This is a genomic window from Nocardiopsis ansamitocini (assembly GCF_030268225.1).
Taxonomy (GTDB): Bacteria; Actinomycetota; Actinomycetes; order Streptosporangiales; family Streptosporangiaceae; genus Nocardiopsis_D; species Nocardiopsis_D ansamitocini.
Map to the genome: position 1 here is coordinate 1 of NZ_BSQG01000013.1, position 55,546 is coordinate 55,546.

The 55,546-nt window shown below is 70.3% G+C and carries 51 protein-coding genes, 2 pseudogenes, 3 CRISPR repeat arrays and 1 riboswitch (1 of these 57 cut by a window edge); of the genes and pseudogenes, 23 read left to right on the forward strand and 30 right to left on the reverse strand.

Annotated features, from left to right (window positions below; translation table 11 throughout):
* Together QSJ59_RS22770 and QSJ59_RS22775 are read right to left on the reverse strand one after the other, a co-directional pair.
* A partial coding sequence (locus tag QSJ59_RS22770; protein ID WP_285761885.1) for a PTS transporter subunit EIIC occupies positions 1-352 on the reverse strand: 352 nt, incomplete at its 3' end.
* Between the two features lie 697 nt (positions 353-1,049).
* Positions 1,050-1,997, reverse strand: a complete 948-nt coding sequence (locus QSJ59_RS22775) for a formylglycine-generating enzyme family protein (protein ID WP_285761795.1) — start codon at positions 1,995-1,997, stop codon at positions 1,050-1,052.
* A 383-nt stretch (positions 1,998-2,380) separates the two neighbouring features.
* On the opposite strand from QSJ59_RS22775, the gene QSJ59_RS22780 reads away from it, so the two are divergent.
* From QSJ59_RS22780 to QSJ59_RS22790, 3 genes are all read left to right on the forward strand, one after another.
* On the forward strand, positions 2,381-3,403 hold the full coding sequence (locus tag QSJ59_RS22780) for an LLM class flavin-dependent oxidoreductase (protein ID WP_285761796.1): 1,023 nt from the start codon (positions 2,381-2,383) through the stop codon (positions 3,401-3,403).
* A 494-nt stretch (positions 3,404-3,897) separates the two neighbouring features.
* Entirely contained in the window at positions 3,898-4,482 is a 585-nt protein-coding gene (locus tag QSJ59_RS22785; RefSeq protein ID WP_285761797.1) for a DUF7144 family membrane protein, read from the forward strand.
* A gap of 319 nt (positions 4,483-4,801) precedes the next feature.
* Positions 4,802-7,153 carry an arylsulfatase gene (locus QSJ59_RS22790; RefSeq protein WP_285761798.1) on the forward strand — a complete coding sequence of 784 codons (2,352 nt, stop codon included), beginning with the start codon at positions 4,802-4,804 and terminating at the stop codon, positions 7,151-7,153.
* 76 nt (positions 7,154-7,229) lie between these two features.
* On the opposite strand, the gene QSJ59_RS22795 is transcribed toward QSJ59_RS22790, so the two are convergent.
* The 4 genes from QSJ59_RS22795 to QSJ59_RS22810 all read right to left on the reverse strand — a co-directional run bounded on the left by QSJ59_RS22795 (position 7,230) and on the right by QSJ59_RS22810 (position 11,508).
* A complete protein-coding gene (locus QSJ59_RS22795) occupies positions 7,230-7,853 on the reverse strand; it encodes a class I SAM-dependent methyltransferase (RefSeq protein ID WP_285761799.1) in 624 nt (207 codons plus the stop codon).
* A 447-nt stretch (positions 7,854-8,300) separates the two neighbouring features.
* A complete protein-coding gene (locus QSJ59_RS22800) occupies positions 8,301-9,161 on the reverse strand; it encodes an NAD(P)-dependent oxidoreductase (protein WP_285761800.1) in 861 nt (286 codons plus the stop codon).
* Between the two features lie 250 nt (positions 9,162-9,411).
* A complete protein-coding gene (locus QSJ59_RS22805; protein WP_285761801.1) occupies positions 9,412-10,791 on the reverse strand; it encodes a serine hydrolase domain-containing protein in 1,380 nt (459 codons plus the stop codon).
* Between the two features lie 63 nt (positions 10,792-10,854).
* Entirely contained in the window at positions 10,855-11,508 is a 654-nt protein-coding gene (locus QSJ59_RS22810) for a TetR/AcrR family transcriptional regulator (protein ID WP_285761802.1), read from the reverse strand.
* Positions 11,509-11,722: 214 nt separating this feature from the next.
* Here QSJ59_RS22810 and QSJ59_RS22815 point away from each other — a divergent pair, with 214 nt between their 5' ends.
* Positions 11,723-13,201, forward strand: a complete 1,479-nt coding sequence (locus QSJ59_RS22815) for an amidohydrolase family protein (RefSeq protein ID WP_285761803.1) — start codon at positions 11,723-11,725, stop codon at positions 13,199-13,201.
* A 231-nt stretch (positions 13,202-13,432) separates the two neighbouring features.
* Positions 13,433-13,771, forward strand: a pseudogene (locus QSJ59_RS24340) (hypothetical protein); the annotation flags it as partial.
* A gap of 101 nt (positions 13,772-13,872) precedes the next feature.
* Here the strand turns inward: QSJ59_RS24340 and QSJ59_RS22825 are convergent.
* Complete coding sequence (locus QSJ59_RS22825) at positions 13,873-14,523, reverse strand: histidine phosphatase family protein (RefSeq protein WP_285761805.1); 651 nt, start codon at positions 14,521-14,523, stop codon at positions 13,873-13,875.
* Here QSJ59_RS22825 and QSJ59_RS22830 point away from each other — a divergent pair.
* The gene (locus tag QSJ59_RS22830) at positions 14,522-14,671 is read left to right on the forward strand and encodes a hypothetical protein (RefSeq protein WP_285761806.1); all 150 of its coding nucleotides are present in this window, start codon (positions 14,522-14,524) and stop codon (positions 14,669-14,671) included. The two genes, QSJ59_RS22825 and QSJ59_RS22830, sit on opposite strands and share 2 nt — an antisense overlap.
* A gap of 130 nt (positions 14,672-14,801) precedes the next feature.
* On the opposite strand, the gene QSJ59_RS22835 is transcribed toward QSJ59_RS22830, so the two are convergent.
* The 3 genes from QSJ59_RS22835 to QSJ59_RS22845 all read right to left on the reverse strand — a co-directional run bounded on the left by QSJ59_RS22835 (position 14,802) and on the right by QSJ59_RS22845 (position 17,870).
* Positions 14,802-15,647: a MerR family transcriptional regulator gene (locus QSJ59_RS22835; protein WP_285761807.1), complete on the reverse strand. Its 846-nt coding sequence runs from the start codon at positions 15,645-15,647 to the stop codon at positions 14,802-14,804.
* 505 nt (positions 15,648-16,152) lie between these two features.
* Positions 16,153-16,821, reverse strand: a complete 669-nt coding sequence (locus QSJ59_RS22840; protein ID WP_285761808.1) for a 2-dehydro-3-deoxy-6-phosphogalactonate aldolase — start codon at positions 16,819-16,821, stop codon at positions 16,153-16,155.
* Complete coding sequence (locus tag QSJ59_RS22845) at positions 16,821-17,870, reverse strand: 2-dehydro-3-deoxygalactonokinase (protein WP_285761809.1); 1,050 nt, start codon at positions 17,868-17,870, stop codon at positions 16,821-16,823. The genes QSJ59_RS22840 and QSJ59_RS22845 overlap by 1 nt, the downstream gene beginning before the upstream one ends.
* A 214-nt stretch (positions 17,871-18,084) precedes the next feature.
* Between QSJ59_RS22845 and QSJ59_RS22850 the strand changes: the two genes are divergently transcribed.
* From QSJ59_RS22850 to QSJ59_RS22860, 3 genes are all read left to right on the forward strand, one after another.
* Positions 18,085-18,888: an IclR family transcriptional regulator gene (locus tag QSJ59_RS22850; RefSeq protein ID WP_285761810.1), complete on the forward strand. Its 804-nt coding sequence runs from the start codon at positions 18,085-18,087 to the stop codon at positions 18,886-18,888.
* Between the two features lie 460 nt (positions 18,889-19,348).
* Positions 19,349-20,347: an extracellular catalytic domain type 1 short-chain-length polyhydroxyalkanoate depolymerase gene (locus QSJ59_RS22855; RefSeq protein ID WP_285761811.1), complete on the forward strand. Its 999-nt coding sequence runs from the start codon at positions 19,349-19,351 to the stop codon at positions 20,345-20,347.
* Between the two features lie 35 nt (positions 20,348-20,382).
* Complete coding sequence (locus QSJ59_RS22860; RefSeq protein ID WP_285761812.1) at positions 20,383-20,997, forward strand: TetR/AcrR family transcriptional regulator; 615 nt, start codon at positions 20,383-20,385, stop codon at positions 20,995-20,997.
* Between the two features lie 567 nt (positions 20,998-21,564).
* On the opposite strand, the gene QSJ59_RS22865 is transcribed toward QSJ59_RS22860, so the two are convergent.
* The 5 genes from QSJ59_RS22865 to QSJ59_RS22885 all read right to left on the reverse strand — a co-directional run bounded on the left by QSJ59_RS22865 (position 21,565) and on the right by QSJ59_RS22885 (position 28,555).
* A complete protein-coding gene (locus tag QSJ59_RS22865) occupies positions 21,565-22,884 on the reverse strand; it encodes a transporter (protein WP_285761813.1) in 1,320 nt (439 codons plus the stop codon).
* A 6-nt stretch (positions 22,885-22,890) separates the two neighbouring features.
* Positions 22,891-23,553 carry a hypothetical protein gene (locus QSJ59_RS22870; RefSeq protein ID WP_285761814.1) on the reverse strand — a complete coding sequence of 221 codons (663 nt, stop codon included), beginning with the start codon at positions 23,551-23,553 and terminating at the stop codon, positions 22,891-22,893.
* Positions 23,550-25,706, reverse strand: a complete 2,157-nt coding sequence (locus tag QSJ59_RS22875) for a hydantoinase/oxoprolinase family protein (RefSeq protein WP_285761815.1) — start codon at positions 25,704-25,706, stop codon at positions 23,550-23,552. Before QSJ59_RS22875 ends, QSJ59_RS22870 begins: the two co-directional genes overlap by 4 nt.
* 108 nt (positions 25,707-25,814) lie before the next feature.
* On the reverse strand, positions 25,815-27,437 hold the full coding sequence (locus QSJ59_RS22880) for an FAD-dependent oxidoreductase (protein WP_285761816.1): 1,623 nt from the start codon (positions 27,435-27,437) through the stop codon (positions 25,815-25,817).
* 29 nt (positions 27,438-27,466) lie between these two features.
* Positions 27,467-28,555, reverse strand: coding sequence for a LacI family DNA-binding transcriptional regulator (locus QSJ59_RS22885; RefSeq protein WP_285761817.1), 1,089 nt, complete (start codon positions 28,553-28,555; stop codon positions 27,467-27,469).
* Between the two features lie 197 nt (positions 28,556-28,752).
* Here QSJ59_RS22885 and QSJ59_RS22890 point away from each other — a divergent pair, with 197 nt between their 5' ends.
* Positions 28,753-29,778 carry a glycoside hydrolase family protein gene (locus QSJ59_RS22890; RefSeq protein ID WP_285761818.1) on the forward strand — a complete coding sequence of 342 codons (1,026 nt, stop codon included), beginning with the start codon at positions 28,753-28,755 and terminating at the stop codon, positions 29,776-29,778.
* A gap of 79 nt (positions 29,779-29,857) precedes the next feature.
* Here QSJ59_RS22890 and QSJ59_RS22895 read toward each other — a convergent pair whose 3' ends face one another.
* The gene (locus tag QSJ59_RS22895) at positions 29,858-30,655 is read right to left on the reverse strand and encodes a carbon-nitrogen hydrolase family protein (RefSeq protein WP_285761819.1); all 798 of its coding nucleotides are present in this window, start codon (positions 30,653-30,655) and stop codon (positions 29,858-29,860) included.
* A 437-nt stretch (positions 30,656-31,092) separates the two neighbouring features.
* Here QSJ59_RS22895 and QSJ59_RS22900 point away from each other — a divergent pair, with 437 nt between their 5' ends.
* Positions 31,093-32,100 carry an oxidoreductase gene (locus QSJ59_RS22900; protein ID WP_285761820.1) on the forward strand — a complete coding sequence of 336 codons (1,008 nt, stop codon included), beginning with the start codon at positions 31,093-31,095 and terminating at the stop codon, positions 32,098-32,100.
* Between the two features lie 176 nt (positions 32,101-32,276).
* A CRISPR array of direct repeats spans positions 32,277-33,342; the repeat unit is 29 nt; unit sequence GTGAGCCCCGCGCACGCGGGGATGGACCG.
* Between the two features lie 184 nt (positions 33,343-33,526).
* Here QSJ59_RS22900 and QSJ59_RS22905 read toward each other — a convergent pair.
* Positions 33,527-33,715 (reverse strand): DUF397 domain-containing protein, encoded by a 189-nt coding sequence (locus QSJ59_RS22905; protein WP_285761821.1) that lies wholly within the window; start codon positions 33,713-33,715, stop codon positions 33,527-33,529.
* The gene (locus QSJ59_RS22910) at positions 33,712-34,533 is read right to left on the reverse strand and encodes a helix-turn-helix domain-containing protein (RefSeq protein ID WP_285761822.1); all 822 of its coding nucleotides are present in this window, start codon (positions 34,531-34,533) and stop codon (positions 33,712-33,714) included. The genes QSJ59_RS22905 and QSJ59_RS22910 overlap by 4 nt, the downstream gene beginning before the upstream one ends.
* A gap of 335 nt (positions 34,534-34,868) precedes the next feature.
* Here QSJ59_RS22910 and QSJ59_RS22915 point away from each other — a divergent pair, with 335 nt between their 5' ends.
* From QSJ59_RS22915 to QSJ59_RS22925, 3 genes are all read left to right on the forward strand, one after another.
* A complete protein-coding gene (locus QSJ59_RS22915; protein WP_285761823.1) occupies positions 34,869-35,837 on the forward strand; it encodes an ATP-binding protein in 969 nt (322 codons plus the stop codon).
* Positions 35,838-35,971: 134 nt separating this feature from the next.
* On the forward strand, positions 35,972-36,265 hold the full coding sequence (locus QSJ59_RS22920) for a hypothetical protein (RefSeq protein WP_285761824.1): 294 nt from the start codon (positions 35,972-35,974) through the stop codon (positions 36,263-36,265).
* Positions 36,265-36,792, forward strand: a complete 528-nt coding sequence (locus QSJ59_RS22925) for a DUF5753 domain-containing protein (RefSeq protein ID WP_285761825.1) — start codon at positions 36,265-36,267, stop codon at positions 36,790-36,792. The genes QSJ59_RS22920 and QSJ59_RS22925 overlap by 1 nt, the downstream gene beginning before the upstream one ends.
* A 302-nt stretch (positions 36,793-37,094) precedes the next feature.
* A CRISPR array of direct repeats spans positions 37,095-37,853; the repeat unit is 29 nt; unit sequence GTGAGCCCCGCGCACGCGGGGATGGACCG.
* 128 nt (positions 37,854-37,981) lie between these two features.
* On the opposite strand, the pseudogene QSJ59_RS24345 reads toward QSJ59_RS22925, so the two are convergent.
* The 4 genes and pseudogenes from QSJ59_RS24345 to QSJ59_RS22945 all read right to left on the reverse strand — a co-directional run.
* Positions 37,982-38,367, reverse strand: a pseudogene (locus tag QSJ59_RS24345) (IS5 family transposase); the annotation flags it as partial.
* Positions 38,368-38,441: 74 nt separating this feature from the next.
* Complete coding sequence (locus QSJ59_RS22935) at positions 38,442-38,879, reverse strand: arsenate reductase ArsC (protein ID WP_285761826.1); 438 nt, start codon at positions 38,877-38,879, stop codon at positions 38,442-38,444.
* On the reverse strand, positions 38,872-39,954 hold the full coding sequence (gene arsB / locus QSJ59_RS22940; protein ID WP_285761827.1) for an ACR3 family arsenite efflux transporter: 1,083 nt from the start codon (positions 39,952-39,954) through the stop codon (positions 38,872-38,874). The genes QSJ59_RS22935 and arsB overlap by 8 nt, the downstream gene beginning before the upstream one ends.
* Positions 39,951-40,355, reverse strand: coding sequence for an ArsR/SmtB family transcription factor (locus tag QSJ59_RS22945; protein ID WP_285761828.1), 405 nt, complete (start codon positions 40,353-40,355; stop codon positions 39,951-39,953). Before QSJ59_RS22945 ends, arsB begins: the two co-directional genes overlap by 4 nt.
* Positions 40,356-40,435: 80 nt before the next feature.
* On the opposite strand from QSJ59_RS22945, the gene QSJ59_RS22950 reads away from it, so the two are divergent.
* A complete protein-coding gene (locus QSJ59_RS22950) occupies positions 40,436-40,897 on the forward strand; it encodes an ArsI/CadI family heavy metal resistance metalloenzyme (protein WP_285761829.1) in 462 nt (153 codons plus the stop codon).
* Positions 40,898-41,124: 227 nt separating this feature from the next.
* Here the strand turns inward: QSJ59_RS22950 and QSJ59_RS22955 are convergent, their stop codons facing one another.
* Positions 41,125-41,691 (reverse strand): dihydrofolate reductase family protein, encoded by a 567-nt coding sequence (locus tag QSJ59_RS22955; RefSeq protein WP_285761830.1) that lies wholly within the window; start codon positions 41,689-41,691, stop codon positions 41,125-41,127.
* 727 nt (positions 41,692-42,418) lie between these two features.
* Here QSJ59_RS22955 and QSJ59_RS22960 point away from each other — a divergent pair.
* The 3 genes from QSJ59_RS22960 to QSJ59_RS22970 all read left to right on the forward strand — a co-directional run bounded on the left by QSJ59_RS22960 (position 42,419) and on the right by QSJ59_RS22970 (position 44,404).
* Complete coding sequence (locus QSJ59_RS22960; RefSeq protein WP_285761886.1) at positions 42,419-42,982, forward strand: DUF3887 domain-containing protein; 564 nt, start codon at positions 42,419-42,421, stop codon at positions 42,980-42,982.
* Positions 42,983-43,035: 53 nt separating this feature from the next.
* Complete coding sequence (locus QSJ59_RS22965) at positions 43,036-43,950, forward strand: CPBP family intramembrane glutamic endopeptidase (protein ID WP_285761887.1); 915 nt, start codon at positions 43,036-43,038, stop codon at positions 43,948-43,950.
* Positions 43,951-44,041: 91 nt separating this feature from the next.
* Positions 44,042-44,404 (forward strand): hypothetical protein, encoded by a 363-nt coding sequence (locus QSJ59_RS22970; RefSeq protein WP_285761831.1) that lies wholly within the window; start codon positions 44,042-44,044, stop codon positions 44,402-44,404.
* 166 nt (positions 44,405-44,570) lie between these two features.
* Here the strand turns inward: QSJ59_RS22970 and QSJ59_RS22975 are convergent, their stop codons facing one another.
* Together QSJ59_RS22975 and QSJ59_RS22980 are read right to left on the reverse strand one after the other, a co-directional pair.
* Positions 44,571-44,924 (reverse strand): DMT family transporter, encoded by a 354-nt coding sequence (locus QSJ59_RS22975; protein ID WP_285761832.1) that lies wholly within the window; start codon positions 44,922-44,924, stop codon positions 44,571-44,573.
* Position 44,925: 1 nt separating this feature from the next.
* Positions 44,926-45,240 carry a DMT family transporter gene (locus tag QSJ59_RS22980; RefSeq protein ID WP_285761833.1) on the reverse strand — a complete coding sequence of 105 codons (315 nt, stop codon included), beginning with the start codon at positions 45,238-45,240 and terminating at the stop codon, positions 44,926-44,928.
* A 12-nt stretch (positions 45,241-45,252) separates the two neighbouring features.
* Positions 45,253-45,319: riboswitch (guanidine-III (ykkC-III) riboswitch) on the reverse strand.
* Between the two features lie 222 nt (positions 45,320-45,541).
* Between QSJ59_RS22980 and QSJ59_RS22985 the strand changes: the two genes are divergently transcribed.
* Entirely contained in the window at positions 45,542-46,081 is a 540-nt protein-coding gene (locus QSJ59_RS22985; RefSeq protein ID WP_285761834.1) for a flavoprotein, read from the forward strand.
* A gap of 276 nt (positions 46,082-46,357) precedes the next feature.
* Positions 46,358-46,690: direct repeats of the CRISPR family, unit length 28 nt; unit sequence GTGCTCCCCGCGCACGCGGGGATGGTCC.
* Between the two features lie 56 nt (positions 46,691-46,746).
* Here QSJ59_RS22985 and QSJ59_RS22990 read toward each other — a convergent pair.
* A complete protein-coding gene (locus tag QSJ59_RS22990) occupies positions 46,747-48,054 on the reverse strand; it encodes an aspartate aminotransferase family protein (RefSeq protein WP_285761835.1) in 1,308 nt (435 codons plus the stop codon).
* A gap of 175 nt (positions 48,055-48,229) precedes the next feature.
* Between QSJ59_RS22990 and QSJ59_RS22995 the strand changes: the two genes are divergently transcribed.
* Positions 48,230-49,180, forward strand: coding sequence for a GntR family transcriptional regulator (locus QSJ59_RS22995; RefSeq protein WP_285761836.1), 951 nt, complete (start codon positions 48,230-48,232; stop codon positions 49,178-49,180).
* Between the two features lie 265 nt (positions 49,181-49,445).
* Positions 49,446-50,321, forward strand: a complete 876-nt coding sequence (locus tag QSJ59_RS23000; protein WP_285761837.1) for an NmrA family NAD(P)-binding protein — start codon at positions 49,446-49,448, stop codon at positions 50,319-50,321.
* 31 nt (positions 50,322-50,352) lie between these two features.
* Here the strand turns inward: QSJ59_RS23000 and QSJ59_RS23005 are convergent, their stop codons facing one another.
* The 4 genes from QSJ59_RS23005 to QSJ59_RS23020 all read right to left on the reverse strand — a co-directional run bounded on the left by QSJ59_RS23005 (position 50,353) and on the right by QSJ59_RS23020 (position 53,519).
* Positions 50,353-50,754, reverse strand: coding sequence for a DUF6892 domain-containing protein (locus QSJ59_RS23005; RefSeq protein WP_285761838.1), 402 nt, complete (start codon positions 50,752-50,754; stop codon positions 50,353-50,355).
* Between the two features lie 81 nt (positions 50,755-50,835).
* Complete coding sequence (gene dgoD, locus QSJ59_RS23010; RefSeq protein WP_285761839.1) at positions 50,836-51,981, reverse strand: galactonate dehydratase; 1,146 nt, start codon at positions 51,979-51,981, stop codon at positions 50,836-50,838.
* An 11-nt stretch (positions 51,982-51,992) separates the two neighbouring features.
* Complete coding sequence (locus QSJ59_RS23015) at positions 51,993-52,697, reverse strand: FadR/GntR family transcriptional regulator (protein ID WP_285761840.1); 705 nt, start codon at positions 52,695-52,697, stop codon at positions 51,993-51,995.
* A gap of 30 nt (positions 52,698-52,727) precedes the next feature.
* A complete protein-coding gene (locus QSJ59_RS23020) occupies positions 52,728-53,519 on the reverse strand; it encodes an SDR family NAD(P)-dependent oxidoreductase (RefSeq protein ID WP_285761841.1) in 792 nt (263 codons plus the stop codon).
* A gap of 858 nt (positions 53,520-54,377) precedes the next feature.
* Between QSJ59_RS23020 and QSJ59_RS23025 the strand changes: the two genes are divergently transcribed.
* Entirely contained in the window at positions 54,378-54,581 is a 204-nt protein-coding gene (locus QSJ59_RS23025) for a hypothetical protein (protein ID WP_285761842.1), read from the forward strand.
* A gap of 486 nt (positions 54,582-55,067) precedes the next feature.
* Positions 55,068-55,546, forward strand: the 5' portion of a protein-coding gene (locus QSJ59_RS23030) for a non-ribosomal peptide synthetase (protein WP_285761843.1). Its footprint extends 9,838 nt past the window's final position; the window shows 479 of its 10,317 coding nt (coding positions 1-479); its start codon is at positions 55,068-55,070; its stop codon lies beyond the right edge, outside the window.

The window sequence follows — 55,546 nt, forward strand, 5'->3', positions numbered from 1 at the left end:
CGGCGCTGAAGTTGTTGACCAGCATCTCGAAGCCGGACTTGATCCGCGGCTGCACCACGCCGTCGAACAGCTTCATCAGGTACGCCGCCAGCGGACCGATGATCATGGCGCCCAGGAACATCGGGATCTCGGCACCCACCACGATGCCCATGGTGGCGATGGCGCCGACCACGGCGCCGCGCTGGTCGTGGACCATGCGTCCACCGGTGTACCCGATGAGGACCGGGAGCAGGACCTTGATCATCGGGTCGACGAGAGAGGCGAGGTTCTCGTTGGGGAACCAGCCGGTGGGGATGAACAGCGCGGTGATCAGGCCCCAGGCGATGAACGCCCCGATGTTGGGCATCACCATGCCGGCGAGGTGGCCGCCGAAGCGTTGAATCACCGCCCGACTGTTCAGGGATTTCGCGGTCGGCTGCTTGTGGGTCACGTGTGGTCTCCGGGGGATTTTCCCGCGTGCTGAGGAGGGGCATCGGCGTGCGGCGTGCTGAGGTGGGGAGGACGGTCGTCCGTCGGAACCTCGTCGGGAGCCGCTGAGCCGTCTCGCTTCGGTGCGGGACCACTCGCGCGGGAACGATGAGGAGCCGCGGCTGACCGCCGGGTGGTGGTGTTCAGCGCGGACCGCCCCTGGCAGAACGGTCCGGCGGACACGACCATGACGTCGTTGTCAAAGCTGCATCGGGGGACGGGTCCGGGTCCACCGTGGTGCGGCTCGGCATGAACGCCTCGTCTGTGTGAGGCTTTTACGCTCTTTTGCGGCGTAAGCCCCTTTTTTGTTCCGGTCTGGCTGATCGTAGAAGAGCTTTGGTGCACCGGACAAGGGGTGACGGAGATTACTTCGCGTTTATCGTTTTATTCGCGTGCGGGACACCTGCCTCGGGCTTTGTCGCAGGGGCGGAGCCGCCCGCCGTTTCAACGGCTGTACCGGCCGAAGAGAGGACGGATGATCCCCGCAGGTGCGCGGCAGCTGCCGAGAGCACCCGACCACCGGCTTCGCCCTGCGCGAAGCCGTTCGTCGACTGCAAACCGGGCGCGCATGAGCGGGAGCGTCAGGGGCGCACGACGCAGCGAAACCCGAGATGGCAGGTCGAACTGTCGGTGTCCTGTCCTTGCCGGGCAGCGGGACGGTAGCGGAGACAGTAGCTGGGGGCGCACAGGTGGGATCCGCCCTTGATCACGCGGCGCCCGGCCACCGCGCCCGCTGAGTCGACGGTGGCCCGCGGATTGTGCGGGGTGCAGCACGGTTTCGGCGCGGGGCCGGGGTGCCAGGACGTGAACGTGTCCAGCGTCCATTCCCAGACGTTGCCGGTGACGTCGTAGAGGCCGTAACCGTTGGGCGGAAAGGTGCGCACGGGTGACGTGCCCGAGAAGCCGTCCAGCGCACGGTTGTGGTGGGGAAAGTCCCCCTGCCAGATATTGGCGTGGTGCCGCCCGCGCGGAAGGAGGCCCTCCCCCCAGGAGTAGGTCGCCTGTTCGAGTCCGCCGCGGGCCGCGTACTCCCACTCGGCCTCCGTGGGCAGGTCCGCCCCCGCCCACGCCGCATAGGCGAGGGCGTCGGCGTGGGCGATATGGGTGACGGGGTGCAGGTCCCTGCCGTTGAGGTCGGACCCCGGGCCTTCGGGACGTCGCCAGAACGCGCCCGGAACCCACCGCCACCAGGCGGTCCAGTCGTCCAGCCCCACCGGGTGCGCCGGTGCGCAGAAGACGAGGGAACCGGGAACCAGAAGCGCGGGATCGGCCCCGGGGACCTCGTCGGGAATGGGGGCCCGCTCTGCGAGGGTCCGGTACCCGGTGGCTTTGACGAAGCGCCTGAACCGCGCCACCGTCACCGGTTCGGTGTCGATCCAGAACCCGTCGACGCGCACGGGGTGGACGGGGCGCTCCTCGGGATAGAACTCCTCGCTGCCCATCAGGAAGGTCCCCCCGGGGATCCACACCATGCCTTTGGCTGGTGCCGGTCCCTGTCCCGGTCCTGCGGCGGTGGCCGTGTCAGTCACAGCAGATCCCTCCTGGCCGATCGTTGCTGTTCAGCGGGGGGGGAGGAAAGCCTGATCATCGTTGCATGCGCGATGCTCCCGGAGGCTGACGGACACGACCGCAGGCGATGTTCCACGCCCCGGGCACCGGCCGATCGCCGGAACGGACACGTTGACCGGCCCCTGGAGTGCCGCCCCGCCGCCCGCCTCCTGCGGGAGCCCGGTTTCCCCCGGCGGGTGAGTCCGGTCGTGGGCTGGGTGGAGGAGACTGGCGGACAAAGAGACGGGAAGTCCGTCGGGAGAGGAGCCCGTGACGGTGAGCGGAGCCGGTCCGGTGACCGAAGCGTTCGCCCGTGTCTCCCGCTTTCCGCAGGTTGGAACCACGATCGATGACGGAGGCCGCCATGCCGCTACCCGACGAGCCGTTACGAAAACTCGGCTTCCTGACGATGGGCCTGTTCGATCCCGCCGACCCGGTTGCCGGACACGAGAGCACGCTTCGGCTCATCGAGACCGGCGAACGACTCGGCTTCGACGGGGCCTGGGTACGACACCGTCACCTCCAGCACGGAATCGCCTCACCGGTCGCGATGCTGGCCGCCGCGTCGCAGCGCACGAGCCGCATCGAGCTGGGCACCGCGGTGATCCCGTTGGGCTGGGAGAATCCCTTGAGACTGGCCGAGGACCTGGCCACGGTCGACCTCTTGTCCGGCGGGCGCCTCAACCCCGGGCTCAGCGTCGGTCCACCGATGCATTTCGATCAGGTCAAAGATGCCCTCTACCCCGATACAGCAGACCGCGAGGACTTCTCCTACGAACGTGTGGCGAGGCTCCTGCGGTTCGTGCGCGGGGAGCCGGCCAGCGGCTTCAGCGGGGTCAGAGGCATCGAGGAGTTCTCCGACCGGGTGCAGCCACACGCCGAAGGGCTCGCCGAGCGCCTATGGTACGGCGGCGCCAGCCTGCGATCGGCCGCATGGGCTGGTCGGCATGGCATGAACTTCCTGACCAGCAGCGTCGTCAAGGCAGAGGAGTCCGAGGACTTCGCCGAAATCCAACTCTCCCACGTGCGGGCGTTCCGTGCCGGTCACCCCGCAGGCGACACGGCACGCGTCTGCCAGGGACTGGTCGTCATCCCCACCGACAGCGCCACGGCCGCGCAACGGGACAAGTACGCGGCCTACGTCCAGGCGCGCCTACCGCGGACGCGCAGGCCGCAGGGGCCGGCGAGGATGCGGTTCGCACCCGACCTGCTCGGCACGTCCGAGGAGATCGCCGAACAGCTGTACGCGCATGCGGCTTTCCGAGAGATCGACGAAGTCGCCTTCGCGCTCCCGTTCACCTTCGAGCCCGAGGACTACCTCCAGATCCTGACCGACATGGCCACCGGACTCGGCCCCGCTCTCGGCTGGCGGCCGCACGGTTCCTGAGCCCGGTACGGGCCCGAAGGGCAATCCGGTGGGCGCCGTGCCGGAGAAGCCCGCCCACGGTTCCAACGCCCGGGAACTCGTCGGGCCGTGCGGACCACCCGGTGGCCTCCTTTCCGCGAAATAGCGACCGGCTCTTTCGTGGTGTATCGCATCGCGGTGTGGTCAGTGAAAGGGCAAGGGCTCCTGCGGTCGCTGCCGATACGGCATCAACCGCATCGCCGGTGTCGTGCAGGCCGCCCGTCCTTCACCACGCGCCGGCGTGGGACCGGAAAAGGCGCAATGATCGCCAGGCGTTCGCGCGAAGAGATTTTGCGTGCGGGTGACCGTCTTCAGGTGGAACATAGTGCCTGGTCAGAGGGATGATTTTGTCTTTGGGCTAGATGGGCGGACATGCGGGTTCTTGCTTTTCGACTGGCCACCGCGAACCAGGTGCTGGCGGTCTCGGAGGAATTCGAGGTGATTTCGCCTACCGAATAATCACGGAGGTAATTCCCATGAACCAAGGCAGTCGAGTGACACGGTCCGCCGGCACCAGCGGGTGGGCGGTCTTCGCGGCCACGATGATTCTGCTGGTCGGCGTGATCAACGTGATCCAAGGAATCATCGCAATGTTCATGCCCGACTACTACCTGAGTGCGGCGGGCGGGTTGTTCTTCTTCGACTTCACGTTGTGGGGAATCGGCCTGGCGATCTGGGGCGTCATCATGGTCCTCGCGGGACTCGCCATCGCCAGTGGACGGATGTGGGCCCGGGCCTTCGGCGTGGTGCTCGCAGCGATCAACGCGCTGGCCCAACTCGTCTTCCTCGAGGCGCACCCCATGTGGTCGCTGGTCGTCATCGCCATCGACCTGCTGATCATCTACGGACTCACCGCCGGTTGGCCCACGATCACGGCCACCGACGAGCGGGACGTCTCCTACCGTTCGGGGCACGACGACGCCACCGGATACGCCCCGCGCGACGCCACCGGGTACGGCCCGCGCGACGCAGTGGAGCCCGACGCGACCCATTCCACTCACACCGGTCACCGCAATCCTCAGGAGGGGTCCAGCACCCACCGCCGGACGATGCCCCAGTGATCCGCGGGCTCCGACTGCCGCGGGTGGCCGGACGGGCGACGGGGAGCTCCCGCCGGAGGTCCTGCCCGGCCCGGCTGCTGTCCACGTCCGGCTCCGTTTAGGGCCGGCTCGGTGGACCCGCCCGTGCGGCCAGCGCAGAGTGGGTCCACCGCGCTCCTTCCCCGACCGAACCGGGGCGTCCGTACTTTGGGCCCACCGGCTCGGTTTTGCCCCGCATATGGCAAAGGAGTCGTTCTCCGGGGTTTCTCGACCTCGGCCACCGGCCAGTACGCAGGCAACGGCGCCACTGCGCCGGGCGCCGTCGAACCGGAGAACCTCTATGCCCAGCGACCAGACCTCCCCGAGCCTGCCCACCCCCGACCAGTCGTACCAGGGCCCCCTCTCCGAGGACGCGCGCACGCTCGCCCAGGCCCTTCCCCCCATCACCCCGAAACGGCCGCCCGCCGGTGCGCCCAACATCCTCATGATCCTTCTCGACGATGTCGGTTTCGGGGCGTCCGGCGCCTTCGGCGGTCCGGTGCACACGCCCACGGCCGAGCGACTCGCCGGCGCCGGACTCAGCTATACCCGTTTCCACACCACCGCGCTGTGCTCGCCGACCCGCGCCGCCCTGCTCACCGGCCGCAACCACCACGCGGTCGGCATGGGGCACATCACCGAGACCGCAACCCCGTCACCGGGCTACACCTCGCAGCGCCCCGACTCAGCGACACCGCTCCCCGAGATTCTGCGGCTCAACGGATACAACACCGCCCAGTTCGGCAAGTGCCACGAGGTTCCGGTGTGGGAGACCGGTCCGACCGGCCCTTTCGACCACTGGCCCGCCTTCAGCGGCTTCGAGCGCTTCTACGGGTTCATCGGCGGTGAGACCAACCAGTGGCAGCCCGCCCTGGTCGACGGTGTCACGGCGATCGATCCCCCCGACGACCCGGACTACCACCTGATGTCCGACCTCGCGGACAAGACCATCGACTACATCCGGCGTCAGCAGGCCCTCACCCCGGACAAGCCGTTCTTCGCCTATTTCGCGCCGGGGGCCACCCACGCCCCGCACCACGTTCCCAAGGACTGGATCTCCAAGTACCGCGGACAGTTCGACCACGGGTGGGACGCGGTGCGCGAAGCCACCTTCCAACGGCAGAAGGAGCTCGGCGTCGTCGCCGCCGACGCGCTGCTCACCCCGCGCCCGGCCGAGATCCCGGCCTGGGACGACGTCGCCGACGAGTGGAAGCCCATCCTCAGCCGCCAGATGGAGGTCTACGCCGCTTTCCTGGAATACGCCGACCACCACACCGGTCGGGTGGTCGACGCACTGGAGGAGCTGGGCATCCTCGACGAGACGCTGATCGTGCACATGATCGGTGACAACGGTGCCTCGGCGGAGGGCGGCCTCAACGGCTCCTTCATGACCACCACGGCCGCCAACGGCGGTGGCGAGTACGAGACGCCGGAGTTCTGGACCGACCGCCTCGACCAGATCGGCGGACCGCATGCCTACAACCACTACGCGGTCGGCTGGGCCCACGCAATGTGCACCCCCTACCAGTGGACCGAGCAGGTCGCCTCGCACTACGGGGGCACCCGCAACGGGGCGATCGTGCACTGGCCGAACGGCATCGAGGAACCCGGCGGGCTACGCCACCAGTGGCACCATGTCATCGACATCGCCCCGACCGTCCTGGAACTCGCCGGGATCACCGAGCCGAGCACGGTCAACGGGGTCACCCAGATGCCGATGCACGGTACGTCGATGGCCTACACCTTCAACGAACCCGACGCCCCGGAACGCCACCGCACCCAGTACTTCGAACTCATGGGCAACCGCGCCATCTACGACGACGGCTGGACCGCGGTCACCAAGCACCGCACGCCCTGGGACCTCCTCGCCAAGGGCGGCGACTTCGACGAGGACGTCTGGGAGCTCTACGACACCACCACCGACTGGACCCAGGCCCGCGACCTCAGCGCGCAGTATCCGGGCAAACTCGCCGAACTCCAGATGAAGTTCATCATCGAGGCCACCCGATTCAACGTCTTCCCGCTGGACGACCGCTCCGCCGAGCGGATGAACCCCGAGCTGGCCGGCCGGCCGACGCTGGTGCGGGGCGACACGCTGCGGCTCTACCCCGGGACCGACCGGCTCAACGAGAACGTCGTCATCAACACCAAGAACACGTCCTACAGCGTCACCGCGGCGATCGGGGTCCCCGAATCCGGAGCCGAGGGGGTGATCGTCGCCCAGGGAGGGCGCACCGGGGGCTGGGTGTTCATGGTCGACCGCGGCCGGCTCGCCTTCCACTACAACTACTGCGGGCTCGAACGATTCACCGTGACCGCCCCGGGCGCGCTCCCCACCGGAGCACACCGGGTGCACGCCGAACTGCGCTACGACGGCGGTGGAACGGGAAAGGGCGCGGACGTGGTCCTGTTCGTCGACGGCGGCGAGGTCGCCAGGGGCCGGGTGGAACGCACCCATCCGCTCTACTTCTCCTTCGACGAGGGCCTCGACGTGGGCCGCGACACCGCGATGCCGGTCTATGAGGACTACGACGCGCCCCACGGGACGTTCGTCGGGGCGCTGCACTGGGTCCAGATCGAGCTGGGAAAGGACGATCACAACCACCTGGTCGACCCCGACGCGCAGTTGGCGGCAGCCCTGCGCCACCAGTAGACCGCGGCTCCCGCCCCGGAGAGGGGCGGGAACAGTGGTGCCGGGCGGGACCGTCCGGCTGCGCAAAACGCCCGCGTCACCCGGGAGCGCCTCCGTCCGTCAGCCGATGTGCGCGCAGGACGACGTCGTGGGTGTGGTGTGCGCCCTCGCCGCCGTTGATGGAACGCTCGCGGACCTCGTTGACGTCGATACGCCAGTCACCGTCGAGCAGGGCGGCGACGTCGCTGGGTTTGACCCAGTCGGCGGGGTCGAAGCCGCTCTCCAGGGCGGCGGCCCCGTCGCCCATGTCGTGGTGGACGACGAGCAGGGTGCCGCCGGGGGCGACCGCCGAGAGCAGCGCACGCTCCGCGTCGGCGCCGGGGGTGATGCGCAACGCCGGGTACTGGGCCGAGACGAGGTCGAAACCCCCCTCGGGCAGATCGGCCTCCAGCAGTCCGCTCGATATCCAGGTGACGTCCACGTCCGCCTCGGCCGCGTGGGCCGCCGCCCGGTCGAGCGCGACCCGGGAGACGTCGAGCGCGGTGACCGCCCACCCCCGTCGGGCCAGCCATACGGCGTCGGCGCCCTCGCCGCAGCCGACGTCGAGGACGCGCCCCGGCTGTTCGTCGGCCGTCTCGCGGACGAGTGCGCCGTTGGGGTCCCCGCTCCACACGCGGTCGTGCTCGCTGTAGCGCGCATCCCACTCGGTGGCCTCGCTCATGCCGTCACCGTCCCAGCGTTCGGGCCGGCCGCCCCGCCGCCGATCATCATCGTGTCGTGCTCGTTTCTCATGCCGGGCAGTCTGCCCCGGATGCCGTCACTTCGATAAATTTTCTTGCCGGAACAGCAAACCGGTGGGCCGGGCAGCGCTTCGCGGTGCGGGCCCCTTGCCAAAGAGCGCACGGGCAGTGGTTCCGCAGCGGTCCGCACGCCGATCCCACCGAGAACGCCTCGTCGTTTCCCCGGGTCGACGGGGCGCCGTTCCCGAGCGCCGATCAGCTCCTCCGCGTCCACGCCGGTGAACCCGTCGGTCGACGCCACGAACCAGAAGCCCGCACTGATCCCCTCGCGGGCGACGGTCCCGGTCCCGCTGCGCGCCACCTTGAAAAGGAAACGCCCGGGGCCGGTCGGCAGCCGCGCGGGGGCCTGCCCTCCCGCCCCCGGGTGCCTAGTGCCGGAAGGCGTGCACCACGGCGGCCATGTCGTCCGCGCGGTGGCCGGAACCGGCTGCTGACTCGAACTCCTGCCGTACCGCCTGCATCAGGCCGTCGTTCGAACCGGCGACCCCCATGGCTTCGACAACGAGTGCGCCGTCCTTGACCGCCCCGTCGACGGTGAAATCGGGGGAGAAGTCCCCGGCCATCATCACCCTGCCCTTGGCCTGCGCGTACCCGCAGTTCAACGGGCCCCCGGCGATGGCTTCCAGGAACATCAGGGGAGCCACCCCCAGGCCCTCGGCCAACCCGACGGCCTGGCCCGTCGCAGCGGTCACCGACAGCACCCAGGACTGGAAGACCATCTTCAGGCGCTGTGCATCTCCCGCCTGTTCACCCGCCCAGATGGTGCGCGACCCGATCGCGTCGTAGACCGGTTCGACGACCGCGCGTTCCCCCTGCGGTCCGGCGGCGACCACGACCAGCGCCCCGTTCTCCGCCACTTGCCGGCTGCCCAGTACCGGGGTGTCGAAGAAAGCCGTCCCGTGTTCCTCGGCCAGCCGGGCCAGTCGTGTTGTCGCCGCCAGTCCCACGGTGGTGCTCTGCACCCAGACGGTGTCGGGGCCGGCGGCCGGCAGGGCCCTCCGCATCACCTCGGTCACCGTGTCGGCGTCGAAGAGCATCGTCACGATTACGTCCGCGCCCGCCACCGCCGCCGTGACGTCCTCGACCGCGCGCACCCCGGCGCCGGTGAGCGCCCGCGCCTTCTCCGCGGTTCGGTTCCACACCGTCACCTCCATCCCCGCCCCGGCCAGGCTCCTGACCATCCCGGCCCCCATCAGTCCGGCTCCCAGTACCGCCACCCTCGTGGTCATCGCTGCTCCCGATCCGTGCGTCCCCAGACGAACAACCCCAGTGCGCTGAACCTTGTGACCGGTACTCCGCGACGGTAAACGAACAGCCGACCCGGGGCGGACGTCACGAAGGCCGGGCCCGGGAGGCGGGAAGCGCCGGGGTGAGGGGACTGCGCACCGTGCACCGACTCGACAGAAGGCATGGGTCCCGTGCTGCGAGGGATGCGAGAATCCCGGCAGTACGGGGCCCGTTCCCTGTCGGTCGGACCGGCTACGCGGCGACCCGGGGCAGTGCCCGGCCTCCCCGGAAGACGTGGGTGGCGGGTTCGCCGGCCCCGCCGCCGAGGAAGGTGAAGACCTCGTGCACCCCGGTCGGCGCCTCGGTGCCGATGAGGCGGTCGTCGTCGAGCCGGACGAGCGCGGTGCGCTGCGCCTCGGGGGAGAGCAACCGGGCCTCTTCCGTCAGCGCGGTCTCGGTCGCGTGCACGGTGCCGTCGTCGGCGACGCCGATCTCCAGTTCGGTCACGGGGGTTGCGAACCGGCCGGAGAACCGGTCCCGGTCGGCCGGCTCCGGCCGGGCCGGCGGAGTCTCCGGGGCGGGAACCGTGATGCCGGCGAGCTCGTCGAACACCCGCTCCATCACCCTGCGGTGCACCCCCAGGGAAGCCGTGCTGTTGACCTGCGACACCACGGCGATCCCTGCGTCGGGGGCCATGCGGAAGCTACAGGTCTGGCCGTAGGTGCCGCCGTCGTGGCCCACGACCCGGTGTCCGTCCCAGTCGAAGAGCATCCAGCCCAGTCCCCAGTGCGTGCTGCCCAGGAGGCCGCCGGGGATGGTCGCCTGCGGGCGCCACATCGCTTCGAGGGTCTGCGTCTTCACCAGGGTCTCGTCACCGATGTGGGCGTCGGCGAACGCCAGGAGGGAGCGCGCGTCCATCGCCAGCATCGCGCCCGCCGGCCCCAACGACGCCGGCAGGTTCCAGAAGGGCGCCGGTTCAAGCGCCCCGTCGGCCCCCGTGGGGACGTGGCCGACCGCGGTGCTGTGCAGAAGGGCCTCCTCCGGGACGGTCGCCCAGCGCTCCAGGCCCAGGGGGGCGCCGATCAGTTCGCGCACCAGCACGTGGTAGGGCTTGCCGTGCAGCACCTCGGCGATGCGTCCGAGGACGGTGTAGCCCGAGTTGCAGTAGGACAGGACGCTGCCGGGCGCGATGTCCTGCACGAGGGTGGGCACTACCTCGTCGACGTAGCGGGCGACGGCGTCGTCGCCCCGCGAGGTCGCGATGAACGCGTCACCGTGGATGCCCGACGTGTGCGACAGCAGGTGCCGGGGCGTGGTCGACGCGCCGGCCTGCGCGTCTACGACCCGGAACCCCGGGAGGTAGGTGCGCACGGGCGCGTCGAGGTCCACGCGGCCCGCCTCCACCAACTGCATCACCAACGCGGTCGTCCAGAGCTTGGTGACCGAGCCGATCTGGAACAGCGACCCCGTGCTGACGGGGGCGCCGGTGCGCAGGTTGAGGACACCGGTCGCCCCCGCGGCGACCGCACCGCCGGCCAGGACGGCGACGGAGCAGCCCGGGACCCCGTATTCGGCGCGCAGGGCAGGGAGTTCATCGTCCAACCAGGATTGGACGGCGGCCAGGTCGTTCATGGGGCACTCCTCGATGTGCGGGATCGGATGTCACCGGCACGGCCCGCAGGCCACCGGCTCCCATCAGGGCGGGGCAGCCGTGTCGGCGCCCCCGGGGACGATGTGCGGCAGCAGGGCGAGAGCGGCGTCGAACTCCTCGCCGAGCGTCCGGCCCCCTGGGGCCGCCTCGTCCCAGTACTGCTGTGCGGTCTGCACGACGGCGTTGAAGACGGCGATGGACAGCTCGGCCTCGCGGATGCGGTCCGTGCCGAAGTCGGGGCGTGCCACCACCGCCGATACCAGTTCGGTCTGCAGCGTCTGGTTGTGCAGCAGGGCGCGGGCGCGCACGGACTCCACCTCGCGGACCTGCCGGAAGACCATGCGCACCCTGGTGTCGGAGAACCGGGTGAAGAGTTCGTCGAGACCGTGCCGGATGGCCTCGGCGAACACCGTGAACAGTGGGCGCGAGCCGTCGTCGTCGGCCAGGTAGCGCGCGCAAGAGCTGTTCGTGTCCGTGACCGGGGCCAGGACGAGGTCCTCCTTGGTGGGGAAGTACCGGTGCACGGTCCGGGCGGACATCCCGAGCCGTTCCGCGATCCGTTCGACGGTGACGGAGGCGAAGCCCTCGCCGTCGATCATCTCCAGCGCGGTGTGCACCATCCGCGCCCTGCGGTCCGCCTTCTGGCGCGCGCGCAGGCCGTCCGCCGGCGTCGCCTCGGCGCGAGGGGCTGTCCTCATCGGTGCTCCTCCGGTGTCGACGGTGCCGGGGAGCCCGCGGCTTCCCCGCACCGGATCGTAGTTTCTGTCAGAGTCTGACTAATGTCAAAATCTGACAGAAAATGCTAGCGTCGCCTCCACTGACCGTTCGGCCGGGACGTCCCGCTTCCCGCGGCCGATGGGGCGGGCCGGCCCGGGGCAGCCGCCGCGGCCGACACAAGGGAGGGGACACCCGATGGCGCAGGAGTATTCGCTGGTCCTGGCCGGCGGTAGGGTCATCGACCCGCAGAACGGACTGGACGCCGTGGGCGACGTCGGGATCGCCGGTGACACCGTGGCCGCCGTCTCCGCGACGCCTCTGCGCGGGGCCCGCACCATCGATGCGACCGGGCTCGTCGTGTGCCCGGGCTTCGTGGACCTGCACAGCCACGGCCAGGCGATTCCCGAGCAGCGGCTGCAAGCCCTGGACGGGGTCACCACCGCGCTCGAACTGGAGGCCGGTACCACCCCGGTCGCGGCGGCCTATGCGCGGTCCGCGGCCGAAGGGCGCCCCCTCAACTACGGCTTCTCCACCTCCTGGGCGCTGGCCCGCATGGTCGAGTTGGCCGGCGCCGACGCCGGGGGAGCGGTGCGCACCGTGCTGCGCCACCTGGGCAACCCGGCCTGGCAGGCGCCCGCCTCGCCCGTCCAGCAGTCCGCCGTCCTGGAGCGCCTCTACGCCGACCTCGATGCCGGCGCCCTGGGAATCGGCATCCTCGCCGGCTACGCGCCGCTGGTCGACCCGGCCGAGTATCTCGCGGTGGCCGCGCTCGCCGCGCAGGCCGGTACCCCGACCTTCACCCACGCCCGCGCACTCGTCGAGACCAACCCCGACATCCCGATCGACGGAGCCGAGGAGATCGTCCGGGCAGCAGGCCAGACCGGCGCCCACATGCACTACTGCCACATCAACAGCACCTCCACCCGTCACATCGACCGGGTCCACGCCCTCATCCAGCGGTGCCTGGACGAAGGCTCTCCCATCAGCACCGAGGCCTATCCCTACGGGGCCGGCGCCACGGCCGTCGGTGCCGCCTTCCTCGCCCCCGACAAGCTGCACGCGCAAGGGCTGCGTCCCGATTCCATCGTCGTGGCAGCCACCGCCGAACGAATCGCCGACGCGCGCCGTCTCGCCGAACTGCGCGCGACCACCCCCGACGCCATCGCCCTCGTGCACTTCCTCGACGACACCGACCCCGGCGACCAGAAGCTCCTGAACAGGGCGCTGCTCTTCCCCGACACCGTCATCGCCAGCGACGCCATGCCTTTGACATGGCGCAATGGGGAGCCCGACCCGATGCTGTGGCCCCTGCCCCACGGTGCCGAGGCCCACCCCCGAGGCGCCGGGACCTTCACCCGCTCGCTGCGCACCCTGGCACTGAACGGCGGCCACCTCAGCCTTTCCGAGGCGATCGCCCGCTGCACCGTCACCCCCGCCCGGGTCCTCCGCCCCGCGGTGCCCGCAATGGAGCGCAAGGGGCATATCGGTGCCGGAAGCGACGCCGACATCGTCGTGTTCGACCCCTCCCGGCTCCAGGACCGGGCCACCTACGCGGACGGCACACGCCCGGCGCAGGGCGTCGTGCACCTGCTCGTCAACGGCGAACCGGTCGTCCACGACGGCGCGATCGTGCCCGACGCCCTCCCCGGCCGACCGGTCCGGCGCGGGGCGTGACCCAGGACGCGCGCAGAAGCCGCAACGACGAGAGGGCAGCCGTACCTGGCGCTCCCGGGGGCCTCCCGACCCTACGGGCGCTCAGGAACGAACACCCGAGAAAAAAGTAACGAGCACCATGACCGGCAACCGCTGCGGGAACCGTCCCCGGCGCGCGGTCGTCATCGGCGCCGGGATGGTGGGCTGTCCTGTGCCTGGTCCCTCCAGGGCCACGGATGCGACGTCGCAGCCGTGGACCGCGACCGTCCCGGACCCGGGGCCTCGCACGGCAACGCCGGGTTCCGCGACCCGTCGCTGCGCGTGCCGTTTCCCCCTTGCCCCGACGCCGACCGTGTACGTTTCCTCCTCCACCTGCTCCGGCACCGCACCCCCGGAAAACGGCGTCGCGCCATGGCGGTCCACCGGCGGTTGAACGACCAGGTGTTCGCCGCCTTCGACCCCCAGTGCGCAGGCGGGGCCGCTGCCCGGACCCACCGGACGGACGTACTCGCCGGATTCGCAGAGGAGCACCAGGCCCGCGGCCTGCCGCACGAACTGGCCGGTGTCGCCGCCAGCGGCCAGCAGATCCACCCGGAGAAGCTTTCCGGGGACCGGGCGCGGGCGGACGAACCCGGCCTCTTGGCCGGCGTCGGCTCCGCACCGCACATCAAGGGGCGCCGCTTCCTCTCTGCTCAGTGCTCGGTGACCGGGGCCCCCACAGCTCCGTCACTCGCGGCCCGGTCCACGACCGCCCCCGTCCAGGACAGGACGGTCCACCCCAGCTCGGGCGAGCCCTCCAGCTCGACCACCCCGCTGTTCTCCAGGTTGTGGTCCGAGGCGAATCCCGGGTCCACGTTCCCGGCCCGCGCGGCGACCCACATCCGGATGACGGCGCCGTGGCTGACCAGTGCCGCGGTGGCCGCACCGGTGGCAGCGGCCTCCGCCACCACCGCGTCGAAACGCCCCAGGGCCTCCACGCCGTTCTCCCCGCCGGGAATCCGTACCTGTGTCTCACCGGCCGACCACGCGAACGCGGTGCGCAGGTACGTCCCGATGGACTCGTGGTCGCCGCGCATCTCCAACTCCCCCGCCACCAGCTCCCGCAGCCCCGCGCGGACCCGGATCTCCAGGCCGCGCTCCGCCGCCAACGGTGCCGCGGTCTGCTGCGTGCGCACCAGCGTCGAGGCGTAGAGCACGGCGATGTCGTGTGCGACGAGAGTGGTCGTCAGGGCGGCCGCCTGCTGGGTGCCCAGTTCGGTCAGTGACGCTCCCGGTTCCTCGGTGTCCAGGACGCGGCTCACGTTGGACGGGGTCTGGCCGTGACGGATCAGCAGCAGGCGCATGGTTCTCTTCCGTGCGGGCGACGCCGACTGTTTCGGCGTGCGTGTGCTCCTCACCCTCTCAACGCACCCGGTTCCCCGTGATGCGGGGGTGGGACTTGCCGTGGTGCAGGTCGTGCACCGCCCCGAGCACTCGACCACCACCCCGTAGTCGCGTCGGGCCGCTTCGGCGGTGGCCACGCCACGGCCGGAACCGCAGCCGCTCGGCGCCTGCCTCGCCCGGCTCGCACGGGGAAGCCCGTGGTGACGGCGGCGCTGTTTCGACGGGCGCGCCGTCCGGGTCAGGTTGTTTCCGGTCCGGTGGCGGCCTGTACGTCGGATGCACTGCGCGGCTGCCCCTGCCTCCGGTCCGCCTCGCTGTCGTCGCCCCCGCTGCGGGGGGAAGGCAGGGCCGGGGCGGCGCCGACGAGCAGTCCGGCCTCGGTGAGGCGCTGGTGCAGGAGGCCGGCGCCTTCGAGCATGGCCGCGGTCTGCCGGTTGAGCGCCGCGTGGCGTTCGGCGATGGCCGCGCGCAGGGACGCGGTGCCGCCGGTGCGCCGCAGTCCGTCGAGAACGGGACGGATCTGGGCGAAGAAGTAGCGCCCCTGGCGCAGCAGATGGATGATGCGGGCGTCGCGGACGTCGTCGGGCAGGTATCTGCGGTACGTGGTCCCCGGCTCCCGGGTGGGGGCGAGCAGCCCCGCCGACTCCCAGACCCGCAGGGTGGAGGTCCGCACGCCCAGGGCGGCGGCGAGTTCCCCCACGAGCATGCCCGACCGCGGAGCCGGGACGGCGCGGGGGTCCTCGCCGGCGACCGCCTCCAAGGTCTCACCCGCGGCCTCCAGTGCCCGGCGCTGTTCGTGCAGGGCCGCGTGCCCGGCGTCCACCAGGGAGAGCGCGGCGTGGGCGTCCCCGCGGTGCACCGCACGCATGATCGCCTGGGCCGTGCTGATCCCGTGACCGGCGGAGAGCGCGCGGTAGGTCAGCAGGGCGTCCAGGTGCTGGGGGCCGTAGCGACGGTAGCCCGACGGGGTCCTCGGGGCGTCGGGCAGCACTCCCGCGGTCTCCAGGTTGCGCACCTGCTGGGTGGAGACGCCGGCCCTGCGCGCCAGATCGACCGGCCGCAGACTCGACTCCGCATGCCCCATCCCGCGCACCGCCCTGAAAACGTGTTCGCATCCTGATTGAAGGTTGTTCAAAACAGTAGCAGCTTACGGGTTGGCGGGCAGGAAAAAGCTTCAAGAGGTAGTTCAACAATAAACTTGAATCCATGCGCGGGGCGGCGGAGCGGGCGCCTCCGTCCGTCACGACTCGCCCGCGCCTTGCGGGCGAGTCCATCCGGGCGGCCGGAACCCGCGGGTGCTTTTGCCCCGGAGATGTCGTGCGCCCGCACCGGTGGTCGACACCGTGGCAGCCGAAGCGCAGCGCCGGCTCGACGGGACCCTGCCGGCTTTCGCGCCGGTTCCCGCTGGGCCGCTTTTCGTCGATCGGCGCCGCGCCCTGCGTGCAGCGGATGTCACCTATGGCAGGCCGGCGTCCCGCACCCACCGTTGCTGGGGCCCGACGTTCGGTCGGGCGCCGCCTGACCGGACCCGGCGGCCGTGGATCGCGCCCACCGGATGCCACGGGCGACCGCCGCGCGTGCGAAGGGCATCAGACCAGTTTCCTGAGCTGGGCCGCGGCCCCGTCCCACGCCTGGATCAGTTCGCGGGCGACCTGGCGGATCTGCGCCAGTTCCCTGCCCGGTGCGTAGAGGGAGGTGCCGATCCCGAAGCCCGTCGCCCCGGCTCGGACCCATTCGCCGATCGAGTCGGTGTCGATCCCGCCCACGGGGATGAACTCGATCTCCCGGGGCATGACCGCCGTCCATGCCCGCAGCCCGCCGGTGCCCACCTGGCCCGAGGGGAAGAGCTTGACGGCCAGTGCACCGGCCTCGACCGCGGCGAAGGCCTCCGATGCCGTCGCCACCCCCGGGTAGCTGAGCATCCCCAGGCTCCTGGTCGTACGGATCACGTCCGTGTTGGTGTTGGGGGACACGATGATCTGGCTCCCCGCCTCGTGCGCTGCGTGGACGTCGGTGACGGTGAGCACCGTCCCCGCTCCCACGGTGGCGTCGGAGGGGAGGACCGAGCGCAGCACGCGGATGGACGCCAACGGTTCGGGGGAGTTCAGCGGGACCTCAAGGGTGCGGAACCCGGCGTCGTAGAGGGTCCTGCCCACCTCGGCGGCGTCCTCGGTGGGCAGGCCGCGCAGGATGGCGACGAGGCCGGTGGGCCGCCCCGCCCGCTCGTCCCGGCCGTGCGCGTGCGGTGCCGATTCCATTACGCCTCCCATTTCTGCAGGACCGCGGTCGCGCGGTCCGGGGCTGTCGGGTCGGATCCGGCCGGGGCGAGCAGCCCGGCCCGGCGGGCCAGGTGGGCCAGTGCGCGCGGGGTGGAGTCCCCGGCGGGACGAGCACTTCGGATCCCCAGACGGGAGAGAGCGCGTGCGTAACGCTCGCAGAGCCCGTCCTCGCCCAGGAGCAGGACGTCGTCCGGTGGTCGTCCCGACCACGCGTGGGCCGCCCCGCGTACCTCGCTGCCGATCATCAGTCCCGAGATGTAGTCGCCCACCTGCTCCTGTTCCAGTCGGCCGGTGAGAACCAGCGAGCGGGCGGAGAACAGGGTGCTGAGCAGCCCGGTGTCGCCGGCCGCTCCCGTGGAGACGTCGAAGCCGCGGTCGAAGGAGTCCCAGCAGGGGGCCCCGGCGGGCTTGACCAACCGGCCCAGGATGCTGCGGTTCAGGAGCAGCGAGTAGATCTCACCGGTCATGAAGGTGGTGAATTCCGTGACCACCGTCCCGCGCAGTCGTGCCCACTTGGCGTGGGTCCCCGGCAGGACCACGAGGCGTTCCGCGTCGGGCGCGGACCCTGCGGACGTGTCCCACTCCAGCGCGGCTCCCACCAGTTGGGTCTCCTCGCCGCGCAGTACGCCGGGCAGCGTTTTGGTGGAGATGAGGCCGGGCAGGATGTGGACCTCGCCCAGGCTTGAGACGACCGTGGTCAACGGGAGGGCGGCGTGCGCCAGGTCCACCGGGAGTTCGACGTAACCGGCCGGGGCCCAGCCCTGGTCGCTGCCCACCATGCCGCTGGCGATCACCGGGACGGGGCCGGCGGCTGCCCGTAGCCAGTCGCCGCACAGCGCCTCGAAAGCCTGGTCGAAGGCGTCCGCCCGGTCGATACCCGCCTCGGCGGCCCTTTCGGTGACGCCCATGACGCCGCCCGCGCCCGAGCGCCGGGCCAGGACCTCGCCCCCCGCGCCCAGGAGGTAGGCGCGACACGAAGTGGTGCCCCAGTCCAGTGCCACGAGGCTCGCTGCCGCAGAGTCGCCCATCACGCCCGTTCCACCCGAATGCCGCAAGGACCAGCGGTGATCCTTCTGATCAGGCACCAGTAAGCGCGAGCCGTCTCATTTTGTCGACCCGCGTTCCACATATAGGGATTCCTTCCGCCTTGGGCCGCGTGGTCCCCCCGGTAGGCGGCGCAATCCGGTCCGCCGGGCGGGGCGCGGTGGTGCCTCGCAGATCACGGTCCCTACCCTTGGCCCCATGGAGCCCGACGATCCGCCGCCCGCCCCGCCACCCGGCACGCAGACCCTCGCGCGCGGCCTCAGCATCATCACCGCAGTGGCACAGGGGGCCGACACCCTCAAGAGCATCTCCACCGAGACGGGGATCGGCCGCAGCACCGCCCACCGGCTCGTGCAGATGCTGATCGTCGCCGGCTTCCTGCGCAAAGGGGTCGACAACTCCTACGTGCTGGGCCCCTCCCTCATCGAGTACGGATTTCTCGCGCTCCAACAGAACCCGGTCCCCTTCGTCGCCCGCCCCGTGCTGGAACAGCTGTCCCAGAAGCTCAAGGACACGGTCCACCTGGCCATCCGGGAGAACGACGAGGTCTTCTACCTCGACAAGATCCCCAGCCTGCGCGGAGCCGAGATGCGGTCCCGGATCGGGTACCGCATGCCGCTGACGCGCACCGGGATCGGCAAGGCGCTGCTGCTGGGCGAGGAGCACGCCTCATGGGAACGGTGTTTTCAAAGCGACCACGAGCGTTACGGTCCCGGTCCCGCTGACGCCGAGCGCTTCCTTACCGTGATGAAGCGCTATACCGCCATGGGCGCCACCATGGACCTGGAGGAGAACGAGCCGGGCATCCGCTGCGTGGCGGCACCCGTCCGTGACGGCAGCAAAAGCGTGGTGGCCGCCGTGAGCATTGCCGCGACCAGGCCCTACATGCCGATGGAGCGTATGCGCGCCCTCGTCCCGGTGATGCGTGAAGCGGCCCTGGACATCTCCACCCGGCTCGGATACTCCGCCGTCACGGCCGGTGCGAACCGGCCGCGCCGCTAGGGTCGTTCGCCACCGGCGGGCCCGCCGGCCGTCGGGCCCCCGGTTCCCCGCGACAAGGAGTCGCCCGCGGGTCGTGGGCCATAGGGCCGAACAGCCGGCAGGACAGCCGCCTGGAACCGGTGCGCGAGGAGGAATCGGTCCCGGCCGACTCCTGCTGAGCCGGCCCGGTGGCGCCGACGAGGGCGACACAGTCGGCCACACCTTTCACCGGTCCTGATCAGACGGACGCGCACGCACCCTTCCGTTCCCGGCTGCGCGGTCGTTTTGGTGCCGCCGTCGGATAGCGCCCCCCCGCTGTTCCTCGTGACGCGGCCGCCCCACACGCGGACGCCGTAAGTTACAGCTTGTATAGTTAGCGTGCGTTCGTTCCCGTGAAAGGTCTGTCGTGCTCAAATTTCGGCGCTCTTCCTCGACTCCCCGCGAACCGGTGGCCCCTCGTCGTCGAAAGAGCCGTCGACGCTTGGCCGTCGGTGCGGTCGGCGCCGTCGCCGGTGCCGCCCTCCTCCTCGCGGCCGGTTTCCAGTTCGGCCTGCCGTGGTCCTTCGGGGAACGCGATCACATCGGTGTCTTCTCCAGCGACCAGGGCAACCAGTTCTACGAGGTTCACCTTCCGCCGCAGTACAGCGAGGGAGGGCCCGGCCTGCCGGTGATGATGGCGATCCACGGGTGCGCGATGACGGGGTTCGGGTGGAACTCCATGGAACAGACGACCCAGTTCAACGCTCTGGCGGACGAAGAGGGGTTCATCGTCGTCTACCCGACCCAGAGCGTGTTCAAGGACAAGCTCAACTGTTGGAAGTCGGGTGACTCACGCGAGCAGCACCGCGATCGCGGCGAACCCTCGCTGCTCGCAGGCGTCGCCCGCGAAGTCGTCGAACGCTACGGCGCCGATCCGGACCGGGTGCACGTGTCCGGCGCGTCGTCGGGTGCGGGCACGGCCGTCATCCTCGCCGCCACCTACCCCGACGTCTTCGCCACGGCCACGTCGGTGGCCGGCGGCGAGTACGCCCTCGATCAGGTGAACGTCGACGACCCCGACCAGACTCCGCCGTCCTACACGGCTCGGCAGGCGTGGGCGCAGATGGGCGATCGCGCGCGGCAGGTGCCCCTGCTCGTCGTGCAGGGCGATGCCGACGAGGTGGTGCCCCCCGTGGTCGCGACGCGTCTTGTCCAGCAGTGGCTCGCCGTCAACGACCTCGTCGACGACGGGCTGCTGAACGACAGCGTCGGGGCGACGCCCGACGAGGTCGTCCACCACACCCCCGACGGGCTCCGGAACTACACGCACTCCACGTACACGGCAGAGGGGAGCGACACCTCCCTCGTCGAGTCGTACGTGGTCGAGGGCATGGGGCACTCCTGGTCCGGGCCGCACAGCACCGGCCTCTTCACCGACCGGGAAGGGCCGGACCTCGCCCGCATCGTCTGGGACTTCGCGACGGCCCACCCCATGGGGTGACGACCGTCGGGGCCGATGCTCCATAAGCTGTGGCCATGACGCAGCAGTCGACCGATCCCCCTCGCCGCACCCGACTCTCACGCGAAGCGCGCGGCACCCAGCTGCTCGACGTCGCGGAGGCCCTTTTCGCCGAGCGCGGTTTCGAAGGCGTGTCGATGGAGGACATCGCACGCACGGCCGGCGTCACCCGCCCGATGGTCTACGTCCACCACGGGACCAAGGACCAGATCTTCCTCGCCTGCGCCCGGCGGGCACGGGCCGAGCTCGACGCCGCGATAAGCGACCCCGAAGCCTTGGCGCAGGCGGGTGCGAGCGTCGACGAGGTGATCGAACGCGCGGGCACGGTCTTCTTCGCCATCCTCGAACGCGACCCCAGACGGTGGCTCGTGCTCTTCAACCCGAGTGCCTCGCTCTCCGAGGACCTGGCGGCGGAGCTGCGCGCGATGCGGGACCGGACCATAGCGCGCATCGCGCGGATGACGTCCCCGTTCGCACCGTTCGACGACGACCGCAACACGGCATTCGCATACGCGATCAGCGGCGTCGGAGAACAGCTGGGCCGGTGGTGGATCGCCAACCCCGATGTCCCCGTGAGCCAGGTCGTGGGCTACTACCGCGACTTCATCACCACGGGTCTGCGCACCTCCTGAGGGCGACGCGTGATCGTGGGCGGGACCCCGCCCGGCGAGGAGGCCGTGGCGTCCAGCGGTCCACGACGACTGCGGCGCCCGTATCCGCGGGATCGGGGCAGCGAGCCGAAACGACCGCCTGCCGGCCCTGGACAGGCCGATACCGGCCAGCCCCATGACGGCGAAGGGATCTCATCACGAACTTCTTCACCCGCTCGGTTTTTCTACGCCCATCGTCGACAGGGCAGGGGAAACGGCTTTTCGGAGCATTCGGGCGCCGGGGACGGACGGCGTCGGTCCCGATCCGGCCGCGACAACGAAACCCCGCCGATTCCCGCCGCATTGTCCCTGTGTTCCAACGGCGGGAATCCGACAAGGGGCCGAGGGAGGGCGGGGAAGGCCACGACCCGTCTCGCGTCCGTGGCGGCGGCCACCGCGACGGCGCGGCCCGTGAAGTTCCCGCACGGCGACCGTGCTTCGGCGGGGGGGAGTACCCCGCCGAAGCGGCAGCCCCGGCGGGGTGGGGACACGGGACGGCCCCCGGGTTCTCTGGGGGGCCGTCCCGGCCCTCGCAGGGGCAGCGGTACGTCAGAGCAGGAACAGGAACGCGGTGAGCACCAGTCCGCCCACGGCGATCGCCCAGGTGTAGGGAAGGGTGGAGACCATCGCCTTCTCCGGGCGGACCCCCGCGTACTGGGCGCTCCACACCGTCTGCGTACTGGTGGGGTCCGAGACTCCCAGGACCTGGCCGTAGGAGGCCATCAACCCCAGCACCGCCGGGGTCGGGTAGATCCCGCCCGACACCAGGACCCCGGCCACCCCGGCGCCCAGACCGTAGATGTTGAACGGGCCCCGGTACAGGCACAGCGGCACCAGTACCGCGAACACCAGCACGAACAGCAGCGGTCCCGACGGGCTCAGCGCGCTGACGATCGGGTTGAGCGCACTGACCGCGCCGGGCAGGCGCACCGCCGACAGCAGCATCCCGATCGCGATGAACAGCACGATCGGCGGCGCGGCCACGTCGAAGGCCCGGTACAGGGTGCGCAGTGCACGCTCGCCCATCTGGCGCAGCGGAACGGTCGTCACCAGCGCGTACAGCAGCCCCACCGCCAGCGACGCGATGATCGGCACGTGCAGGCCCAGCGCCAGCACGATCGGCACCAACGGCGTGACCAGCGCATACCAGGGGGCGTCGCCGCGGCGTGCGCGCCGACTCGGTCCTTCGTCCTCCCCGGTCGCGCCGGCCCCGGCCCCGGCACCGGCCGGGACCCGAACCGCCCAGGCGTGCCGGGCCCCGCGCCGGCGCATCTCGACGAGGATGTAGGCCATGCCGCCCACCAGGGCGATGGGGAACAGCCGGATCTGGAAGAAGCGCACCGTCTCCACCGGGATCCCGATGGCGTCGGACAGGAACTGCCAGCCGATCAGCTCCAGCGGAAGCCCCGCGGCGATCCCCATGAGAATGGTCCCCGCGGCCACCACCGGCGGCACCCCCACCGCGATCATCGCGGGGATGCCCACCACGCCCGCGAGCATCGCCGCGGGCGCCGAACCGGTGATGCTGCCGCACAGGATCGCCACGCAGAACACGCCCAGCGCCACCACCGTGGGGCGTTCACCGCCGAACTCCACGATCTTGCGCACCAGGGTCGAGGCGATGCCGGTGTCGGCCATCACCGTGCCCAGCCACGACCCCAGCAGGATGGCGATCATCGTGGCCGCCAGCAAAGGCGCGCCCTCCTGCATGACCGTGCCCGCGACGCTGTTCTCCGCGCCCAGCAGCGACGCGCCCGACAGCAGCGCGATGGCGATGGCCAGGAACGTCAGGGCGAACGCGGTCGGTACCTTGCGGGTGAGCATCAGGGCGACACCCACGGCCATGACGGCCAGAATTGCGATACCCATGGCTTTTTAGCCTCCGAGGGACGCGGGGAAGGGGCGGGTGCGTGCGCGTCCGGCGGACGTGAACGGGAGGGCCTCGGCCAGGCCAAGAGTCAGCAGTACCGGCGAGCGGCCCAGGCCGCTGCGCGCGTGGGCGACCGTGTGCGCGACGATCTCGTCGGCGCCGGCGACGTGGCCGCGCAGGTGGAACCGGCCCACGCCCGCCACCCGGTGGTCCAGGCGCCGGCGCAGGGTGCGCGCGGCCGGACCGTGCAGCAGACGGTGGGCAAGCTCGTGCTGCACCGCCGCCTCCCGCACCCGGGCCGGTGGGAAGTACGCCTGCCAGCCGACCAGTTCCACGAGGGCGTCGGCCAGCGCCAGCGCCCCGGTGTGCACGACGACCGCGCCGCTGCGGTGGTGGTACTCGGCGAGGAGGATCTCCCCGGGGGAGACGCCGCCCGGCGCCTGCTCCACGGCGACCGCCGCGGGGGAGGGGGCTTCTGCGGCCAGTTCGCGCCCGACCTCCAGGGCCGTGCGCGCCCACGCCGTCAGGGCCTCCTCGGTCCGGGTGTCGTGGGTGGGCGTCATGCGCAGCAGGCGCGCACCCAACGCGACGTCGTCGAGCGCGGCCAGGTCCCGGCAACGCCCGGCCAGGGCATCGGTGTCGCAGTTGAAGAAGGAGCGCGGGTTCATCGCCGCTCCTCCATGACCGCCACCAGGCTCTCCTCGGGAGTGCGCGAACGCAGCTCCGTGGCGGCCAGCGACAGCAGCTGTTCCTCGTCCAGGACCCCGGAGAGGTTGGCGATCTTGGGCCCCACCAGCAGCCATACGGCCGGGGCGCGCGACCCCCCGTCGCCGTAACTGGTGCGCTCGTCCACCAGCCGGGCCAGGGTCGCGGGCGCCTCGCCCACGGTCATGGCGTCCACGTGGGCATCGGCGCTGTGCAGCCGGATCACGCCCTCGCCGTCCACGATCCGCACCGGGGTGCGTTCGCGGCCGAACCGGCGCAGCGGCCCGCGCGGACGGCGCCGCGCGCCCAGCACCCGGTGGTGGGCGGTGCCGGCCAGCTCGGTGACCTCCTCGACGGCCACCCCGAGGCTGCGGGCCGCGCTCGCGCGCGCCTGGGCGGCGTCCGTCCCGGCCGCCCGGTCCTTGGTGCGCAGTTCGGTCGCCCCGGTGGCCACCGCCTTGATCAGGTTGCGCTGGGGGTCCACGGTGACGTCCACCTCGACCCCGGCGGGGTCCGCGCCCTGCTCCACCACGGCCTTCTCCGCCTCGGTGCGCGCCGCCAGCACGTCGGCGTGCGTGGGGTTGGGGACGATGCGCTCCACGGACTCGCGCACCAGGGCGAGCGCCACCCCCAGGGGGCTGATGACCTCGCTGTGCGCACAGATGCGCCAGTCCAGTCCGGTGTCGGCGCCCAGGAACGGGGTGACGGTCGCCGCGCCGCCGCCCCCGCCCACCAGCGACAGGACGTCGCGGTCCAGCCGGTAGTCCTCCACCAGCGCGTCCACGACCGTGCGCACTCTCGCCGCGGCCTTGGCCAGCACCATGCGTGCCGCGGCCTCGACGTCGGTGCCCAGGGACGCGGCCAGCGGCTCCAAGGCCAGGCGGGCGACGGTGGAGTCGGCACGCGCGTAACTGTCCTCGGGCACCACCCCCAACGCGTTGGCCGCACAGGTCAGGGTGAGCGCGAAGCGCCCCCCGGCGGCGTCGACCGCCACGTAGTCCTCGGGGTCGCCCTCCCGGGGACGAACGGTGACCAGCCGGGCGTCGGCCAGGTCGGCGGCCGAGGCGAAGCAGGCGTAGGGCAGCCCGGCGATGTGCGCGCTGCGCGGCCCGACGTCGGTGACCCCGCCGCCGCCCAGCCGGATCAGCGACCCCCCGCCCACGCCCACGGTGCGCACGTCCAGCGAGGGCAGGTAGGTCTCCTTGTCGCCCAGGCGCGCGTGGCGCACCTGCACCCGGCCGCGTCGGATCACGCTGATGTCGGTCGAGGTGCCCCCGGTCTCCAGGAACACGCCTTCGCTGACCCGCTCGCTCATCAGCGCGCCCGCCACGCCCGCGGCCGGGCCCGACAGCACGGTCAGCAGGGGGCGCCCGCGCATCTCCGCCAGCGACATCACCCCGCCGTCGCAGCGCATCACCATCAACGGCGCGGTGACCCCGGCCTTGGTGATGCTCTGCTCCACCAGGTCGGCCGTCTCCAACATGCGCGGCATGATCCCGGCGTTGAGCACCGCGGTCCGGGCCCGCTTGGCCAGGCCGTAGAGCTGGGTGATCTCGTGGGTCGTGGTGACCGGCACCCCCTGGGCCGCGGCCTCCGCGGCCACCGCGCGCTCGCCCAGCGGATCGTCCACGCTGAAGGGTTCGACGGCCACCAGCACCTGGGCGCCATCCTCGCGGACCCGCTGCACGGCCGAGCGCACCTCCTCGGGGCGCTCGGGGTGTTTGAGCCCGGTGTAGCGCACCGGCATGGTGCGCCCCGGCGCCAGCGTGAGCTTGCCCAGGGAACGCAACCGCCGGGTGGCCAGGGCATCGAAACCGCGCCCGATCCCCACGATGCCCACGGTTGCCACGTCGCCCTCCAGCAGGGCGTTGGTGGCCTGGGTGGTGCCGTGGGCGAGGAACGTGACGTCGGAGGCGGGCACGCCGACGTCGGCGAGCAGCCGCTCCAGGGCGCTCATGATGCCGTGCGCGACGCCGTCGGGGTGGTCGTGGCTGGTGGGGACTTTCACCTGGCCCAGCAGTTCGTAGGTCTGGGCGCTGACGGCGACGGCGTCGGTGAACGTGCCGCCGACGTCGATACCGACGCGGATGGTGGATGGTCTGGGATGTGGCGCCATGGCCGACACCTCCGGGATGGGCGAGGAGACTGCGGTGGGGGTGGCCCCGCCCCGCCGCGGCGACGCCCCTGGCGGGGACGCCGCCGCGGCCGGCGGGTGTGGTGGGACCTAGTAGCCGCGGACGTCGGGCCAGTGCCGCTCGACGCCGGTCCGGTCCAGCAGGCGGGTGAAGCCGTCCAGGAGTTCGGCGTCCTCGCGCACCTGGTGCGGGCGCACGCCGTGGCTCAGGGCGAACGCGGCCAGGCGCCCGGCGACCTCGCCGATGTTCCATTCGACGGGGTGCAGCCGGAAGCACCCGTTGGTGATGTGCGTGGTGCCGATGTTCTTCGCGGCGGGCAGCAGGTTGCGCACCCGCACCGGCAGCAGGGCGCCCAACGGGATCTCGAAGGGCACGCTTGCCACGTCGATGTAGTTGTCGCCGCTGGTGGAGGGGTGCAGGTCGATGCGGTAGCTGCCCACCCCCACCGAGTCGGGGTGGCGGGTGCCGCCGTAGGGCCCCACGATGTCCAGCGAGACGTCGTGCTCGGTGACGGTGGTGACCGCGCGGATGCGCCGCGACTCGCGCACGTAGGCGGCCTTGGCCAGGCCGTCCTCGGTGCCGGTGACGTCGGGGCGCGGGCGCAGTCCCGGGAAGCCGGTCCCGCCGTCGGGGCGGGGCGCCTCGGTCTGCAACCAGTACAGCACCGACAACGACAACTGCCGTGCCTCGTGGTGGGCCCGGGCCACCGCATCGGCGTCCACCAGGCCCTCGACCTCCAGGGCGGGCTTGAGCCAGTAGTCGTTGAGCGGCCAGTTGACCAGGGTGATGTCGGAGTCGAAGGCACCGGCCCGGTGCATCCCGCGTGCCAGGATCCGCCGGAAACCCCACAGTTCCTTGTCGCCGGCGTCGGCGCTCTGGTCGGCGCTGACCGCCAGCGGGTCGGTGTCGGGGTTGGGCACGAAGGTGCGCTCCACCGACTCCAGGGTGCGCGGGTCGGGCGCGGTCAGCCCCAGCAGCGGGCCCGGCCAGAAGTCGGGTTGGTAGGAGCGCCAGAAGTCGTACATCTCCGGGCGCTCGATGGTGTGGTCCTCGCCCGGGTGGTAGGACATCGCGAAGCAGTAGGTGATGCCCTGCAGGTTGAGCGGGTCGGCCTTCTCGGGGGCGTGGGGCTCGTCGTACTCGGCGCGGGATTCGGCGCCGGTGACGTGCTCGACCCCCGCCAGCAAAAGCAGGTCGCCGTCCTCGGTGGCGTCCAGGACGTAGTCGGCGGCCACGGTGGTGCGGCGCCCGCCAGGGCCCTCAAGGGTCACCGAACGCACTTCGTCGCCGACCGTCTCGGCGGCCACCGGGCGGTGCTCCAGCAGCAGGGTCAACCGCCCCGACGCGCGATGGGGCGCCAGCAGTGATTCCAGGACGGCCAGCGCGACCCGCGGTTCGTGGCACAGCTTGCTGACCCGCCCGGCGCCCGGGTTGAGGTCGACCAGGTCCAGGGCTTCGGCCCGCAGGGGGTAGTGGCGGCGGTAGTAGTCGCGGATGCCGTCGCGGACCTCGCGGTAGGCAGCCGTGGCGCCGAAGCGCTCGATCCAGGGGTTCTCGTCGGGCGGCACCGCCTGGGAGGTGAGTTGGCCGCCGATCCAGTCGGTCGGCTCGGTGAGCACCACTCGGTTGCCGGCGCGTGCGGCGGCCAGGGCCGCCGCGACTCCGCCGAGCCCCCCGCCCACGACGAGGATTTCGGTTGCGCGGTCGGACATGATCGGCCTTTCTGGGTTGATCGTTGCGGTCACTGCTGCCCCTGCCGGCCGGCAGGGCCGATGGTGCTCCCGACGACGGGTTCGCACGGCACCAGCTGTTGCAGGGGCGGTGGGGGTTGGTCGGGGGGGTTGGTGATGAGCTGGGTGAGCAGGCGCACGGCGCGCCGCCCCATCTCCCGGCGCGGCACGGTGAACCCGCTGATGTGCGCGGACGCCGCCCCGGCCGCCGGCGGGTCCCCGAGCATCGCCAGCGAGAGGTCCTCGGGGCAGCGCAGGCCGGCGTCCGCGATGGCCCCGGTCAGTGCGGCCAGGGCCGCGCCGGTGTCGGTCTCCTCGGTGACAAGGGCGGTGACGCCCTCGTCGCGCCAGGCGCGCACCCGGCGGGCGTCGATGTCGGAGCCGTCGGTGCGCACCACCAGGCCGTCGAGGTCGATGCCGGCCGCACGGGCGCCGGCCAGCACGCCGTTCTCACGGTCGGTGGACGCGGGGGCGTCGTCGTTCTCGCGGACATAGCGCAGGCGGCGGTGTCCGAGGTCGGCGAGGCGGCGCACGACGTCGGCGGAGGCGGGCACGTAGTCGGCGCCGACGTAGGGGAGGCGCCCTTCCAGCTCGTCGCGCCGGCCGATGTAGACCAGGGGGTAGCCGCCCTCCACCAGCCGTTCCACCTGTTCGGTGGGGACGTGCCGGCCGAAGAACAGGCAGCCGTCGGCCACGCGGACGCGGTGCAGCGCGGCCGGTCCGGCCGCGCGCGGCGGCGCGCCGCTGGAGCCGGTGAACAGGATGAGGTCCTGGCCCAGGGCCGCGGCCTCCTCCTCCACCCCCACCAGGATCGGGTAGTAGGAGTGGGCCACCTCGGTGGGAAACGTCGCGGAGAAGGTGAACAGGCCGAGCATGTCGTTGCGGGCCGAGGCGAGGCGTGTGGCGATGGGGTCGGGGACGTAGCCCAGGGCGTCGGCCGCCTCCACCACCCGGCGTTTGGTCTCCTCCGCGAGCACGACGCCGGCCTTGTTGCCGCCCAGCACCAGCGACACGGTGGTCTGGGAGACCCCCGCTGCCCGGGCGATATCGGACTGCCGCGGCCGGGCCCGGCCGCTCGCCCTCGCCCTATCGCCGACCATGGAAACTCCTGTCCTATTGGCTCCTAATGCGCATTAGGACAAGAATCTGAGCCCTCCGCCGTTAAATGTCAACGATTCCGCGGGAATTTCCACGAAGTTAATTCTTGGCTCTACTAATACGTATTAGGGCCTTGACGGCGAACAGTGACGGAGCACACACTCGGCCTCCCCTGCACCTCACGACGGGAGCGCCCGCCATGACCCACGACACCGGACCCGGACCCGACCACTCGGCCCCGTCGCGCCGCTCGGTACTGCGCGGCGCCGTCCTCCTGGGAACGGGGGCGGCGCTCGCCGGCGCCGGGGTCGCCACCGCCGCCGGGGCCTCGGCCGCCGGGCCCGCGGGCTTCCCCAGCTACCGCTACCTGCGCACGGCCTTCAACAAGAACGCGCTGTCCTACAACCCGACCGGGGAGTTCATCTTCCCCACCATCCGGGGCACGGTCGGACGCCTGTCGAGCGCCCGGGGCCGCTTCTACCTCTACTACGCTCCCCACGACGCCCCCGGCGGGATCTGCCTGGCCCACGCCAACTCGCTGGAGGGGCCCTTCACCGAGTACCCGGGCAACCCGATCGTGGGCCGCAACTGGTCACCGCACCACTCGGTCTCGCACGTGTCCTCGCCGCACGTGATGTGGAACAGCGCGGCCAAGGAGATGTGGCTCTACTACCACGGGGAGAACAACACGACCCGGCTCGCGCGCTCCACCGACGGCATCAACTTCCGCTACCAGGGCGTGGTGCTGAACACCGGAATGCTGCCCGGCACCACCGAGACCTCCTACGCCCGGGTGTTCGAGCACTCCCTGCCCGCCCGTGGCGCCCGCTACGTCATGCTCTTCATGCGCAACAGCACCGCCAACACGCGCTCGATCGGCTGGGGCTGGTCGGCCAACGGCATCAACTGGACCTACGACCAGCAGCCGCTGGTGCTGCCCTCCGCGGTGGGCGCGGCCAACATCTCCGCGCCGCACCTGCTGACCCGCAACAACAGCGCCTACGTCGTCTACCACACCAGCAACGGTGGCATGCGCATCACCGAGGTCGGCAAGGACTTCACCCTCCGCAAGCACCTGGGCGCCTTCCACACGCCCCTGAAAGGGGCCCCCGACAACGGCCGTGCGGCCGCCCCCTCCTTCGGCAGCGACGGGGGCGTCCACTACATGTTCTACGAGGCGGGCAACCGCCTGGGCGCCACCATCGCCATCGCCCGCCAGGTCTGATCCGCGCACCCTCCCCGTCCCCGCCGGTCGTGCAGCGCGCCGCGCCGAGACCGCCGGCCCCGGCCGGACGCCTGCACGGTCAGCGGGTGAGACGGGCGTTGCGCAGCACCGGGATGGCCGAGCGCACCGACTCCACGGCCTCGGTGTCGATGTCGGCCACCAGCACGCCGGGTGCGGCCCCGAGCACGGCGGCCGGTTGCCCGTTGGGCGCGATCACCGCGCTGTAGCCGATGCCGCGCGGCGCGGTGCCGGTGACCTCCTCGCCCGAGGCCGCGGGGTCGGCCTGGCCGCAGGCCAACACCCACGAGGTGCAGTCCAGGGCGCGCGCCCTGGTCAACAGCTCCCACTGCTCGCGCTTGCCCTCGCCCGCCCCCCACGAGGCACCCACCACGATCGCCTCGGCGCCCGCGTCGGCCAGGCGCCGGAACAGTTCGGGGAAGCGCACGTCGTAGCACGTGGCCAGGCCCACCCGCAGCCCGTCGACGTCGACGGTCACTACGTCCTCGCCCGGCTGGACGGCGTCGGACTCCCGGTGGCCGAAGGCGTCGAAGACGTGGATCTTCTGGTAGACCTCCTCCACGTCCGCGCCGGTGGCCAACAACAGGTTGCGCACCCGCCCGTCACCGGCCGGCGCGAACATCCCGGCCACCACCGCCACCCCGTGCTCGCGCGCGATCGCGCGCACCCCCGAGGCCCAGGGGCCGTCCAGTTCCTCGGCCGCCGCCGCGAGGTCGGCACCGAAGTGCGCCATCGCCGCCTCCGGCAGCACGACCAGCCGCGCCCCGGCCTGGGCCGCCTCGGCCACGGCCGCGCGGACCAGGCCCAGGTTGGCGTCGGGGGAGTCGGTCGAGGCGATCTGGCAGAGCGCCACGCGCATGGGAACATCCTTTGCGGTCGGCGGCCCGGCGGACCGGGCCGGTCACTACGATTGCGCATCCACGTTGTATATAAGGAGGGTCGTCGGCCGCGTCGGCTCGGGACCGAGCTTACGAGTTCCTGAAAAGGACACCCACCTCTTTGCCCCGCTGATATCGGGCCCGCCCGGCGCGGCCTCACCCCAGGCGGGGCGAAGCGGGCGATCGAGTCCACCGGTCCGGCTCCCGGATCGCCTGTACCGGCAGATACCTACGGCCCCGCGCACCAAGGACACCCGAGGCGGACCGTGGCGAGAACACCGGTGGCCGCCCCGGGGCCGGCCACCGGTGGAACCATCGCCCCGGAGCACGGTGTGCAAGCAGATGCCCGACCCCATCCCTGCCCCTTTCACCGCCACGCCACGCCGTCCCCGCCACCGCTGTTCGGGGACGGTAGGGCATGATCGTCAGTGCCCTTGTCGCCTTGCCGATCGGAACCGCCATGCCGCGCTGGAGCGCCGCCGACATCCCTGACCAGTCCGGGCGCACCGCCCTGGTGACCGGGGCGGGCGGCGGCCTCGGCCTGCGCGTCGCACTGCACCTGGCGCAACGGGGCTGCCGCGTCCTCATGGCGGTCCGCGACACCACGCGCGGAGAGGCGGCCCTGGACCTGCTGCGCGCCCAGGTGCCCGGTGCGGCGGCCGAACTGGTCGAGGTGGACCTCGCCGACCTGGAATCGGTGCGCAAAGGGGCCGCCGAGGCCGCGGAACGCACCGATGCCCTGGATCTGCTCGTGGACAACGCCGGGGTCATGGCCGTCCCCCGCCGCACTCTCAGCGCCCAGGGCTTCGAGCTGCAACTGGCCACCAACCACCTCGGCCACTTCGCGCTGACCGGCCTGCTCCTGCCGCTGCTGGAGGCGGCTCCGTCGGCGCGGGTGGTGGCGGTGAGCAGCATCATGCACAAGTCCGGGCGCCTCGACTTCACCGACCTCCAGGCAGAGCGCCGCTACAGCCCCATGACCGCCTACAACGCGGCCAAGCTCGCCAACGCCGTCTTCGCCGTCGAGTTCCAGCGCCGTCTGGGCGCGGCGGGCTCCCCGGTGATCGCGGTCGGTGCGCATCCCGGGGTCGCGACCACCGAACTCGGTCGCAAGGGATCCCGCCTGGGCGGGGGCGGGACGCTGGGAGCACTCTTCGACGCCTTCGCCCAAATCGCGGGGCACTCGGCCGAGGCCGGCGCGCTTCCGCTTCTGCGGGCCGCCACCGACCCCGGGGTGCGGGGCGGCGAGTACTACGGCCCCGCCGGCCTCGGCGGCCTGCGCGGTGCCCCCGTCTCGTGCGCCTACCACCGTCGAGCGTACGACCCCGAGACGGGCCGGCGACTGTGGGCGGAGTCGGAACGGCTCACGAACGTCACCTACGATCTGCCCCCGGCCCCGTCCGGGGGACCTGCTGGCCCAAGCTGAACCGAAGTCCTGCCGGACTGTGCCGGGCACAACCCGCAATGCTCGGGGATGCTCCTGAACCTCCAGGCCGCAGACAGCGACCCGCGCTCTTCGCTACGGTTGAGGCGAGGACGTTGCGGCGGCGAAAAGCCAGATCTCATTACGATAACGCCCCGCAAAGTCGCAGGTCGTTAACGGTGAGCCCCGCGCACGCGGGGATGGACCCTCACCGGACGCTGCGGATGACATGGCGCACGAGTGAGCCCCGCGCACGCGGGGATGGACCGCGCAGCTTGTTGTTGACCGCGACCAACCCTCGGTGAGCCCCGCGCACGCGGGGATGGACCGCCCCAGATCGTGTTCATGTCGGGCTCGCGCCCGTGAGCCCCGCGCACGCGGGGATGGACCGGGTGAGCGTCCCGTGTTCCTCGCGGGCGGGATGTGAGCCCCGCGCACGCGGGGATGGACCGCCGGGCCAATGTCTTCGACAATAATGGTCGCGGTGAGCCCCGCGCACGCGGGGATGGACCGCGGTCGGTTGCTGCGGAGTGTTCACAGTTTCGGTGAGCCCCGCGCACGCGGGGATGGACCGAAATCCATGGAGGTGGGTCGGACAGCCGCGGCGTGAGCCCCGCGCACGCGGGGATGGACCGATCAGATCGGCCTCGGCCACGCTCAACCCCACGTGAGCCCCGCGCACGCGGGGATGGACCGCCATTAAGAAGGTCGTCGCCGACCACCCGCACGTGAGCCCCGCGCACGCGGGGATGGACCGGTATCGCTGACGCTTGGGCTTGTTGTCATACTGTGAGCCCCGCGCACGCGGGGATGGACCGGATGCTCATCCGTGCTGACCGTCTCACTCCGCGTGAGCCCCGCGCACGCGGGGATGGACCGCGATCCGGTCCCTGTGGCCCAAGAAAGCCAGGGTGAGCCCCGCGCACGCGGGGATGGACCGATCCTGTGTGGTGCCTCCGGGCCAGGGGTGTTGTGAGCCCCGCGCACGCGGGGATGGACCGCGATCGTGCAGGGCTCCGACGAAAACAACGCGGTGAGCCCCGCGCACGCGGGGATGGACCGGCGACGTTGCCCAGGACGGTGGTGTCCTGGACGTGAGCCCCGCGCACGCGGGGATGGACCGAGGTGGCTGCACCATCCCTGGACGTGGTGGCGGTGAGCCCCGCGCACGCGGGGATGGTCCCTCTGATCGACTCTTGGGACACCACTTCGGATTGTGCTCCCCGCGCACGCGGGGATGGACCCACGGTTGCCAGCAAGGTCGTTACTAGGGTTGGCGGTCCGCTTGCTTCTCTTTTGTTGCGACGTTCGCCTCGTGTGAGGCATCCGTACGGCTTGTTTCGTCGATACCGTTCCTCTCGCTGGCCAGTGCTGGGTGTGACAAAACCCCCGGAGAGGCCCCCGAGGGTTGTCGTCGCTTGCTGTGCGGTTACAGGTGTCCCGTCTTCACCTCGGCAAGGAAGGTGCCCCATGCTCCGGTAGAGACGCCGATGGGTCCGAGGTCTCGGTTCTGGGTGTCGCGCACCAGTACGGTATGCGCGCTTTCAGCGACCTCTACGCAGTGACCGCCGGTCTGGTTGCTGTAGCTGGACTTGTGCCAGGCCAGGTCTGTACTCATGAGAACTCTCCTCGAATCTCTTCGATCAACTTCCGAGACGCTGGCGGGGGTAGCGCCGCGCCACGTAGATCCCCAAAGTGGCGGGTGTATGCCGCTACCACCTTGGCATCATCGATTGCCAGCGCAGACATTCGGGTCTCCATGTAGACGGCTTCACCCCGATCCGGGACTGTGAAGAGTGAGAAGGCTTCGGAAAGCCCCGGAGGGTATTCAGTGCTAAGGGGAATGACCTGCGCGATTACTCGCGATTCTGATGTTGCTTCAAGTAAGCGTGTCAACTGTTGTGCCATCACCTCAGCTCCTCCGACCGGGCGCCGCAAGACCGCTTCGTCAAGGATTTCGACCAAATGAGGGGGGCGACGCTGAGGATGTGAGGTGAGGACGGATTGGCGGCTCATGCGAGCCGAGACCTGTTCTTCGACCTCGTCATCTGTGTAGCTGGGCTGCCCGGCGCGCAGGATTGCCCGTGCGTAGCTTTCCGTCTGTAGCAGTCCTGGTATGAGCATGGGGTTGTACTCACGTAGTTCGGACGCCTGTTGAATCAAGGTTGCCAACCCCCTGAACCAGGCTGCCAGTCCGTTGCCCTTGTTCGCCGCGTGCCACAAGCGGATCAGGGAGCCTTTGCTTGAAAGGGCTTGGTCGATTCGTTCAATATGCTCCAGTTTTGGAGCTTGTACGCCGCGTTCGAAAGCGCTCACCAGGCCGTACGAAATTGAGACCCGGTCGCCGAGTTGACCTTGGGTCAACCCGGCCTGTTCGCGCCATCTCTTCAGTTCTCCACCGAACCCCAACCACTGAGATTTAACTCTTTTTGGCATGCTTCAAGTTTATTCAAAAAACATTGAAAGCACATGGGCTTTTTTGAAGAAAAATTAGGGGTTCAGTTCAAATGCTAGACGCTGTGAGCTGGCTTGGAGAGTCTTGTTGTGAAGCACTGCTTAGCGCTTAAAGGCGGCATTTGTGCCGTTGAGACGTAAGTGGCCCTGTCCAGCGCTCCCAACGCCGGGCAGGGCCTTAAGCCCCCACGACTGGAATGGCCAGGTGGAGACTCTATGGACAAGGTTAGTGCCCGACTCGCCCCTCAACGCCCCTTTGTGCGAACAACCCGGCGGGTGCGCTTCTACGTACGACGCGTGAATGGCTGGGTGGCGTGATGGCGGTGTGCACGGCGGTGTTTCCCGGGGTTCCCGGCAGTGTGGCCGAGGTGCGGCGGTTCGTCGCCGCAGCCCTGGCCACCGCCCCCGAAGCGGTCGTTCCCCCTGAGGTGAGTCAGACCGCTGAGTTGTTGGTCAGTGAGCTTGCGACCAACGCCATCACACATACCCACAGCGGTGATCCAGGAGCGTCTTATGGCGTCGAGGTGCGCGTGGATGCGGGCAGGGTGCGGGTGGAGGTGAAGAACCGTCATCCCCACGACGTGTTGAACCGTCCCCGCGTGCGCACGCCTGAGGCGGACGCCGAACACGGGCGCGGGTTGTTCCTGGTCGCGGTGCTGGCTACCGAGTGGGGCACCACGGCCCACAGGCCGGGCGTGTTCTTCACCCTGGAATGGGTGGTGGGAGTCCCCGAAACCGAGGCGTCGATTCTGACCCGGGCGCGACCGTGCGGGGAGAGAGAAGGGCATTCGGTGGACCGCGCTCGTCCAACGGCCGCACGTCACCGGAAGGAAACTCCGCCCCGTTTGCTCTGTCTGCTGGTGTTGGCGGGTGTGTTGGTGGTGGCGGCGGTGATGCCTGCCCGGCGGGTGGGCCGCCACTGCACAGGTGCTCCCGGTGCCGCGCCGCATGTGCCTGGACCGCAGCCTGTGCCTGTGCGTCAGGCGCGGGTGGTGCCGCGTATTCCGGACTATCCCCGTTTCGCTGAGGTCGCGGAGTCGCATTCGGCTTTGTGGGAGGTGACTTACCGCTATGGCGAGGCCGCGCCTTATGCCGCGCGCAACCGGGTCACCGCCCACGTCGTGGCGGTGTCCGACATCGAACTGTTGGATCACTGCCTGCACGTGTACGAGCCGCCCTCACCGCTGCGCGCCTACACCGCACCGCGCGTGCGCGCCCACGATCTCGGCGCCGAGCAGCGGGCCTTGGACGACCACGCCGGCTCCTCGGACCGCCCCGGCCGGTGAGTGACCGGCCCTCAAGCGAGGGGCCGCGCGTTCGCTCACCCCGACGTGCGGCCCCTCCCACCCCTCGACCACCAGGTGTGCGCCTGCCCTCTCGCGGCGTGTGCCGGTTCTGCCCGAACGGACCTTTCACTCTCATGTCTTGCACTGACCCCGCCCCCACCGGCCCCGACCCGGATACGCCGCTGGAAGGCGTCCACGGCGCCCTCTTGATAAACCACCAGGTCGCGACCCTGTTCGGGGTGGACGCCTCCACCGTGGCCCGGTGGGGAACCCACGGCCTCATCACCTACGTGACCACCCCCGGCGGAGCACGCCGCTACCCCGCAGCGCAGTTCCACGACCTGCTGCGCGAAACCCCGCGCACTAGCCCTGCCAACCACACCGGTCCGCTGGGCCACGCGGACTCTCCCGGTCAGGACACCCCCTGATGGGTGGTGACGTCTCGGGCGCGCTCGTCAAACACCAACGCAACCTGGCCTTGGATGAACCCCACGGCCGCATCCGTGCCTTCGCACCCTCGATCGTGCCCGCGCCCCTGCAAACCGCTACCTACGCCCGCACGGTCCTGACCGCTTCGGGGTTGCTGCGGCCTGAGCATGTGGAAGAGGTCGTGGCGATCCGGATGCGCCGTCAGCGTCTGCTGATCGACGCCGAACACCCCCGTACCTACGTGGTGACCGAGACGGCGCTGCGCCGCCCTATCGGTGGGGTAGAGACCATGACCGAACAACACCTGCTGCTCCTGGCGTTGGCCGAGCTGCCACACGTCACCCTGCGCGTCCTGCCCGAGAAACACGACCCCCCGGTGATCTGGTCGTGTGGGTTCACCATCACCGACAACGCCACCACGGTGGAGGCCATCCCCTTCCCCTTAGCGTTGCCGATCACCGACACCCGCCACTACCTCGCCCACTTCCACGACCTCTTCCACGCCGCCCACCCCTACCGGCTCTGAGCGGGGGATTGGAAGGAGTGTCGTACCGGTTCAACGCAGGTGATCGACGAGTCGCGAGGGGTAATGCGGACGGTTTCCTTCCGCAATCGCTTCCGCCTTTCCCGCGTAGTGGGGGTGTCGTATCTGTTGGAGGTCCCTGCCGCGAAGCCCTGCTTGGCCGCATGTCGTGGGCGTAGTGCCTGGTGGGGGTGGGGGAGTGGTTGGTCTGACAGGGGGTGGGAGTGGGTGGATAATAGGGATGCTGGACGTCTCACCGAAGATCTCATAATGGTAACGGCTCGCAAAGTGCCAGGTCATTAACTGTGAGCCCCGCGCACGCGGGGATGGACCGACGGGCGGCGGCGATGGTGACGCCGGTGTGGGTGAGCCCCGCGCACGCGGGGATGGACCGGTCGGACCGGGGGCCAGGACGGCCCCCCGGGTGTGAGCCCCGCGCACGCGGGGATGGACCGTACAAGCGGCTCCGTCACCGGCTGATCTACGAGTGAGCCCCGCGCACGCGGGGATGGACCGACACCCACGCCCACGGCCCCGACGAGCTCGCGGTGAGCCCCGCGCACGCGGGGATGGACCGATCCGGGTCCACCAAAACATCCCAAACGGCTTGTGAGCCCCGCGCACGCGGGGATGGACCGCGCAGATAGTTGATCGACTTAGCCTTGCCGAGGTGAGCCCCGCGCACGCGGGGATGGACCAAGGCCGCGCTGGGGGCCTCCATGAGCGGGTTTGTGAGCCCCGCGCACGCGGGGATGGACCGAGCAACATGATCGGGGCGATGACGGCCGCGATGTGAGCCCCGCGCACGCGGGGATGGACCGCTTCGCACCGGGGTCACTCGCCAAAGTCAAACGTGAGCCCCGCGCACGCGGGGATGGACCGTCCATGTGGTCCGGCTACGTCGGAGGCGTCAGTGAGCCCCGCGCACGCGGGGATGGACCGGACCTCAATTCTTCGCCCTCCAGGACACGTCGGTGAGCCCCGCGCACGCGGGGATGGACCGGGACGTCAGCAGGTAGCTTCCTGGGAGCAGGAGTGAGCCCCGCGCACGCGGGGATGGACCCCCTCCGGTCCATCCCCTCCGTAGCCACCGGCTACGGCCCCACCTGCACCCGCAAAGTCCGAAACGCCGTCAAGGCCGCCATCGTCTCCCAGTTCAAGCCGACCGCCGTGACCAAAGCCCGCGAGCTCATCGAGAAGGGAGACATCGTTGCCATCCGAGCCCCACACAGGTGAACCGGGCGCAGTCGTTGGTGTTGCCGCCCGTGATGACCAAGCCGAGCGGGCGGCCCCGACCGTCGCAGGCCAGGTGGACCTTGCTGGTCAGGCCGCCTCTGGACCGGCCGAGGGCCGGGGCGCGGAGCCCCTTTTTCGGGCCCCGGCCGCATGCCGGTGGGCACGGACGACGGTGGAGTCCACGGACACCAGCCAGTCGATGTCGCCCGCCGTGTCCGCCTCGGCCTGGGCGGTCCGCAGCATCCGGTCAACCGTTCCGTCCGCCGCCCACCTGCGAAAACGAGTGTGGAGTGTGGCCCACGTCCCGTATCGCTCGGGCACGTCGCGCCAGGCCGTCCCGGTGCGGAACCCAGGCAATGGCCGCCGTGTTCAAGGAACGAGGCGCGGTCGTCATGACCTGCCGCAGGCGCGGCTTTTCAGTCTTGCGCCTGCCCGGAGTGCTCAGCTGACGGCGACAGGAGTTCAGCCACCAGCTCGGTGACCCGTCGGCGGATCTCGTCACGGATCGGACGCACCGCCGCAACACCCTTCCCCGCAGGGTCGGTCAACTCCCAGTCCAGGTACGTCGTCCCGGGAAAGAACGGGCAGGAATCACCACAGCCCATCGTGATAACCACGTCAGAACTCTGTACCGCGTCCGCCGTCAGGATCTTCGGAACGGCGGCGCTCAGGTCGATACCGATTTCGGCCATCGCTTCAACCGCAGCCGGATTGACGGTGTCGGCCGGTGCCGACCCGGCAGAGCGAACTTCGATGCGTTCCCCGGCCAGATGCTCAAGGAACGCCGCAGCCATCTGTGAGCGGCCGGCGTTGTGTACGCACACGAACAGCACCGATGGCGTGGATTCAGACATGAACAGGGCCTTTCTCGGGGAAGAAACGGCGTGCCCCCAGCGCCACGTACACAAGGCCGATGAGGAGGGGGACTTCAATCAGCGGGCCGACCACTCCGGCCAACGCCTGCCCCGAGGTGGCGCCGAAAGTGGTGATGGCCACCGCGATCGCCAATTCGAAGTTGTTGCCCGCAGCCGTGAACGCCAGCGTCACCGAGCGCGCGTATCCCATCCCCAGTGCCCGGCCCAGGGCCAGGGACCCCGCCCACATCACCAGGAAGTAGACCAGCAGCGGCAACGCGATGCGCGCGACGTCGAAGGGCCGCGACGTGATGGCCTCGCCTTGCAGGGCGAAGAGCAGCACAACGGTGAACAGCAACCCGTACAGCGCGAGCGGCCCCAGGCGCGGGAGCAGCCGCGTCTCGTACCAGGTGCGGCCCCGGGCCCTCTCGCCCAGACGCCGGGTCAAGAACCCCGCCAGCAGTGGTACGCCGAGAAAGACCAGCACCGAACCGGCGATTGTGGCCACCGACACGTCCAACGCGGCTTGTTCAAGCCCCAACCATCCCGGCAGCACCGACAGGTAGAACCAACCCAGCAGACCGAACGCCACTACCTGGAACAGCGAGTTGAGAGCCACCAGCACGGCCGCTGCCTCCCGGTCGCCGCACGCCAGATCGTTCCAGATGATCACCATCGCGATGCACCGGGCCAGCCCGACGATGATCAACCCCGTCCGGTACTCCGGAAGGTCGGGCAGGAACAGCCACGCCAGGGCGAACATCACCGCGGGCCCGACCAGCCAGTTCACGACCAGGGACGAAACCAGCAGCCGCCGGTCACCGGTGACCGCCCCCAACCGGTCGTATCGGACTTTGGCCAGTGCCGGGTACATCATCACCAGCAGCCCCACCGCGATCGGCAGTGAGACTCCGGCGACGTCCGCCCCGGCCAGCGCCTCACCGACGCCGGGAAACACCCGCCCCAGCGCCAGGCCAACAGCCATCGCAACCAAGATCCACACCGTCAGGAACCGGTCGAGCACTCCCAGCCGCCCCGCGACCGCCGAAGCCCCCTGCGCGGGTGGGGCGGTCACGAAGCTTCCTCCGTCGACACGTCCGCCCGCTGTGCGGCGGGACGGGCCAAGAGAGCGGCCAACCGGTCGGTCATGGCGGGGAGCAGCCGGTAGTACACCCACGTCCCCCGCCGCTCCGAGGCGATCAGCCCGGCTTCGCGCAACAACTTCAAGTGGTGCGAGATCGTGGGCTGCGACAGGTCGAAGGCGGGGGTCAGGTCGCACACGCACACCTCACCCCCAGACCGCGAAGCGATCATCGACAGCAACCGCAGCCGCACCGGATCACCCAACGCCTTGAAGACCCGCGCCAACTCCACGGCCTGCTCCTCGCCCAGGGGAGCCCCCAGCAGAGCCGGGCAACACTCAGGGGCTAGCCGGCCCGGGAATGCCTCGGGCACCCCACCCTCTTGTTTCGACATTCTTCTATGTTGACAAACTTCGATCCAGTGCGCAACTTTAGATAGACAAACATCGATGCAATCGAATCGAGGAGACGCCCGTGTCCCGTGTCCAACTCGCTCTCAACGTCGCCGATCTGGAAGAATCCGTCGTTTTCTACTCCAAGCTGTTCGGCGTCGAACCTGCCAAACGTCGCCCCGGATACGCCAACTTCGCTATCACTGAGCCCCCGCTCAAACTCGTTTTGATCGAGGGCGAGCCTGGGCAGGGCACCCGCCTTGACCACCTCGGAATCGAGGTCGACCACACGGACCAGGTCGGGGCCGCGACAACCCGGCTCAAAGACGCGGGCCTGGCCACGTTCGAGGAGAACGACACCTCCTGCTGCTACGCGCTTCAGGACAAGGTCTGGGTTCACGGCCCCGGCAGAGAGCCCTGGGAGGTCTATGTGGTGAAGGGCGACACCAGCCAGATGGGCAAGAACATCGACGCCATCACTGCCCAGGCCACCGCCTCGAACACTCCTGTCGCGGACAACGGGAGCTGCTGCACTTCAAGCTGACCCGTCATCACCGATGCAAGGTGTCCGGCGCGGGTGGTCAAGTCCGTGTCGGGCACCGGTCGAATGCGCCATCCACCTTGTGGGACCCGCTCGCGACAAGGGGGCGGGGCCCGGACCTGTCCCCCAGCCAGCAAGAGCGCGAGGGTAGACCCCCGCCCCCCTTGCCGCCGCCACCCCACACCCGCATCGGGTGCCCCGGGCCGTGGTTTCGAGAGCAGCGGCCCGAGTCAGCCGACGACGTCGAGAACCTGCTTCTGGACGCCGTTGGCGTACACCTCGTGCTCGACGAGGGAGAGCGTGGTCAAGTCCTTGTCGGTGCTGCTGAACAAACGCTTGCCCGCGCCCAACAACAGTGGGAAGACGAGCAGGTGGTAACGGTCGACCAAGCCGGCGTCGGCGAGGGAGCGGGCCAAGGTCGCGCTGCCGTTGACGATGACGGGCTTGCCCTCGGTCGCCTTGAGGGCGGCGACGTCGTCGAGCGAACGCAGGACGGTGGCGGGCCAGCGCGAATCCTGCTCGGTGAGGGTGGTGGAGACGACGTAGCGGGGCATCGCGTTGTATCCGGCGAACTCCTCGGTCATCGAGGGCCACACCGGCGCGAACGCCTCGTAGCTGCTGCGCCCCAACAGCAGTGCTCCGGCCTCGCGCTGTTCCCGGGCCTTGATCTCATAGGCGGCCTCGTCCATGGGGACGGCGTTGAAGGTCCATCCGGCGTTGCGGTAACCGGGTTCACCCCCAGGGGCCTCCATCACGCCGTCCAGGGACACGAACGCGGTGACGATCAAGGTGCGCAACGAAGACACTTCATTTCTTGGGCAGGACGACGGTGGAGACATCCTCTCAACGGGGTCCGACAAACCTGGAGCGGCGCGTGGACGTGTCCGCGGTTGCGTCGGCCCCGCGGCGAACCCGGCCGGCACCACGTGTGTCTCATCGGCAGACTCTTCCCTGACCGCAGGGGACCGCCGAAACCCGGACCGATCCTTTCCGGAGGCCAAGCCGGCCTGCGTCGCTTGCGCTGTCCATGTGGCGAGATCGGCCACGGTTGACAAGCGTTCGTCCTCGCCGAGGTCGCCGTTGGCGATCGGTTCGCGGTAGCGGTCCGCGATCTGCGCAGGGCGCACGCGGCCCGTCGTGTGCTGTCACCGCCTACGAGGTCTGCGGACGCTCCGCATCCCTGCCCGGGGCACCCGAGGCCGTGGCGGCGCCGAAGACGTGGAGGGCGCAGGCCCGGCTGACCTCTGCGGCGGGGGTGATCACCGCGACATCGTCCCGGAACTCCCTCGGATAGGGCCCCGGCAAGGCGTCCGTGCTTCCCGGGCGCGAGCGCGGTCACCGCCTATCGGGAGCCGCCCCGGCCTTCGGCAGGCCCGGGTGATCAAAAGGTTCGTGGTGTCGTGGGCGTCCCGGCGGGGCCGTCTTGTAGAAGGGGACCTCGACTGGCACACAGCCCACATGTCAAGGTAAGGTTTACAAGTGCAAGAAGATTTGACAGGCGCAATGCAAGCGTTGAAGGCACGCATGGAGGCGTTCCTCGCGTCACGTGTCCTGACCAGGGGCGACGACTGGGTCGACTCGATAGGACACGCCGTGAACATCCGTGCGGCTGCCGATGACGTCGTGCGTGCTGTCGTGCAGCAGGCGCGCCAGGACGGCGTTACGTGGCAAGTCGTCGGCGATGCGCTCGGCGTGAGCCGGCAAGCGGCGTTCCAGCGCTATGGGAAGCCGACCGATCCACGAACAGGAGAACCAATGAACACCACACCACTGCCGGGCGTCGCCGAACTGGCCGCCTCGGTGATCCGCGACCTCGCGTCCGGACAATGGCCGCGTGTCGCCGAGCGGTTCGATCCGGCCATGCGCGACGGCCTGTCGGAGGACGCGCTCGCCGCAGCGTGGGCGCAGATCGTCGGCCTGTCCGGAGCTTTCGAGGGACAGGGGGAACCGGAGATCGCCCGGGCCGGCGATGTGACGGTCACGAACACGCCGCTCTCGTTGGAGGCCGGCGACTACACGGCACGAATCACCTTCCGCGACGACCGCACCATCGCCGGCCTCTACATCTTCGAGGAGAAGACACCGTGACCGTCGAATCCCCGGGCGGGCCGGACACGTCCATGACCCCGGGCAGACCCCGCATGAGCCGTCGCGACCTGCGGTCCGTCGGCGTGTTCGTCGCCATCGCGTTCGCGCTCTCCTGGCTGGTCGCGCTCCCGCTCTGGTTCGGTGACGGGCTCGCCACCCCCTGGTTCCCCCTCGTGGCCATGGCCGTGATGGCGACCCCCGCGATCGCCGCCCTCGTCGTGGTGTTCTTCGTGGAACGGCCGCAGCAAAAGGCGTGGACGCTCGGGCTGTGGCCGTTGAGGCCGGTCCTGAGACTGCTCGGCTACTCCGCGCTGGGGATCGTCGTGTCCATCGCCCTCGTCCTGGTGGCGCTTCCGGTCGGCGCGCTGCTGGGGGTCTACCCGGCCGATTTCGTGAACTTCTCCGCGTTCCAGCAGACCCTGAACGCGCAAACGGGAGCGGCCGGCCTCCCCTTGTCGATCGGCGTGCTCGTCGCCCTCCAGGTCCTCCTGCTCCCCATGGCGGCGTTCATCAACCTCGTCCCGGCGCTCGGGGAGGAACTCGGGTGGCGCGGGTGGCTGCTCCCGAAACTGATGCCGCTCGGTACGCCCACGGCCCTCCTGGCCATGGGCGTGGTCTGGGGCCTGTGGCACGCTCCGCTCATCCTCCTCGGATACAACTACCCGGATGCGCCGGGCTGGCTCGCCCTGACCGCGATGGTCGGCATGTGCATCCCGATCGGCGCGGTCTTCGGTTGGCTGCGGCTCCGGTCGGGATCCGTGTGGCCGGCGGCCCTCGCCCACGCCGCGTTCAACGGGGCCGGTGGGACCTACCTCCTTTTCGCACAGGCGGGAGAGCACATCGACACCACGCAGGCGACGATCCTCGGCTGGAGCGGGTGGATCGTGCCGCTCGTGTTCGTCGCGGCCCTCGTCGCCATGGGGGAGTTCACCCCCGCGAAGCACCCCTCCGGCCCGGCGTCGAAGTAACCGGAGCATGACCGGGGCGCCGGCACAGCAGGTGAACGGTCGGCCCCTGGTCCGCGCAGGACCGCACGACGAAGAAAGAAGGAGAGTCCTCATGAGCCGCAACCGAGTCACCGTGACCGACGGCCACCTGGTGGTCGAGCCGCTGGGCCTGGACAAGGCGTGGTCGTTCACGCGCCGCCTCCAGATCCCCCTCGCGCATGTGAGAGGCGCGTCCTTCGACCCGGACGTAATGCACGAACCCAAGGGGGTGCGCGCTCCCGGCCTCCACCTCCCCGGCAAACTGTCGGGCACTTTCCACGCCAAAGGAAAGAAGAACTTCTGGAACGTCTCCGGGGACGGACCCGCCATCGTCGTCGGGCTCGACTCCACCGAACGCTTCGACCGCCTCATCCTCACGGTCGACGACCCGGCCGAGGTCATCGATACCATCAACAGCGCCCTCGGCGCCCGCTGATCACCACGGTGAGGCCAGAGGGGCAGCGCCCCGGCCCGTCGAAGGCCCACACTCGCATCGGACGCCGCCTCTGCCCCAGATCTCTGCGTGGCGATGGGACCGGGGGAGCGGCCCCCGCGGCCGGAGGGGGTGGCGAGTCGTCAACCGGCTCCCCACCCCCCGGCGGTCAACGCCCGGCGTCTTCTTGAGGCTCGGTCCTCGACCTGCCCGGGATGAGCTTGAGGCCGATGACCGAGGCGATGATCCCGGCGATGAACACGACCTTGCCCACCGAGACGCTTTCGGTTCCGGTGGCCATCGCGTAGGTCACGGTCAGCGCGGCGCCGATGCCGACCCACACCGCGTAGGCGGTGCCGATGGGAATGTGCTTCACCGCCCACCCCAGGCCGAGCATGCTCACGGCCAAGGCGCCGAGGAACACGAGGGTCGGGCCCGTCTCGGTGAACCCGTTCGACATGCCCAGGGCCGTGGCCCAGACGGCTTCGAAAACGGCGCTGACCAGCAGAACGATCCACGGCATGTCAGCTCACCACCTTGAGGCCGACGACGGAGCCGACCAGCAGGAGCAGGAGCAGCGCCCGCGCCAGGGTCGCCCTTTCCTGGCCGGTGACAAATCCCCACACCACGGTCAGGGTCGCGCCGATGCCGACCCAGACCGCATAGGCCGTGCCGGTGGGAAGGTCGAGCATCGCGTAGGCCAGACCTGCCAGGCTCAGCGGCAGGGCGACGAAGAAGAGAACGGTGGGACGCCACCGTTTGAACCCTTGGGAGGCCGAGAGCGCTACGGCCCACACCGCCTCCAACATGCCCGAGGCGACGAGCAGGAACCACGACATGACAGAACTCCTCATGAGTCAGTCTTGTCGTGGTGCGGGTACTGCTCCCTCGTCCGCGGGCCCACGTGCCGGGCCCCACCGGTGACTGTACAACACCAGGTCAGCACAATGCTGTGACGTCGATCTCCATGCGGTGCCTCCCGGCCTCGCCATCCGGCGGTGTTGCACCCGCCTTCACCGGACAGGCCGCCCGCCACCGCCCTGCTTCGCCGCCGATTCCGGTCGCGCTTGCCGAAAGGGCGCGCCGACACGGTTCGACCCGCCCCCGAGGGGGCGAACGGTGACTACCTAGACTCCGTTCATGACGACCCCCCGTACGCGCGAGTTGTATCTGACGATGGCGGCAGCGGGCATTCCCCGTTCCTCGGTGGAACTGGTGCGGTCGGCCCAGGAGGCCGGCTGGAACGTGACCGTTCTGTGCACGCCGGACGGGACCCGGTTCCACGACCTCGAAGCCATCGAGGACCTCACCGGTGAACCGGTGCGGGTGGCCTACCGCGCCCCGGGGACGGGCAAGAGCCTGCCGCCCCCCGATGCTCTCCTGGCCTGCCCGTTCACTTTCAACTCGGTGAACAAGTTCGCCAACGGCATCGCCGACAACTTCGTCGTTTCCCTGATGTGCGAGATGGCCGGGTACGGGGTGCCGATGCTGGTCGTGCCCAATGTCGGCCCCCAGTTGGCGCGCCACCCCGCCTTCTCGGCCAGCCTCGCCACTTTGGGACGAATGGGGGTGGACGTGTTCTTCGACGCCGATGCCCCGCAGGGCGAACGCCTGCCGTCCTGGGAGCGCGTGATCGAACGCCTTGGCCGGCTCGGCGCCGGTGAAGCTGGAGCGGGGTGACTTCGACGGCACCGTTTCAGGGGTTCCCGTCGGCATCGTCGCCCAGGGTTTCGTGCTTGCCTTCAGGCCGTTCGAGCCCTCTTCCCCGGCAGGCTTTATCCGCCGTGTTCTCCGATGGGAATCGGCCCGGTAGTCGGAGTCGGGTTTCACCTGCCTGGTCGATTTGCATCGATCCCGTAGTGGAGTAAAGAAAGCGTGCTTTCGTGTCGAATTTTCTTTTCTCGACAAGTGAATGAAATGGGGGTTGCCCGCTGGTAGAGTCCCAGGTCATTAAGGGTGCTCCCCGCGCACGCGGGGATGGTCCGCAGAGGCAGGCTCCTCCGCCTGCGAGGATGTTGTGCTCCCCGCGCACGCGGGGATGGTCCCCGATCCGCGGCGTGGCCAGGGGCGGGGTCGTGGTGCTCCCCGCGCACGCGGGGATGGTCCCTCCGCGATATCGAACCCCGTCTCCTCAGCCGGGTGCTCCCCGCGCACGCGGGGATGGTCCGAAACAGGCGGCGAGCCGTCCGGTATCTCCGGGGTGCTCCCCGCGCACGCGGGGATGGTCCCCTCGCCGCCCGCTAACCCCCTGCATCTATCTCGTGCTCCCCGCGCACGCGGGGGTGGTCTGGGCCGGAGCGCGAACTCCGGCCCTCACAAGTGGTGCTCCCCGCGCGCGACTCAGTTCAGCTTCCGGTCGACGCCAGCACCTCGCTCAGGGCCGCTTCGAGAATGTCGACGCCCGTATGGAGGTCGGCGGCCTCGATCGTCAGCGGCGGGGCGATGCGGAAGATCCCGCCCATGCCGGGCAGCTGCACGATGTTCATGTGGAGCCCCCGCTCCAGGCAGGCGCTCGTCACCGCCTGGCCGAGCCGGTCGGCCGGTGACCTGCTCGCCTTGTCCGTCACCAGTTCGATGCCCTGGAGCAGGCCACGGCCGCGCACGTCGCCGACCACGTCGAAACGGTCGCGCAGGTCCAGCAACCGCTCCGACAGCTCCTTGCCGAGTGACTGCGCTCGGTGCACCAGCGAATCCCGCTCCAGGACGTCCAGCACGGTCAGCGCCACGGAAGCCGCGAGCGGGTCCGAGACATGGGTGGTGAAGAAGAGGAAACCGCGGTCGTGGCACACCTGCTCGATCTCCGCCGACGTCATCACCGCGGCGACGGGCAGCCCGGCACCGAGGGTCTTCGACAGGGTGAGTAGGTCCGGGACGACGCCGTCGTGCTCGAACGCGTACATGGTCCCGGTGCGCCCGAGGGCGGTCTGCGCCTCGTCGGCGATCAGCAGCATCCCCCGTGCCGCGCAATGCTCCTTCAGCCGGGCGAGGTACCCCTCGGGAAGCTCGATGATCCCGCCGGAGGACAGGATCGGCTCGATCAAGCACGCCGCGAGGCTGCCGGACGACTGCTGGTCGACGAGCCGGAACCCGTAGTCGAGTTCGGTCTCCCAGTCGTAGGAGCCGTCCGCGTGCCTGAACGGCGAACGGTAGGCGTTGGGCGTGGGCAGGGTGAGGTTGCCCGGCATCGGGGGGCCGTAGCCGCGCCGGCCGGCCGAGAAGGTGGCCGCGGCCGCGCCGGAGGTCATCCCGTGCCACGAGCGGTCGAAGGCCACGATCTCGTAATTGCCCGTATACAGCTTGGCCATCTTGATGGCGGCCTCGTTCGACTCCGCCCCCGTGCTGAGGAGCAGCATGCGGCTCAGGGAGTCCGGAAGGGAATCGGAGAGCCGCGCGGCGAGCTCGACCACGGGGCGGCTCAGCATCCCGGAGTAGAGGTGGTCGAGGGTCCCCACGGCTTCGGCGACCGTCCGGACGACGTCGGGATGCGAGTGGCCCAGCAGCGCACTCATCTGCCCGGAGGTGAAGTCCAGGATCGCTCTTCCGTCGGCGTCGTACACGTACGGGCCGGCGGCACGCTCGATGACGCGCGGGGTGAAGGGGACCCCGTATCTGATCAAGTGGTCGGTGGCGTGCTGCCAGAACCTCTGGTCCATCTTTGCTCCCGTCTCGGCGCCACGCGGTGAACCTCATTTGTTTGGCCTATTGAACTAGGCCGAACAAATGGGGGTCAAGACCGTTTGGGCCTAGCAAAATATCGGGCCACGAGCGCGGACACGGGGATAGCTACAATAGGTCGATCGCGTTCGGCGGAGGGGGAAGTGGGAACCGGTGGACAACATACAGCTGGTCCGTCACTCCGACGTGCCCGTCTACCGCCAGATCGTCACCCAGCTGTCGTTCATGATCGAGGCGGGCGATCTGACTGCGGGGCAGGCGCTTCCCAGTGCCCGGCTGCTGGCCGACAACCTGCACATCAATCGCAACACCGTGGCCCGCGCCTACCTGGAGCTGAGCAAGATTGGCCTAGTCGAAGGCCGTGGGCGCAGTGGGACGATCGTGGTGGGCCCCGACCCCGCGCGGGAGGGCTCGCCGGCCCGCGACCGGGCCCGAACGGTCTTGGAGGCGGCAACCAGGGAATGCATCGACCTCGGCCTGTCCGTCGCCGAGATCCAGACGCTCGTGACGAGCCTCGCCCTGCGCGCCGAGGAGGACCTCCTCAAGGTCTCCTTCGTCGAGTGCAACGCCGACCGGGCATGGTACTTCGCGAGCGAACTCGAAGAACACATCGGCCTCGCGGTGAAACCGCTCGTGCTCGGGGAGTTCGAACCAGAAGGCGAACAGGCCGATCTCGTCCTGACCACGTTCTTCCACCTGGCCGAGGTCCGCGGGCTATGGCGCCGCACGGACACCGACGTCGTCGCGATCGTCGTCGCACCCCACGTGCAGACGCTGGTCCGGATCGCCTCGGTCGCCAAGGATCGAACGGTCGGCATCTGGTACTCCACCGACGAACAGGCCCTCAGCATCCAGGACTCGCTGGTGCAGTCGGGGATCACCAACATCACGGTCCTCCACGGCACCGGTGACGAGGACATCGAAGGCACCGACCTCGTCGTGATCCCCAGCGAGATGCCCCAGCTGAAGTCCCGCCTCGACGGACGGGTCGACGTCATCGAGTTCGGCAACGTGCTGGACACCGCGTCGATCCGCATGGTGGCCGAGGTCGTCGGCGACATGCAGGCCGCCAAGCGCAGCGGCGCGTACGGCTCGCTCGCGTGACGCGGCGGACCTGACGGCCGCGTGCCCGACCGCCCCTGGTCCCGCGGGGTCCCCGCCGTCGTCGAGCGACGGTCCGCGCGGTGGAGCCGGAGGGTCCGTTTGCACGGGGGAACGGCTGGACCGTGTCCCGAATCCGCAGGCGGCACACGGTAGGGCGGCCGACCCCTCCTGTCCTGAGGCCCGCCCCGCCGGGAGAACCCGCCCCCGACCGGGTACACGGAGGATGAGGGTGAGTGCTGCCGCGAGCGGAGAAGAGGGAACCGCCATGACCATTGTCGTCACCACCCCCACCGGGCACGTCGGTTCGCGCGTCGTCCAACTGCTCGTACAGGCCGGTGTCCGGCCGCGGGTGCTCGTGCGGGACCCCGCGCGGCTGGCCGCCGATGTGCGGGACCGGGTCGACGTGCACCGGGGGGACCTCACCGACGCCGCCTTCGTCCGTGCCGCCGTCGCGGGCGCGCGTTCGGTCTTCTGGGTGGACCCCACCCCGCACACCGCCGCCGACCCCGTCGGGACCTCGCAGCGCACCGCGTCCGCCGTCGCGGAAGCCGCCCGGGACGGCGACGTCGCACGACTCGTCCTGTTGAGCAGCGTGGGGGCCGAGAAACGGAACGGAGCCGGCCACATCGACGGCCTTGCCAGGATCGAGGAGCAGTTCGACGCCACCGGCGCAGCCGTGCTCCACCTGCGCTGCGGCTACTTCTTCACGAACCTGCTGCTCGACCTCGACGGACTGCGGGCGGGCGTGGTGACCTCCGCGGCCGATCCCGCCCGGCCCCGGCCGTGGGTGGCCCCGCGCGACATCGGGGACGTCGTCGCGGCCCGGCTCCTGAACGACACCTGGGGCGGACGCGTGGTGCAGGCCGTGCACGGCCCCGAGGACCTCAGCGACGTCCGGGTCGCCGACATCCTCGGCGACGCCCTCGGCCGACCGATCCGGACCGAGACCGTCACCGACGACGACGTCCGCGACTCGCTGCGCTCGGTGGGCCTGCCGCCCGGCGCGGTGGAGGGAATCGTCGGGATGACCGCCGGAACACGCGGTCTCGTCCCCGAACAGCCCCGCGACGCCACCACCACGACCCCCACCACGCTGGCGGGCTGGGCATACGACACCCTGCGTCCGTTGCTCGCCGGATGACCGGGGCAGCCCCCGTCGCCCCGAGCCGCCCCTAGAACGGTCCGGGGGCGTCCACCTTGATACCGCGGGCCTCCAAGGCGGCGCGGTCGGCCTCGGACAGCGGGGCGACCGACCACACCTCCGTGAGGTTGGGGAGCTTGACCGACTCCCCGTAGCCGGTGACGTCGAAGGAGTCGTCCTCACCGTCCCAATACGGGGTGATCACCTGGTAGACCTCGTTTCCGCCATCGAAGTTTAACGTCTCCACGTTCGCCACCTGCTCGGACGTGAGCCGCAGTGCGGTGAAGTAGGCCACCGCCTCGGGAAGCGGGACGCAGGCGTAGATGTTTTCCGGGTCGGGAAACGTCGGGAACTCCAGGAGCCCCTTGTGCATCAGCTCCTCGACCACGAGCAGTTTGAAGTTGAGCTCCTCGAACTCCACGAACTCCGCCACAGGTTCCCGCCCTTCAGTACACGCCGTGACCGGCGCGGATCGTCAGTGGCCCCACTGTAGGGACGGGTGGGGACAGACCGGTCACCACTCGGCGAAGGAGCCGTCGTCGTGGCGCCACACCGGGCCGCGCCAGTCGGGGGCCGAGCCGTCGGCCGCGCGTACTCGCGCCTCGTCCACCTCGATGCCCAGGCCCGGCGCGGTGGGCCGGTCGATGTGGCCGTCGCGGAACGCGAACACCTCGGGGTCGGCCAGGTAGTCCAGGACCTCGGCCCCCTTGTTGTAGTGGATGCCGATGCTCTGTTCCTGGATGAGGAAGTTGGGGGTGGCGAAGGCGACCTGGAGACTGGCCGCCAGGGAGACCGGTCCCAGGGGGCAGTGCGGGGCGAGCTGGACGTCGTAGACCTCGGCCAGGGACGCGATGCGGCGCACCTCGGAGATGCCGCCGGCGTGGGAGAGGTCGGGCTGGGCCACGGCGATCCCGGCTTGGAGCGCGGGGAGGAAGTCGGCGCGGGAGAACAGCCGCTCGCCGGTGGCGACGGGCACCGTGGTCGAACGCGTCACCTCGCCCAGCAGGTGGGTGTGCTCGGGCAGCACCGGCTCCTCCACGAACAGCGGACGCAGCGGCGCCAGGTGCGGGATGGCCTGGCGGGCGTTGGCCGTGGTGAAGCGGCCGTGGAAGTCCACCGCGAAGTCGCGGTCGTCGCCGAGCGCCGCGCGCGCCGCCGCGGCGCGCCGCACCATCAGGTCGATGTCGCGGACGGTGGCCAGCCGGTTCATCCGCCCGGAGGCGTTCATCTTCACCGCGGTGAAACCGGCCTCGACCTGCGCGGCGACCGACTCTCCGACGTCACCGGGCTCGTCGCCGCCCACCCAGCTGTAGGCGCGCACCCTGTCGCGGACGGGCCCGCCCAGCATGACGTGCACGGGCACGCCCAGATGCTTGCCCGCGATGTCCCACAGCGCTTGGTCCAGGCCGGCGACCGCGCTGGAGAGCACGGGCCCGCCCCGGTAGAACGACGCCTTCGTCATCAACTGCCAGTGGTCCTCCACCCGCAGCGGGTCGCGGCCGACGAGCAGTTCGGCGAGTTCGTGCACGGCGGTGCGCACGGTCGCCGCGCGTCCCTCCACGACGGGCTCGCCCCAGCCCACGACCCCGTCGTCGGTCTCCACCCGGCACAGCAGCCAGCGGGGTGGGACGGCGAAGGTCTCGACACGGGTGATCTTCACGCGGGCGCTCCTCAGAAGGGGTCAGTGGTGAGGTGTTCGGCGTCGGCCGCAGCCGAGGCCAGCAGGCTGAGCATCGCGATCTCGGCGGCGTCGGGGTTGCCCGACCGGACCGCGTCCACGACCGCCCGGTGACTGGGGATCGGGTCGGCGTGCGGGGCCGCCGAGTGCACGAGGACGTCGCGTTCGAGCAGCCCCGGCTCCAGGGCGATGTCCATGCGTGCCAGCAGTTCGTTGCCGGAGGCGGCCAGGAGCGCCCGGTGAAAGGCCAGGTCGGCCAATGCGTGCTCCAGGGGGTCGCCGAGGGTGGCCGCCATGGCGGCCAGGGCCTCCTCCAGGACCGCGAGGTCGGCCTCCGTGCGGCGCGTCGCCGCATGGCGCACCGCCGCGGGCTCCACCACCTCGCGCAGTTCGCCGAGGTCGCGGATCAGCCGGGCGGTCGCCCCGCTGCGCATCTGCCAGCGCAGCACGTCGGCGTCCAGCAGGTTCCACGCCGAGCGCGGGCGCACGAACGTCCCGCGCTTCTGGCGGGCGTCGAGCAGTCCTTTGGCGGTCAGCACCTTGACGGCTTCGCGCAGTGCGCTCAGCCCCACGCCCAGCTCGGTGCCCAGCGCGGGCAGGTCCAGGACCGCGCCCTCGGGGGGTGTGCCGGCCAGGATGCGCCGGCCCAGCAGTTCGACGGTGCGGCCGTGGACGCCTCGGCCTCGATAGGAGGGCATGGACTCTCGCTTCTCGTGTGGCGGGGGGCCTCAGGCCGAGGTCTTGTAGGAACTCCAACCGCCGTCCACCAGCAGTGACGTGCCGGTGATGTAGGAAGCGTCGGGGGAGAGCAGGAAGGCGATGGCCGAGGCGACCTCGGCGGGCTCGCCGAGGCGGCCCGCGACCGTCTGGTCGACGCTCATCGCCACGTCGGCGTCGCTGACGCCGTCCCAGGCGCGGGTCAGGATCGGTCCGGGGAGAACGCTGTTGACCCGTACCTGCGGGCCGTACTCCACGGCCAGTTGCCGGGTCAGCCCGGTCAGTCCGGCCTTGGCCGCCGCGTAGGCGGGGCGCCCCGGGAGGCCGACGAGGGCGTGCACGGAGGAGACCGCCACGACGCTGCCCCGGTGGGCGCGCAGGTCGTCCAGGCAGGCCCGAACCCCCAGGAACGTCCCGGTCAGGCTCACACCGATCTGGGCGTCCCAGTCGGCCAGCGTCGTTTGGTGGGCGGGAGCGATGGTCACCCGGTAGGCGTTGCTGACCAGCATCGACACCGGTCCGAAGGCGTCGTTGGCGACGGCTGCCGCCCGGTGCCAGGACTCCTCGTCGGAGACGTCGCAGTACTGGAACAGCGCCGTGCCCCCGGCCGCGTCGATCGCCTGGGCCACCGCCCGGCCGCCCTCGGTGTCGATGTCGGTGACCAGTACCGACGCGCCATCCGCTGCCAGCCGTTGCGCGGTGGCGGCCCCGATGCCCCGGGCCGCGCCCGTGACCAGGGCGGTGCGGCCGTGAAAACGCCCGGCTGCGCCGGGCGGGGGGGCAAAGGACTGGGGGTCGGGCATGGTGCTCCCTGTCGCTGCGGGCCGGCGAATTCATTAATTATGAAAACTTATTGGGAGGTGTGTGTCTACCGTCACTCCGGCCCGCAACGCCGACCACCGCCCGCCTGCGGGGAGAGGAGCGTCGTTCCGCGCAGGCCGAAGCGGTCGGTCCTGCCTTTTTCGTCGCCGGAACCGGGCGCGCTCCCCAGAGGAGCGGCTCGGCCGCGCCCGCCGCGGTCACGGTGGCGAAACACCCGGGGGAGGGGAGACCCCGGGCATCGCCCGGTCCGGCCCCGAAGGGACCGGCGGGCGCGGCGGCCCCGAACCATGCGTCCGAGTGGTCCCCGACGCGGATCCCAGGCAGCGCCGCCCCGGGCCGCAACCGCACCGCGAACCCACCCCGTGGGCACCGGCCGCGCACGTCCAGTGCCCACCCCCACCCAGCCGAGGGCGGATGCGCGCCACCGCTGCCGTTCCCAGGGGGTGACCGCTGTCGGGTAGCGTCCCCGGTCCGCGCTCCCGGGCGTGTCCTGATTTTCCGTCCCGTCAGCCGGGCACGGCCCCGTCGGCGCCTCCACCGGTTTTCGACGGGCCGGGGGCGCGATCTCTTCACCGCGCCGACAAAAAATCGAGCGCCGGCCAACGGGGGAGCAACCACACGGTCGGTTCATCCGAATTCCGCCGGTGACCAGGGGAGAAGCCGCCCAGGGCGGACGTTTGCCCCGATCGCGACACATCCCCTCAGGGGTGGGGGCAGTGGCCTTTCAGGTGAAAAACGGTCCCGATCCACCAATCCGCTCGAAAAACGGCAACGGATAAGGAATGGGTCCGACGATCGATCGTGGGCCCGGTCCGTGTCGATCCACCTGGAAGGTCATCATGCGCACCATCTACCGACGTACCCTCGCCGTCGGGGTCTCCGGACTCTTCGCCTCCGCCCTGCTGCTGGGCGCCTCCGCGCCGGCCCAGGCCGCGGCCCCGCCCGCGCAGGGCTCCGCGAGCTCCTCGGGCCTGCTGGGCGGACTGTTCGGCGGTGGCGGCCTGATCAGCATCTTCATCGGCAACTACCAGATCAACAACTGACCTTCGCCGCGTTGCCGGCATCGAGGCCGCACCCCCATCGGGGTGCGGCCTCGCGCTTTGCGCGCGGGACCTTACCAAACGTCACTGAGCGGGATGCACGGCAAAAAATTTGTTTTCTGCCCGTTTCGTCGGGATGAAACGCCAGTTCGGTGGTCCTGTCCATCGGCCGGACAGCCGCAGCCGCAGGGGTTTTCGCTCCCGGGCCGCCTTGCTCGCCGTAATCGGGGAATGGCGTCCAGTCACCTCAAGTGACCTTGCTCACCCAAACTTCTTTCCCATTGGCCGCGAACCACCACCGATTGGAGTTTTCGGAGTGAAAGGAGGCCAAGGCGCACATGTCCTCGCGTGCCTCGCCGCCACAGCAGCGGATCGCGCCGCCACCGCGACCCGACTGACCCCCGCCCCGGGCCACACCGTTCCCGGCCCCCGACGCACTGGCCTGCGCCGGCTCCCCCCAAGAGCCCCGGCGCGATTGGAAGGTAAGCGATGACGAACGCCTCCGGATCCCCCCGTCTGCCCCTCACCGCCGCCCAGACCGGACTCTGGTACGCCCAGCAGCTCGACCCGGCCAACCCGGTCTACGCGATCGCCGAGTACATCGAGATCGAGGGTCCGCTGGACGTCGCCACCTTCCGCGCCGCGGTGCGCAGGGCCGTCCTGGAGACCGACGCCATCCACCTGCGCTTCGGGGAGGAGGACGGCCGGCCCTGGCAGCAGGTCGACCGCCCCGACGACTGGCAGCTCACCGTCGTCGACCTCACCGGCGAGACCGACCCCGCGGAGGCGGCCCGTGCCTGGATGCGCGACGACCTCGCCCAGCCTCTGGACGTGCACGGCGGCGCCCTGTTCGCCGAGGTGCTGTTCAGCCTGGGCCCCGAGCACTACTTCGTGTACCAGCGCGTCCACCACCTGCTGCTGGACGGCTACGGCGCCGTGCTGGTCCTGGGCCGCATCACCGAGATCTA

Bases quoted from the DNA above. Each gene is read 5' to 3' on its own strand.
- QSJ59_RS22780 (WP_285761796.1), top strand. From the start codon at position 2,381: ATGCCGCTACCCGACGAGCCGTTACGAAAACTCGGCTTCCTGACGATG.
- QSJ59_RS22785 (WP_285761797.1), top strand. From the start codon at position 3,898: ATGAACCAAGGCAGTCGAGTGACACGGTCCGCCGGCACCAGCGGGTGG.
- QSJ59_RS22790 (WP_285761798.1), top strand. From the start codon at position 4,802: ATGCCCAGCGACCAGACCTCCCCGAGCCTGCCCACCCCCGACCAGTCG.
- QSJ59_RS22795 (WP_285761799.1), bottom strand. From the start codon at position 7,853: ATGAGCGAGGCCACCGAGTGGGATGCGCGCTACAGCGAGCACGACCGC.
- QSJ59_RS22800 (WP_285761800.1), bottom strand. From the start codon at position 9,161: ATGACCACGAGGGTGGCGGTACTGGGAGCCGGACTGATGGGGGCCGGG.
- QSJ59_RS22805 (WP_285761801.1), bottom strand. From the start codon at position 10,791: ATGAACGACCTGGCCGCCGTCCAATCCTGGTTGGACGATGAACTCCCT.
- QSJ59_RS22810 (WP_285761802.1), bottom strand. From the start codon at position 11,508: ATGAGGACAGCCCCTCGCGCCGAGGCGACGCCGGCGGACGGCCTGCGC.
- QSJ59_RS22815 (WP_285761803.1), top strand. From the start codon at position 11,723: ATGGCGCAGGAGTATTCGCTGGTCCTGGCCGGCGGTAGGGTCATCGAC.
- QSJ59_RS22830 (WP_285761806.1), top strand. From the start codon at position 14,522: ATGGTTCTCTTCCGTGCGGGCGACGCCGACTGTTTCGGCGTGCGTGTG.
- QSJ59_RS22825 (WP_285761805.1), bottom strand. From the start codon at position 14,523: ATGCGCCTGCTGCTGATCCGTCACGGCCAGACCCCGTCCAACGTGAGC.
- QSJ59_RS22835 (WP_285761807.1), bottom strand. From the start codon at position 15,647: ATGGGGCATGCGGAGTCGAGTCTGCGGCCGGTCGATCTGGCGCGCAGG.
- QSJ59_RS22840 (WP_285761808.1), bottom strand. From the start codon at position 16,821: ATGGAATCGGCACCGCACGCGCACGGCCGGGACGAGCGGGCGGGGCGG.
- QSJ59_RS22845 (WP_285761809.1), bottom strand. From the start codon at position 17,870: ATGGGCGACTCTGCGGCAGCGAGCCTCGTGGCACTGGACTGGGGCACC.
- QSJ59_RS22850 (WP_285761810.1), top strand. From the start codon at position 18,085: ATGGAGCCCGACGATCCGCCGCCCGCCCCGCCACCCGGCACGCAGACC.
- QSJ59_RS22860 (WP_285761812.1), top strand. From the start codon at position 20,383: ATGACGCAGCAGTCGACCGATCCCCCTCGCCGCACCCGACTCTCACGC.
- QSJ59_RS22865 (WP_285761813.1), bottom strand. From the start codon at position 22,884: ATGGGTATCGCAATTCTGGCCGTCATGGCCGTGGGTGTCGCCCTGATG.
- QSJ59_RS22870 (WP_285761814.1), bottom strand. From the start codon at position 23,553: ATGAACCCGCGCTCCTTCTTCAACTGCGACACCGATGCCCTGGCCGGG.
- QSJ59_RS22875 (WP_285761815.1), bottom strand. From the start codon at position 25,706: ATGGCGCCACATCCCAGACCATCCACCATCCGCGTCGGTATCGACGTC.
- QSJ59_RS22880 (WP_285761816.1), bottom strand. From the start codon at position 27,437: ATGTCCGACCGCGCAACCGAAATCCTCGTCGTGGGCGGGGGGCTCGGC.
- QSJ59_RS22885 (WP_285761817.1), bottom strand. From the start codon at position 28,555: ATGGTCGGCGATAGGGCGAGGGCGAGCGGCCGGGCCCGGCCGCGGCAG.
- QSJ59_RS22890 (WP_285761818.1), top strand. From the start codon at position 28,753: ATGACCCACGACACCGGACCCGGACCCGACCACTCGGCCCCGTCGCGC.
- QSJ59_RS22895 (WP_285761819.1), bottom strand. From the start codon at position 30,655: ATGCGCGTGGCGCTCTGCCAGATCGCCTCGACCGACTCCCCCGACGCC.
- QSJ59_RS22900 (WP_285761820.1), top strand. From the start codon at position 31,093: ATGATCGTCAGTGCCCTTGTCGCCTTGCCGATCGGAACCGCCATGCCG.
- QSJ59_RS22905 (WP_285761821.1), bottom strand. From the start codon at position 33,715: ATGAGTACAGACCTGGCCTGGCACAAGTCCAGCTACAGCAACCAGACC.
- QSJ59_RS22910 (WP_285761822.1), bottom strand. From the start codon at position 34,533: ATGCCAAAAAGAGTTAAATCTCAGTGGTTGGGGTTCGGTGGAGAACTG.
- QSJ59_RS22915 (WP_285761823.1), top strand. From the start codon at position 34,869: ATGGCGGTGTGCACGGCGGTGTTTCCCGGGGTTCCCGGCAGTGTGGCC.
- QSJ59_RS22920 (WP_285761824.1), top strand. From the start codon at position 35,972: ATGTCTTGCACTGACCCCGCCCCCACCGGCCCCGACCCGGATACGCCG.
- QSJ59_RS22925 (WP_285761825.1), top strand. From the start codon at position 36,265: ATGGGTGGTGACGTCTCGGGCGCGCTCGTCAAACACCAACGCAACCTG.
- QSJ59_RS22935 (WP_285761826.1), bottom strand. From the start codon at position 38,879: ATGTCTGAATCCACGCCATCGGTGCTGTTCGTGTGCGTACACAACGCC.
- QSJ59_RS22945 (WP_285761828.1), bottom strand. From the start codon at position 40,355: ATGTCGAAACAAGAGGGTGGGGTGCCCGAGGCATTCCCGGGCCGGCTA.
- QSJ59_RS22960 (WP_285761886.1), top strand. From the start codon at position 42,419: ATGGAGGCGTTCCTCGCGTCACGTGTCCTGACCAGGGGCGACGACTGG.
- QSJ59_RS22965 (WP_285761887.1), top strand. From the start codon at position 43,036: ATGAGCCGTCGCGACCTGCGGTCCGTCGGCGTGTTCGTCGCCATCGCG.
- QSJ59_RS22970 (WP_285761831.1), top strand. From the start codon at position 44,042: ATGAGCCGCAACCGAGTCACCGTGACCGACGGCCACCTGGTGGTCGAG.
- QSJ59_RS22975 (WP_285761832.1), bottom strand. From the start codon at position 44,924: ATGCCGTGGATCGTTCTGCTGGTCAGCGCCGTTTTCGAAGCCGTCTGG.
- QSJ59_RS22980 (WP_285761833.1), bottom strand. From the start codon at position 45,240: ATGTCGTGGTTCCTGCTCGTCGCCTCGGGCATGTTGGAGGCGGTGTGG.
- QSJ59_RS22985 (WP_285761834.1), top strand. From the start codon at position 45,542: ATGACGACCCCCCGTACGCGCGAGTTGTATCTGACGATGGCGGCAGCG.
- QSJ59_RS22990 (WP_285761835.1), bottom strand. From the start codon at position 48,054: ATGGACCAGAGGTTCTGGCAGCACGCCACCGACCACTTGATCAGATAC.
- QSJ59_RS23000 (WP_285761837.1), top strand. From the start codon at position 49,446: ATGACCATTGTCGTCACCACCCCCACCGGGCACGTCGGTTCGCGCGTC.
- QSJ59_RS23015 (WP_285761840.1), bottom strand. From the start codon at position 52,697: ATGCCCTCCTATCGAGGCCGAGGCGTCCACGGCCGCACCGTCGAACTG.
- QSJ59_RS23020 (WP_285761841.1), bottom strand. From the start codon at position 53,519: ATGCCCGACCCCCAGTCCTTTGCCCCCCCGCCCGGCGCAGCCGGGCGT.
- QSJ59_RS23025 (WP_285761842.1), top strand. From the start codon at position 54,378: ATGCGCACCATCTACCGACGTACCCTCGCCGTCGGGGTCTCCGGACTC.